Source organism: Halomonas denitrificans (assembly GCF_003056305.1).
GTDB lineage: Bacteria > Pseudomonadota > Gammaproteobacteria > Pseudomonadales > Halomonadaceae > Halomonas > Halomonas denitrificans.
In genome coordinates this window covers 109,605-166,038 of sequence record NZ_PYVX01000005.1, presented here as the reverse complement: position 1 = coordinate 166,038, position 56,434 = coordinate 109,605, and the positions used below count along the sequence as shown (strand labels likewise).

Genomic DNA, 56,434 nt, shown 5'->3' with positions numbered 1-56,434 from the left:
GGTGCTCCGAGGCGATCACCCGGAAGGTGTCGATCACCTCGCGGGACTCCGCCGAGCACTCCCAACGCCGCGGGATCAGCGGCCGCCGCGAGCCCAGCTCGGCGAGCAGGAACTCCTGGCGCTTGGCCTCGTCCCAGTCACGATAGTGGCCGAGGCCCAGGCCGTCGGTGAGCTCCTCCATCACCTGGGCGTGGCGGCTGGCCTCCTGGCGCAGGTCGAGCTTGGTCAGGGTCACGCCGAACACCGCGACGCGGCGCAGGGTGTCGAGCAGCACACCGTTGGCGATGGTGTCCAGGCCGACGTCACACAGCGAGCGATAGCAGGCCAGCAGCGGTGCGTAGAGCTGGTCGCGGGTCTCGATGATGGGGGCGTCGTCGACGCTGCGCCCGTCGAGCTGGGCCTTGGCCCAGTCGCGCGTCGCCTCGACCCGGGTCACCAGGCGTTTGAGCAGCTCCCGGTAGGGCTCGGCCACCTCGCCCACTTCGGCGCGCAGCGCGCTGTTGGCCTTCCACATGGAGAGCTCGGCCTTGAGCTGCTCGAGGTCACGCAGGTAGAGGTCGGCGGCCATCCAGCGGCCCAGCAGCAGCACTTCCCGGGTGACCTTGGCGGTGACGTTGGGGTTGCCGTCGCGGTCACCGCCCATCCAGGAGGCGAAGCGGATCGGCGCGGCATCCAGCGGCAGGCGCTCGCCGGCGGTCTCCAGCAGCAGGTTGTCGAGGTCGCGATGGAAGTCGGGCACCGCCTGCCACAGCGAGTTCTCGATCACCGCGAAGCCCCACTTGGCCTCGTCCACCGGGGTCGGCCGCTCGTGGCGGATCTCGTCGGTGTGCCAGGCCTGGCTGATCAGCTCCTCCAAGCGCCCCTGGGCGCGCACGCCGCGCTCCGGGTAGTCGGCGGAGGACTCGATGGCAGTCAGGCAGTCGTCGATGGCGTCGTACTTCTGGATCAGGGTGCGCCGGATGACCTCGGTGGGATGGGCGGTGAGCACCAGCTCGACGCGCATGCCGGCGAGGCTCTCGACCAGCTTGCGCGGCGAGTGGCCCTCGCCCCGGGCGCGCTCGAGCAGCTCGGAGAGCACCGGCTGGGTGCCGGGCCGGTAGTCCTCGACCCGGCGGAAGCGCGCCCGGTAGTGCTGCTCGGCGATGTTGGCGAGGTTGAGGAACTGGTTGAAGGCGCGGGTGACCGGCAGCAGGTCGCGGTCGGGCAGCTGGCGCAGGTACTCGATCAGCTCGCGCTGGCTGCCGTGCTCGCCCTGGCGGCCACGCTTGGCGAAGCCGCGAATGGCCTCGATGCGATCGACGAAGCCCGGCCCGAGATCATCGGCGATGGTGCGTCCGAGGCTGTCGCCCAGGATACGAACGTTGTCACGCAGCGATTCATGCAGATCATGGCTCATGGCCGGGTCTCTCCTTGCGGCGATTCCTTGAGGGGGACGTCGTGTCGCTTGGCCGCCTGCCAGTGCCGCTCCATCGCCGCGAGCCCCGCCTCGGGCAGCGGCACGTCCTCGGCGGCCAGCGCCGCCTCGACGTGGCGAAAGCGTCGCTCGAACTTGGCGTTGGTGTGGCGCAGGCACTGCTCGGGATCGGCCTTGAGGGTGCGCGCCAGGTTGGTCACGGCGAACAGCAGGTCCCCCACCTCCTCGGTGGCGTGGTCGCGGTCTCCCTCGGCCAGCGCCTGCTCGACCTCGTCGAGCTCCTCGCGGATCTTGGCCAGCACGCCGCGGGCATCGGGCCAGTCGAAACCGACCCGCGCCGCCCGCTTGGAGAGCTTGGCGGCCCGCGAGAGCGCCGGCAGGGTCCGCGGCACGTCGTCGAGCACCGACGCGGGCTCGGGCGCGTCTTGCGCCCGCTCCGCGCGCTCCTCGGCCTTCAGCGACTCCCAGCGCGAGTGCACCTGCCGGGTCTCGACCTCGGCGGCGCTCGCGCCCTCGCGGCGCGAGGCGAGGGTGCCGTCGGGGAAGACGTGGGGATGACGATGCAGCATCTTGGCGGTGAGGGTGTCGATGACGTCGTGGAAGTCGAAGCGCCCCTCCTCGGCCGCGAACTGGCTGTAGTAGACCACCTGGAAGAGCAGGTCGCCGAGCTCGCCGGGCAGCTCGTCGAAGGCGCGCCGCTCGATGGCGTCGGCGACCTCGTAGGCCTCCTCGAGGGTGTGGGGCACGATGGAGTCCCAGTCCTGCTGGACGTCCCAGGGGCAGCCCTGCTCGGGGTCGCGCAGCACGGCCATCAGCTCCAGCAGGTGATGCAGGTCGTGGCGGGTGTCGCTCATGTGGCCTTCCTCTTGCCCTTGCCCCTGCCCTTCTTGCCGCCGTCGCGCAGACGCCGCACCTCGATGACATTGGGCAGCTGCTGGATGCGCGAGAAGAGCCGCCCCAGGGTCTCCAGGCCGTCGACCTCGACGGTGATGGACATGCGGGCGATGCCGTCGTCGGTATCGGTGAGAGTGTTGACGGAGAGCACGTTGACGCGGTCGTTGCCGAGCACGCCGGTGACGTCGCGCAAGAGCCCCGAGCGGTCCCAGGCCTGGATCTCGATGTCCACGGGGTACTGGGTGCGGGCGCGCTCCCCCCACTCCACCTCGATGATGCGTTGCGGCTCATCGATACGCAACTGGAGGATATTGGGGCAGTCCTGTCGGTGCACGGTGACGCCGCGCCCCTGGGTGATGAAGCCGACGATGGCCTCGCCGGGCACCGGATGGCAGCAGTTGGCCATGCTGGTCTTCAGGTTGCCCACGCCGAGCACGGTGATGTCGCCGCCGCTTCCCTTGGCGCCGGCCTTGCGCGGCTTGGCCAGCAGGCGGTCGAGCTGCTCCTGGTCGTCGCTCTCGCCGAACAGCTGCTGGGCCTGGTGCAGCACCTGGCCGATGCGCAGGTCGCCGGCCCCCAGGGCGGCATACATGTCCTCCGGGGTCGGGTAGTTGACCTTGTTGGCCAGGCGGGTGAGGTCCATGCCCTCGACGTCGAGCCGCTTCATCTCGCGCTCGAACAGCGCCCGGCCCTCCTCGAGGTTGCGGTCGCGCGCCTGCAGCTTGAACCAGGCCTGGATCTTGGCGCGGGCCCGGGAGGTGCGCACGTAGCCGAGGCTGGGGTTGAGCCAGTCGCGGCTCGGCCCGCTCTTGCTGGCGGTGAGGATCTCCACCTGCTGGCCGGTCTTGAGGCGGTAGGTGAGCGGCACGATGCGCCCGTCGACCTTGGCGCCGCGACAGCGATGCCCCACCTCGGTGTGCACCCGGTAGGCGAAGTCGATGGGCGTGGCCACCCGCGGCAGGTCGATGACGTGGCCATCGGGGGTGAAGACGTAGATGCGGTCCGGTGCGACGTCGCTGGTCAGCCCCTCGCGCAGGTCGCCGAAGTCGCCGACCTCCTCGTGCCACTCAAGCACCTGGCGCAGCCAGGCGATCTTCTCCTCGTAGCTGGCGCTGCGGGCGCTGGTGTCGTGCCCCTTGTAGCGCCAGTGGGCGCAGACCCCGAGCTCGGCCTCCTCGTGCATGGCGAAGGTGCGGATCTGGATCTCCAGCACCTTGCTCTCCGGGCCGAACACCGCGGTGTGCAGCGACTGATAGCCGTTCTTCTTGGGGTTGGCGATGTAGTCGTCAAACTCGTTGGGCACGTGGTGCCAGCGCGAGTGGACGATGCCCAGCACCGTGTAGCAGTCGCTCACCTCGGGCACCAGGATGCGCACCGCGCGGATGTCGTGGACCTGGGAGAAGTCGATGCGCTTGCGCTTCATCTTCCGCCAGATCGAATAGATGTGCTTGGCGCGGCCGTCGACCTGATAGCGGCGGATGCCCTGGGCCGACATCAGCGACTTGAGGGTCTCCACCACCTCGCTGATATAGCGGTCGCGGTCCTGGCGCCGCTCGGCCAGCTGCCGGGCGATGGCCTTGTAGTCCTCCTCGTGCAGGTAGCGAAAGGAGAGATCCTCGAGCTCCCACTTGAGGTGGCCGATGCCCAGCCGGTGGGCCAGCGGGGCATAGATGTCGAACACCTCGCGGGCCACCTGCAGGCGCTTTTCGCGGGGGGCGTCGCGCACCTGACGCAGCGCGCACGTGCGCTCGGCGATCTTGATCAGGGCGACCCGCACGTCGTCGATCAGGTTGACCAGCATCTTGCGCAGGTTGTCCTGCTGGTCGTGCTGGGTCAGGCCCTGGCTGGGCGCCTGGAAGGTACTGATGGCGGCCATCTGCAGCACGCCGTCGATCAGCCCGGCCACCTCGCGGCCGAAGCGCTTCTCGACCTCGGCGAGGCCGATCAGCCCCTCGCGCACCGCCCGATAGAGCACCGCGGCCTCCAGCGCCGGCTGGTCGAGCTTGAGCTCGCCGAGGATATCGGCCATCTCGAGCCCCATGCGAAAGCTCGAGCCATCCACGAGCCAGGTCTTGTGGGGGCGCCCCGAGACCTGCTCCAGGTGCTGGGCGAGCCGGCAGGCCTGCTCCATCTCGGCGACGTCGCGCAGCTTCACGTCGTCCTGCAGGCGCGTCAGCCACAGGTCGACATCGACCGCGCCGTCCCGGGTCAACGGCTGGTCCTCACGCACTTTAACCATCGCTCGGCGCTCCTTGGGGGTCGCGAGTCGAGCCCGTGAACTCGAACATCAGCATGGATTCCAGATGGGAGGTGTGCACGAACATGTCGGCGACCGCCGCGCGCACGATCCGGTATCCGCCCTGCACGAGGTGTGCCGCATCCCGGGCGAGCGTCGCCGGGTCGCAGGAGACATACAGCAGGTGCGCCACCGGATGCGCCACCAGCGCCTGGCTCGCCGCCTCGGCGCCCTCCCGGGGGGGATCCAGCACCACCACCTCGGGCCGCGCCGCGGCGAGCAGCGCGCGCACCGCCGCCGGATCGCCGAGGTCGGCCTGATGCGCGTCGATCGCCAGGCCGTTGGCCGTGGCATTGCCGGCCAGGCGCTCGACCATCGCCGGGCTGCCCTCCGCGGTGGTGACCCGGGCGCCGGCGGCGGCCAGCGGCAGGCTGAAGTTGCCGATCCCGGCGAAGAGGTCGAGCAGCCGGGCCTCGCCGAGATGCGGCGAGAGCCAGGCGAGCGCGGCGCCGACCATCAGGCGATTGACCTCGGCGTTGGCCTGGAGGAAGTCACCGGGTTCGACGCGAAGCGCCATCTCGCCGGCCGGCCCCGGCACGTGGCAGGCGAGCGCCGGCATGGGCGTCAGCCATTCGAGGCTCGGCGCCTCGCGGCCCAGCCAGCGGGCGAGGTGCACGCCCTGGGCCGCGGCGAAGGCCTGCCAGCGCCGGGTGTCGGCCGCATGGTCGCGCAGCTGGCGCACCAGCAGCACCACGCCGCGGTCGCTCTCGAGAAGCTCGAGGTGCCCGACCTGGCGCGGCGCCTCGAGCTCCGCGAGCTGCCGGTGCAGGGGAGCGAGCAGCGCCTCCAGGGCCGGCACCAGCACGCTGCAGGTCTCGATGTCGACGAGGCGATGGGTGTGGCGGGCGCGAAAGCCGAGGTGCACCCCGCCGTCGGCATCGACCTTGACGCCCAGGCGGGCACGCCGGCGATAGTCCTCGCCCGTCCCGGCCAGCAGCTCGGGCGCGTTATCCAGCGCGATGCCCTGGCGCCCCAGCAGCTCCGTGAGCACCGCCTGCTTGTGGCGGCGCTGGGCCGGCAGGGCGAGGTGCTGAAGGTCGCAGCCGCCGCAGCGAGCGAAGTGGGGACAGGGCGGCGCCGCGCGCTCGTCCGAGGGGGTCACGAGCTCCCGCACGTGCGCCTCGTCGAAGCGCTTGCGGGTGCGGTGCACGGCCACCCTCACCCGCTCGCCCGGCAGCGCCCCCTCGACGAACACCGTCTTGCCCTGGTCGGTGCGGGCCACGCCTCGCCCGTCGTGGGCCAGGCCCTGGATCGTCAGCAGGTCGGGTTCCTGCTCCCGGGCGGCGGCGGGCGCCTGGCGGTCATCGGCCTTTCGCCCCTGCAGCCCCGAGACGCCCGACGCAGCCCGTTTCGGTCGACGCTTGCCCAGCATGGCCATCTCAGCGCTCCGGGGCGAAGAGGCCGGTGGACAGGTAGCGGTCGCCGCGGTCGCAGACGATGAAGGCGATCACCGCATTCTCCACCTCGGCGGCGATGCGCAGCGCGCCGGCGAGCGCGCCGCCGGAGGAGACCCCGGCCAGGATGCCCTCTTCCCGGGCCAGGCGCCGCATGTGCTCCTCGGCCTCGCGCTGGCCGATGTCCAGCACCCGGTCAACGCGGCTGGCGTCGAAGATGCTCGGCAGGTACTCCGGCGGCCAGCGGCGGATGCCGGCGATGCTGGCCCCGTCCTCGGGCTGCAGGCCGATGATCTGCACCTCGGGGTTGCGCTCCTTGAGGTAGCGCGACACGCCCATGATGGTGCCGGTGGTGCCCATGGAGCAGACGAAGTGGGTGATGGTGCCGCCGGTCTGCTCCCACAGCTCCGGCCCGGTGGTGCGGTAGTGGGCCAGGGGGTTGTCGGGGTTGGCGAACTGGTTCAGCGGCTTGCCCTCGCCGCGGGCGACCATGGTCTCGGCCAGGTCGCGGGCCTCCTCCATGCCCCCCTTCTCGCTCACCTCGATCAGCTCGGCCCCGTAGGCGGCCATGGCCTGCTTGCGCTCGGCGGAGGCGTTCTCGGGCATGATCAGCACCAGGCGATAGCCCATGATGGCGGCGGCCATCGCCAGGGCGATGCCGGTGTTGCCGGAGGTCGCCTCGATCAGGGTGTCGCCGGAGACGATCTCGCCCCGCGCCTCGGCCTGCTGGATCATGGAGAGCGCCGGGCGATCCTTGACCGATCCGGCGGGGTTGTTGCCCTCCAGCTTGGCCAGCAGGGTGTTGCCGCGCCCGGCGGTGATGCGCTTGAGACGGACCAGCGGCGTATGGCCGACGGTCTCCTCGAGGGTGGGGAAATGCATGTAACCTTCCTGATGATCTCGTCTTTTCGGCATTATATCCGTGCCACCCCATGCTGGACAGGCGTCCACCCCCGCTGTGGCATACTGGGGGCCGATCCACCGCCCGAAAAGCCCGCCATGTCCCTGAAGACGCGCCTGATGCTGTCGATCCTCGGCCTGCCGATGCTGCTGCTGACGCTGCTCGCCGGGGTGACCGTGGTCCTCGTGGACCGTCAGGACCAGGCGGTGCTGCGCGAGACCCTGGCCCGGGGCACGGCGCTGCTTGCCCCGAGCCTGGGAGAGGCGCTGGCCGACGGCGACGACCGGGCCGTGTCGCGCCTGGCCGAGCGACTGATGGCCCTGCCCCATGTCCAGGCGCTGGGCATCCGGGACGGCCAGGGGCAGCCAAGCGTCACCCTCGGCCCCTTCGGCGAGCCGCCGGCGGCGCCGCCGGAGGCGAGCGCGCGCCTGCTCGAGCAGGGCCTTGCCTGGCGGTGGCAGGTACCGCTGCCGAGCGCGGGGCCGGCGCCGGCCTGGCTGACCCTGGACGTCGATGCCACGCCGCTGCTGCTCTCGCGCTACCGGCTGATGGCCAGTGCCGGGCTGGTGCTGATGCTCGCCGGCCTGCTGCTGCTGCTGATCGGGTTCGCCGTCACCCGGCGGGTCACCCAGCCCCTGGAGGATGCCGAGCGGGCCCTCGAGCGCCTCGCCTTCGGCCGGGTGCCCACGCGGCTGGCGATGCCGGCCGCCCCGGAGCTCGGCGCGTTGACCCGGCGCGTCAACGACCTCGCCGACCATCTGGCCGCGTCCCGGGACGACCTGCAGGCGCAGATCGAGCAGGCCACCACCGAGCTCCAGGAGTCGATGGAGACCATCGAGGTCCAGAACATCGAGCTGGACATGGCCCACCGCCGCGCCGTCGAGGCCAACCGGGTCAAGTCGGAGTTCCTGGCCAACATGAGCCACGAGATCCGCACCCCCCTCAACGGCATCGTCGGCTTCTGCCGCCTGCTGGGACGCTCGCGACTGGAGCCACGCCAGCGCGAGTGGCTGGACCACGTGCAGCGCGCCTGCGACAACCTACTGATGCTGGTCAACGACGTGCTGGACTTCTCGAAGCTGGAGGCCGGCCGGGTCGAGCTTGAGACACTGCCGCTGGACATGGTCGCCCTGGTCGACGAGGTGCTGGGCCTGCAGGCGCCGCTCGCCCAGCACAAGCCCCTGCAGCTGCTCGGCCTGGTCTACGACGACGTGCCCGCCGACCTCAAGGGCGACCCGCTGCGCGTCCGCCAGGTGATCACCAACCTGGTCAACAACGCCGTGAAGTTCACCGACCGGGGCGAGGTGATCGTGCGCGTCATGCTGGAGGAGAGCGAGCCCGGCCGGGTGGTGCTGCGCATCGACGTTAGCGACACCGGCATGGGCCTCGACGAGGCGGCGCGCCAGCGCCTCTTCCAGGCCTTCCACCAGACCGATGCCAGCCACTCCCGGGAGTTCGGCGGCACGGGGCTGGGGCTCGCCATCAGTCGCCAGCTGGTCGAGCGGATGGGCGGCAAGCTGAGCGTGGAGAGCACCCCCGGGGAGGGCTCGACCTTCTCATTCACCCTGCCGCTGGCGGGGGATGCCGAGGCCGAACGCCCCCCCGAACTGCAGCTGCCGGGCGCTACCGTCGTGCTCGACGAACCCCATCCGCCGACCCGACGGGCCCTCGAGCACCTGATGCGTCGCGGGGGTGCGCGGGTTGTCACGGCGACCCAGGCCGCCGCCGAGCCCGGGATCGCGCTGGCCGTGGTGGCGCTGAACGCCGAGGACCTCGAGGCCGCCCCTCTCGAGGCGTGGCACCGGCGCCTGGAGCGCTTCGCCTGCCCCGCCCTGCTGCTGGTCAACGCCGGCCCAGCCGACTTCCCGGCCCTGCCCCTGCCGCACGGCGGCGAGGTGCTGGCCAAGCCGGTCGCCCGCGCCACCCTGTCGCAGGCAATGCGCCGCCACCTGGCGAACGCGCCCCAGGTCCTGCCCGCCCCGGTGCCCCCCGCCGCCCCCTCGGCCGCGGCGCGGCTGCTGGTGGTCGACGACAGCGAGTCCAACCGCCTGCTGATGCGCGAACTGCTGAACGAGGCCGGCATCGCGGTGACCCTGGCGGCGAGTGGCGCCGAGGCGCTGTCGCTGGCGCGCCAGCAGCGCTTCGATCTGGTGCTGATGGATATCCGCATGGCCGGCATGGACGGCCTGGAGACGACCCGGGCGCTGCGCCGGCTCGGCGGGGAGTGGCGGCGGGTGCCGATCGTCGCCGTCACCGCGCACGTGCAGGGGGAACAGCGGCGCACGCTGCTGGAGAGCGGACTCGACGAGGTGCTGATCAAGCCGCTGGAGCCCCGGCGGCTCGTCCGATTGCTCGAGGAGACCCTGGGCCTCACGCTGCCTTCGGGCGACCTTCCCCAGGCGACGCCGCCGGAGACGCCCCCGCCGGAGGCGGGGCAGGAGCTGGCCGTGGTCGACCTGGAGATCGGCACGCGCCTCGCCGGGGGGCGCGAGGCGCTGGCGCGGGAGCTGCTCGAGAAACTGGCCGACTCGCTGCCGGAGAGTGAGCGGGCCATCCGCGAGGCCGTGGCGGGTCGCGACGACGAGGCCCTGCTGGATGCCCTGCACGCCCTGAACGGCGCCTGCCGCTACTGCGGCACCCCGCGCCTGGGGCTGCTGGCGGAGACCCTGGAGACCCGCCTGCGATCACGCGGCCGGGAGGCCGTGACGGCGCTGCTGCCCGACCTCTATGCGGCCATGGCCGAGCTGCGCCGCTGGCAGGCGGATCAGCCCTCGAGCACCACGAAGGCCGTGGCCAGCGCTTCCTCGTCGGAGAGTGACAGGTGAAGGGCACGCACGCCGGCCGCCTCGGCCAGCGCCTGGGCCCTGCCGGAGAGCACCAGCGAGGGGCGCCCCAGGGCGTCGTTGACCACCTGGATCTCGGTCCAGCGCATGCCACGGCGCAGCCCCGTGCCGAGCGCCTTGACGAAGGCCTCCTTGGCGGCGAAGCGCTTGGCCAGGAAGGCCGCCGGCAGGCCGTGGTCGCGTAGGCGCTCCCGCTCGAGCTCGCCGAGCAGGCGCTCGGCGAAGCGCTCGCCGTGACGCGCCATGGCCCGCTCGAAGCGGGCCACCCGGGCGATATCGGTGCCGATGCCGATGATCATCGGCAGCAGCCTGCCTCGTCGGCGTGATCATGGTCATGATCGTGCTCGTCGAGCGCCGCCACCAGGCCGGCTTCCTGGCCGGCGATGGCCAGCCGCTTCATCTCGGCCACCGCCTCCTTGAGGCCGACGAAGAGCGACCGGGCGATGATCGCGTGGCCGATGTTGAGCTCATGGACGCCGGGCAGCGCGGCGATCGCCTCGACGTTGTGGTAGTGCAGGCCGTGGCCGGCATTGACGGTGAGGCCGAGCTCGGCGGCCATCTCGGCGCCAGCGGCGAGCCGCGCGTACTCGTCGCGGGCCGCCTGGCCCGTGGCCTCGGCGTAGGCGCCGGTATGCAGCTCGATCACCGGTGCCCCGGCCCTGGCGGCGGCGGCGATCTGCTCGGGCTCGGGGTCGATGAACAGCGATACCTCGCAGCCCGCCGCCGCCAGGCGCCGACAGGCCGCGCCGATCTCCTCGGCGCCGCCCGCGACGTCGAGCCCGCCCTCGGTGGTCAGCTCCTCGCGCTTCTCCGGTACCAGGCAGACGTGGGCGGGGCGCAGCTCCTCGGCCAGGCGCAGCATCTCCTCGGTCACGGCCATCTCGAGGTTCATGCGGGTGTTGAGCACCTCGGCCAGCAGGCGCACGTCTCGCTCCTGGATGTGGCGACGGTCCTCGCGCAGGTGCACGGTGATGCCGTCGGCGCCCGCCTCCTCGGCGAGCAGGGCCGCCTGGACGGGGTCGGGGTAGCGGGTGCCCCGGGCCTGGCGAAGGGTGGCGATGTGGTCGATGTTGACGCCGAGCAGGATGCGCGGGGGATGCATGCAGACTCTCCTGGCTGAAAGGGGGAACGATGGGGAAATCAGACGGTTGAAGGCGATGGCCGGGGCCGTGGTCGGGCCGACTTCGACGCCAAGTGTGACGGCTCGGGCGCGTGGAGTGAAGCGGGCCGGCTCGGCGGCGCGCGCCGCGCTCAGCCGACCCCGCCACGCCGCCGCCCGGCCAGCTGGACCATCAGCTCCCGGGAGCGCAGCGGGCGCGAGCCGAGCAGCGGCGCCAGGGCCCGGCGCGTCACCGCCTTGGCCGGCCCGGCGAGCCCCGGCTCGTCCCAGCCGTCCCGGGCCAGCAGCCGGAGGGTACGCCCGTCGATGCCACGCTCGGCGGCCACGAAGGCCCGCGAGGCGTGATCCAGGTCGTAGCGCCCCTGGGGGTCGAGCTCGCCCCCCTCGGGATCGGTGAAGCGCGGCAGCGCGTCCAGCGACTCGAGCACCGCCACCTCCAGCCGACGCAGCGAGGCGGCCCGGCCGTCGGGGCGCGGCAGCGCCTCCAGCATGGCGGTGTAGTAGGCGAAGACCTCGGCGACGGGCAGCTCCACCGGCAGCACCCGGGTCAGCAGCTCGTTGGCATAGAGCCCGCACAGCAGCCCTTCGCCTGCCAGCAGCGCCGCGCTGCCGCGCCCCTCCATCAGCCGCAGGCGCTTGAGCTCGCCCTCCCCGACCCAGGTGACGTGCATCGGGGCGAAGGGCTGCAGCCGACCCCGGGCGCGACTGCCCGGACGCTGCACGCCCTGGGCGACGGCCCGCACCCGGCCGTGCCGGAGGGTCAGCAGCTCGACCAGGGCGCTGGTCTCGCGATAGGGACGCTTGTGCAACAGGAAGGCCGGTTCCGGGGTCATCGCGGCGTCATGGCATCAGTCCAGGTCGTAGCCCAGGCTCTTCAGGGCCCGCTCGTCGTCGGACCAGCCGCTCTTGACCTTGACCCAGAGGTTGAGCATCACCTTGGCGCCCAGGGCGCGCTCCATGTCGAGGCGCGCCTCGCGGCCGATGCTCTTGATGCGGTCGCCCTTCTCGCCGATCAGGATCTTCTTCTGACCGGCCCGCTCGACCAGGATCAGGGCGCTGATGTGCACCACCCGTCCCTCGTCGCGGAACTCCTCGATCTCCACCGTCATCTGGTAGGGCAGCTCGTCGCCGAGCTGGCGCATCACCTTCTCGCGCACCAGTTCGGCGGCCAGGAAGCGCTGGCTCTTGTCGGTGACCTGGTCCTCGGGGAAGAAGTGCACGCTCTCGGGCAGGTGCTTGGCGACCTCTGCCTCGAGCTCGGGCACGTTGGTACCGTGCTTGGCGGAGATCGGCACGATGGCGGCGAAGTCGCGGCGCGCGCCGACCTCCTCGAGCCAGGGCAGCAGGCTGGCCTTGTCCTGCAGGCGGTCGACCTTGTTGACGGCCAGGATCACCGGCGCCTCGACGTGCTCCAGGCGCTTGAGCACCACCTGATCCTCGTCGCTCCAGCGGGTGCGATCGATGATGAAGACCACGCAGTCGACGTCGCGCAAGGCCTGCACGGCGGCCTGGTTCATGAAACGGTTGATCGCCTTGTTGCGATCCTTGGCCAGGATGTGGATGCCCGGGGTATCGACGTAGATGAACTGCGCCTCTTCCACGGTCTTGATGCCCATCACCTGGTGCCGCGTGGTCTGGGGGCGGCGCGAGGTGATGGAGATCTTCTGGCCGAGGATCCGGTTCATCAGCGTCGACTTGCCGACGTTGGGACGGCCGACGATGGCCACGAAACCGCAGGTGGAGGTCATGACGGGCTCCCGGTCCCGAGGGACTTGGTCGGTTCGAGCTGGGACAGGGCCTGTTCGGCGGCCTGCTGCTCGGCGTGGCGCCGGCTCGAGCCGACCCCGCGGGTGTGCTCGTCGAGCACCTCGACATGGCACTCGACGGTGAAGGTCTGGGCGTGCGCCTCGCCCTCCACCGAGGTCACCTCGTAGCGCGGCAGGGCCACCTGTCGCGACTGCAGGAACTCCTGCAGGCGGGTCTTGGGATCCTTCTGGGTATCCTCGAGGCTGATCGCCTCCAGGCGCTCGGCGTACCAGGAGAGCACGCGGGTGCGGGCCGTCTCCATGCCGGCATCCAGGTAGATCGCGCCGAGCACCGCCTCGACGGCATCGGCGAGGATCGAGTCGCGGCGGTGTCCCCCGCTCTTCATCTCGCCGGAGCCGAGCCGCAGGCACTCGCCGAAGGCCATCTCGCGGGCCAGCTCGGCCAGCGTCTTGCCCTTGACCAGGCGCGCGCGCAGCCGTGACAGCTGCCCTTCCCGCGCCTGGGGAAAGCGCCGGAAGAGCGCCTCCGCGATGACGAAGTTGACGATCGAGTCACCGAGAAACTCGAGGCGTTCGTTGTTCTGACCGCCGTAACTGCGGTGCGTCATGGCCAGTTCGAGCAGACCGGAATCGGCGAACGCATGACCGATGCGGCGGCTGAAGGCGTTGAGGGAGTTGCTCACGGAGCTCCTGAATACGTCGATATCGAAAGGGTGTGTTCTCACGCCGGGCCCGACATCCGGTCGGGCCCGGCCGGCGGGCCGGGCGTCCAGGGCTACTGGATGCGGCGCACGCTGGTGAAGCTCGGCAGGCCGCCGTCCCAGTGCATCCAGACGGCGAAGGCCTTGCCGACGATGTTCTCCTCCGGCACGAAGCCCCAGTAGCGGCTGTCGTTGGAGTGATCGCGGTTATCGCCCATGGTGAAGTAGTGGCCTTGGGGCACCACGAGCTCGCGCACCTGGGGACCGGGGTCCCGAGGATTATTGTAGATACGGTGCTCACGCTCGCCCAGCTGCTCGGCCAGCAGCAGCTCGGTGGGCGCCTTGACGGGCCCGGCCTCGAGCAGCCGCTTGGGCACCGCCTCGCCATTGACGAAGAGCTGCTTGTCCTCGTAGCGGATCCGGTCGCCCGGGAGGCCCACGACGCGCTTGATGAAGTTCACCGAAGGCTCGTCGGGGAAGCGGAACACCATGACGTCGCCCCGCTCGGGGTCGTCGACCTCGACGAAGCGGGTGTTGATCACCGGCAGCCGCAGGCCGTAGGCGAACTTGTTGACCAGGATGAAGTCGCCGATCTCCAGCGTCGGGCGCATGGAGCCCGAGGGGATCTGGAACGGCTCGACCAGAAAGCTCCTGAGCAGCAGCACCACCAGCAGCACCGGGAAGAAGGAGCGGGCGTAGTCGACCGGCCAGGGCTCCTTGATCGCCCGTTCCCGTGCCTGCTCGCCGAGTCCCTCGGTGGTGCCGGCCTCGACCGTGGCCAGCCGCTGCCGGCGGGCGGGACGCCACCAGAGCAGATCGAGCAGCCAGATCACTCCGGTGACGGCCACGGCCACCACCAGCATCAAAGAGAAGTCCATGCGGTTATCCGTCCCTAGTCATTGACCCTGAGCACGGCAAGGAAGGCATCCTGGGGAATCTCCACCCGGCCGACCTGCTTCATGCGTTTCTTGCCCGCCTTCTGCTTCTCGAGCAGCTTCTTCTTGCGGCTCACGTCGCCACCGTAGCACTTGGCGGTGACGTTCTTGCGCAGCGCCTTGACGGTGGAGCGCGCCACCACCTGGCCGCCGATGGCGGCCTGGATGGCCACGTCGAACATCTGGCGCGGGATCAGCTCCTTCATCTTCTCGACCAGCAGGCGCCCCCGGCTGTGGGCGTGGTCGCGATGGATGATCACCGCCAGGGCATCGACGCGGTCGCCGTTGATCAGCACGTCCAGGCGCACCAGCTTGGCCTCCTGGAAGCGCTCGAAGTTGTACTCCAGGGAGGCATAGCCCTTGGAGATCGACTTCAGGCGATCGAAGAAGTCCATCACCACCTCGGACATGGGCAGCTCGTAGGTAAGCTGGATCTGGCTGCCGAGGAACTGCATGTCGAGCTGGGTGCCGCGGCGCTGCTCGCACTCGGTGATGACGTTGCCGACGAACTCCTGGGGCACCAGGATGCTGGCGCGCACGATGGGCTCGCGCATCTCCTCCACGTCGGCCATGTCGGGCAGCTTGGAGGGGTTGGCGACGTAGACGATCTCGCCGTTCTTCATCGCGAGTTCGTAGACCACCGTGGGCGCGGTGGTGAGCAGGTCCAGGTCGTACTCGCGCTCCAGGCGCTCCTGGACGATCTCCATGTGCAGGGTGCCGAGGAAGCCGACCCGGAAGCCGAAGCCCAGGGCGTCGGAGTTCTCCGGCTCGTAGTCCAGCGAGGCATCGTTCAACGCCAGCTTCTCCAGGGCGTCGCGGAAGTCCTCGTAGTCGTCGGCGCTGACCGGGAACATGCCGGCGTAGACCTGGGGCTTGACCTTCTGGAAGCCGGGCAGGCGAGGAACGTCCGGGGTCTTGGTGTGGGTGATGGTATCGCCCACCGGCGCGCCATGGATGTCCTTGATGCCGGCGACCACGAAGCCGACCTCGCCGGCGCGCAGGATGCCGGTCTCCTTGCGCAGCGGCGTGAAGATGCCGACCTCGCTGGCGGGCCAGTCGCGGCCGGTGGAGGTCATGCGGATCTTGTCGCCCTTCTTCAGGGTGCCGTCGAAGATCCGCACCAGGGAGACCACCCCCAGGTAGTTGTCGAACCAGGAGTCGATGATCAGCGCCTGCAGCGGCGCGCGGGGATCACCCTTGGGGGGCGGGATGTCGCGCACCAGGCGCTCGAGCAGCGCGTCGATGCCCAGGCCGCTCTTGGCCGAGACCTGGCAGGCGTCGGTGGCGTCCAGCCCGATGATCTCCTCGATCTCGTGGGCCACCTTGTCCGGGTCGGCCTGGGGCAGGTCCATCTTGTTGAGCACCGGCAGCACCTCGAGGCCCTGCTCGATGGCGGTGTAGCAGTTGGCCACCGACTGGGCCTCGACGCCCTGGCCGGCGTCCACCACCAGCAGCGCCCCTTCGCAGGCGTAGAGCGAGCGAGAGACCTCGTAGGAGAAGTCCACGTGGCCCGGGGTGTCGATGAAGTTGAGCTGATAGACGTTGCCGTCCTCGGCATGGTAGTCCAGCGTCACCGACTGGGCCTTGATGGTGATCCCGCGCTCACGCTCGAGGTCCATGGAGTCGAGCACCTGCTCCTTGAGCTCACGCTCGGTCAGGCCACCGCAGGTCTGGATCAGCCGGTCGGCCAGGGTCGACTTGCCGTGGTCGATGTGGGCGATGATCGAGAAGTTACGGATGTGCTTGAGGGGATCGGAGGTTGCGTCTTGGGACATCGAGTCGATTCTGCCTTGTGGGTGTCGGGCCACGGCCGACCCGACGGATCGCTAAGCGGTCGGCTGGCGGGGCTCTGATGGAATGGGCGCCATTGTAGCGGGATGCGCCTGCCAGATACAGCGACCCGACGGCGGCAGCCGTCGGGTCGCGATCATGCCAGGCCGATCACGGGCCTGTATTGCACCAGCGAGCGGTCGGCTCAGTCGCCGGCCAGCCGCATGGCCACAAACATCGAGCGGCCGTCGCGGAAGAGGCGCACCGGCATCGCCCGATCCTCGGGCAGCTCGGCCACCAGGCCAGCGAGCTGGTCGGGATCCTCGACGGCACGGTGGTCGATGCTGACCAGCACGTCGCCGACGCGCAGCCCCGCTGCTGCCGCGGCGCCGCTCGGATCGACCTCGACGACGCGCACGCCGTGCTCGATGCCCAGCGTCTCGCGCTCGTTCTCCTCCAGCGCCTGCACGGCGATGCCGAGCCGGCCCGGGCCCTCCTCCGGGGCGGCCGCGGCGGTCTCGCCCCGGGCGTCCGGCCACTCGCCGAGGGTCACGGTCTCCTGGCGGCGCTCGCCGTCACGCAGCAGGGTCAGCTCGACCTCGTCGCCCGGCGCCACCTGGCCGATCAGGCGCGGCAGGGTGCTGGACTGGTCCACCTCGCGGCCGTTGACCGAGAGGATCACGTCGCCGGCCTGGAGGCCCCCGCGGGCCGCCGGCCCCTCGGGATCCAGGTCGGCGATCAGCGCGCCTTCCGCGGTCTCCATGCCGAAGGACTCGGCCAGGTCGCGGGAGACCGGCTGGATCATCACGCCGAGCCAGCCGCGGCTGACCTGGCCGTCGTCGCGGAGCTGGTCGGCCACGTCCATGGCGACGTTGATCGGGATCGCAAAGGAGAGCCCCATGTAGCCGCCGCTGCGGGTGAGGATCTGCGAGTTCACCCCGATCACCTCGCCATCGAGGTTGAAGAGCGGACCGCCGGAGTTGCCCGGGTTGATGGCCACGTCGGTCTGGATGAAGGGCACGTAGGCGTCCCGCGGCAGGGTGCGGTCGATGGCGCTGATGATGCCGGCGGTCACCGAATGATCGAAGCCGAAGGGCGAGCCGATGGCCGCCACCCACTGGCCGACGCGCAGATCGTCGGAGTCGCCGAGGGCCAGGGTGGGCAGGTTGTCGGCATCGACCTTGAGCACGGCGACGTCGGTCTTGGCATCGGCGCCGACCAGCTCGGCCTGGAGCTCCCGGCGGTCGTTGAGGCGCACCACGATCTCATCGGCCCCGTCGACGACGTGGGCGTTGGTCATGACGTAGCCGTCCTCGTCGATGATGAACCCCGAGCCCAGCGACTGGCGCTCCTCGCTGGGACGCTGACCGTGCCCGGGCGGCGTCGGGAACTGATCGCCGAAGCGATCGCCGAAGAAGTGACGGAAGATCTCGGGGATCTCGCGGCCGCCGAATTCGTGGAAGGACGGGCCACGCCCTTCCACCGTGCGCGTGGTGGAGATATTGACCACCCCGGGGGCGGCCTCCTCGACCAGCTCGGTGAAGTCCGGCAGGTCCCTGGCCATGGCCGATTGCCAGGCCAGTAGTGCCGTGGCCAGCAGCATCCAGAGGGAGAGATGTCGCGTCATGCGTTTCATGAAGCACTCCTGGTTCGACTGGGAGAGAGATAAGTGGGGCGCGTGCATGTTCCTACCGCACGCGCGCCAAAAGGTTCCGATCAGGGCGCGGCGTCATCCGCCGACGCCTGCCAGGTCACCGAGTCGGCGACGCGGATCAGCACCCGCGGCGGCAGCTCGCCCATCACCACCACCTGACGCACCCGGCCGCCCAGCTCGCGGTGGCGCACCGCGGCGTGGGAGACGCCGAGACGGTGCAGGCCGGGCATCAGCTGCTCCTGGCCGGCGAGGGGCTCCACGAAGAGGCTCAGGGTCGCCAATCCGTCGCTGTAGACGCGATGACCGATGGCCGCGTCGTGGCGGGGGCTGCGGGTCTGCACCGGCTTGGGGATGAAGCCGTCGGGCAGCCAGGCCGGCTGCCAGGGATCGTCGGGGGCGGGGCGCCGGCGATCGAGGGCGATCGTCCCCCGGTGCAGGCGAGGCTGGTTCAGCTGGGTGATCTGGAAGGTCTCGACCACGCGCCCCCGCTCATCCAGCAGGATCTGCTTGAGGGGCAGCCCGGTGGCCCTGTCCAGCCACAGGCGATGGCCGTAGCGCAGGTCGTCCAGGGGCTCGATGTCGAGACGCACGGTGTTGCGATTGGCGAGGCGCTCCTCGCCGCTGAGCCGCAGGCGATAGAGCCCCTCGAGGTGGGCGACGAGGCCCGCCGGCGAGGCGGGGGTCGCGCCGTCGTCATCGGCCCAGCCGAGTCGACCGATGCGCCCGCGTCGCTCGAAGACCACCGGCGGGCCATCGAGGAACCGAGCCACCTCGCGCTCGACCCCCTCCACGATGTCGTGGGAGAGCGCCAGCGAGCGGACCCCGTCGCTGCCGATGCGCACGGCGCGCGCCTGGAAGGCGTAGCAGTGATTGGCCCAGAGGCTGCGTTCGAGCCAGGCCTGAGCGCTCTCGGGAGAAGGCCGGGCGCTCAGCGTCTGGCAGTCGAATCGCTCGGCCTCGTCGCTTACGACAGGTTCGCCAGCGCTTGAGCCGACGTCATCGCGCTGGTCGGAGGCGTCCTGCGAGAGGCCCGCCAGCGGCCACGCCGCCAGCAGGCCGCTCAACAGGAACACCGGGAGAGATCTGACCCCGCGGGTCGAGCGACCCGGCCGCATCAGCGCTGACCCAGGGACTCGCTGCCGGAGGCGCGCAGCAGCGGCATCCAGGTATCACCGCTGCCGTAGGCCGCGCCCTCGGCGTGACGATCCAGGTAGGACTGCAGCAGCTGGGCCTGCTGCTGGTTGACGCGGGCAGACTGCCGCGGCGAGAGCACCAGCGGGGAATCGACGCCGGCGCCCACCGTCATCAGGCCCTGGCCCTCGCCGTAGGGCGTCTGGAACAGCGGCAGATCAGCAAGCGAGGGGCGATCGGTGGCGCGCGACGCGGCAAGCTCGGACCCGCCGAGGGCGGCCGGGGTCGCCTGCAGCTCGGCACCGGACAGCGGCTGCGACGGGACCTGGGAGGCCACATCGCCGGACACCGCCCCACCGCCGAGGCCACCGTGATAGAACTGCACGCCGGTGATCACCATCAGCGACACAGCGGCGGCGATCCCGGCACCGCGCATCAGCGACATGGAGCGCCCCGCCCCGGCAGCGCCCGGCTCCTCGGCCTCGACCTGCGGCAGCGGCTCGTCCTCGAGCCTGGCCATGATGCCGGCGGAGAGGTCGGTGGCGACATCGACCTCGTGTTCCCGACGCATCAGGCTGCGCATGAGATGGTAACGCCGCCAGGCATCGGCCGCGTCCGGGGATTCCTCCAGCGACTTGAGGACGCGACGCAGCTCCAGCTCATCCCCTTCGTTGTCCATCAGGGCAGAAAGCGATTCCCGTGCGTTCTGACTCATTCTTCACACCTCACACTCGACAAGGCGACCCGCTCCGGGTCCTTTGACAGCCTGTTTTTCCGACATCGGCGCGTGTCGCCCTGGCCATGTCGGCATGTACGTTCCCGCGGGGCGCGGGCCGGTCACCGCATATGACGTCGCAGACCGCGGACAGTTCAGCAAATCGTCAAAAAACATGCAGTTCTTCGGCCCGACCGGCTTACTCGGTCACCGATTCCTGATTACGCGCGGTGGTGACCAGCGGACGGATATGCTGATCGACGGCCTCCCGGGCCCGGAAGATCCGCGAGCGCACGGTGCCCACCGGGCACTGCATGATCGCCGCGATGTCCTCGTAGGAGAGCCCGTCGAGTTCGCGCAGGGTGATCGCCGTGCGCAGGTCGTCGGGCAGCGCCTCGATCGCCTCGAAGATGGCCGACTGCAGCTGGTCGCGCGCCATGGCCGCCTCGGGCGTCTCGGCATCGGCCAGCCGCCCGCTGTGGTCGACGATCTCCGCGTCGACGATATCGAGATCGCTGCCCGGCGGCCGACGCCCCTTGGAGACCAGGTAGTTCTTGGCGGTGTTGATGGCGATGCGGTACATCCAGGTATAGAAGGCGCTCTCGGCGCGAAACTTCCCCAGCGCCCGATAGGCCTTGATGAAGGCCTCCTGGGCCACGTCCTGTACCTCGGCATGATCGTGCACGTAGCGACTGATCAGGCCGATGATCTTGTGCTGGTACTTCTTCACCAGCAGGTCGAAGGCGCGACTGTCCCCCTTCTGGGCTCGCTCGACGAGCTGCTGATCGGTTTCCCGGGTGCCCATTCAGGCCCTCCCTGAACGGAAAGGCGTGGATGACGACCCGAGCGCGGGTCGCGAAAGCTGTGATGTCGCTAGCATAGTGTCAACCTGGGGCATGTCGCCGCTGAAGGGTCGGGTCGTGAAGCTCGAAGGGTACAAGTGTTCCTGTTTCTTGAACGTGCATCAAGCCGATCGACTCGCCCGACGCTCGCCGCGCCCTTCGCGACCGACCCGACGGGCCGCGGGGCGATTGAATTTGACCGCCCCGCGCGCGATAGTAGGTGCCAAATAATTTCGCCATCAGCGCCGACACGACACAGGAAGCACCATGTCCGAACAGCAGGTCAACAACCTCAACGTTCTCGCCCAGGACGTTCTGATCACCCCCGAGGACCTCAAGCGGGAGATCCCCCTCACCGAGGCCGCGGAGCGCACGGTGATCGAGGGCCGCGAGACCATCCAGGCCATCCTCGACGGCCGCGACCCCCGCCTGCTGATGGTGGTGGGCCCGTGCTCCATCCACGACGTCGACGCCGCCCTGGACTACGCGCGCCGGCTGCGTCGCCTGGCCGACGAGGTCAAGGATAGCCTCTACATCGTGATGCGCGTCTACTTCGAGAAGCCGCGCACCACGGTGGGCTGGAAGGGCCTGATCAACGACCCGCACCTCAACGGCTCCTTCGAGATCGAGGAGGGGCTGCATATCGCCCGCAAGCTGCTGGTGGAGCTGGCCGAGATGGGCCTGCCGCTGGCCACCGAGGCGCTGGATCCGATCTCGCCCCAGTACCTGCAGGACTGCATCAGCTGGTCGGCCATCGGCGCGCGCACCACCGAATCCCAGACCCACCGCGAGATGTCCTCCGGCCTCTCCTGCCCGGTGGGCTTCAAGAACGGCACCGACGGCAGCCTCGACGTCGCCGTCAACGCCCTGCAGTCGGTGGCCCACCCGCACAACTTCCTGGGCATCGACCAGGCCGGCCGGGTGGCGATCATCCGCACCCGCGGCAACGCCTACGGCCACGTGGTGCTGCGCGGGGGCAACGGCAAGCCCAACTACGACAGCGTCAGCGTGGCGCTGGCCGAGCAGGAGCTGAACCAGGCCAACCTGAAGCCCAACATCATGATCGACTGCTCCCATGCTAACTCCAACAAGGACGCAGCGCTGCAGCCGCTGGTGTTGGAGAACGTCACCAACCAGATCCTCGAGGGCAACCACTCGATCATCGGGCTGATGGTGGAATCCAACATCGGCTGGGGCAACCAGAAGATGACCGAGGATCCCGCCGAGCTGAAGTACGGGGTGTCGATCACCGACGCCTGCATCGACTGGGAGACCACCGTCGAGGCCTTCAAGCACATGGACGAGAAGCTCGCCCCGGTGCTGTCCAAGCGCCGCCAGGCGGCCTGAGCGCCCTGCCCCGCGCTAGCGCCATCATGAGTGACTAGCGCGATCACGAAACAGACGGGCCCGCCATTCGGCGGGCCCGTTGCGTTGGGACATACCTCGGGGAGGCGCGCCTCAGGTCGCGGGAGACGCCCGCCTCGCCGCGTGATCCCGGATCAGCTCACCCGCCCAGGGCAGCGCCTCGGGATAGGCCGCAGCGTCGAGCACGAACTCCTGGCCCCGGGCCACGGCACGAAGCTCGGTGCCATCGGCCCGCCGGCGCCAGCGGCCGGGGTCGGCGTGATAGGAGAGCGGCGCACGGCCGCCGTGCGGATAGCACCAGGCGGGGAGCCGCCAGTCGGAGACCTTGGCGGCGTCCGGGGCGGTTAGCCGCAGCGCCGGCGCGTCATGGGAGAAGATGCCGGCGCCCGGCAGGGTCTCGCCGAGGCCGTCGAGGGCCAGATGACGACGGGCGACATAGAGGACGTTGTTGGCCGCCCGGCGCTGGCAGTGCGGGTGGCCGCTGACCCACGCCAGCTCCGCCGGCAGCGGGCCGTCCAGGGGCAGCACGCGCTCCACCTGCATCCAGCCCCAGAGCACGTGGCGGGGCCGGGCCTCCGGCACGAAGGCCCAGCCATCGCGGCCCGTCGCGACCGCCCGGAAGAGGCCGAAGAACAGGAACAGGTCCCCCGGCCCGACGCCCTGGTTGCGCAGGTGGCCCTGGGCCTGGCCCATCTGGCCGAACAGTGGCCGCCACCCCGGCGGGCGCGGCAGACTCTCTTCAAGAAGGTCGGGATCGAGGTGCACCCGGTCGCCGTCGGTGAGCCGGCCCCGGGTCAGGTCACCGACCAGCGGTCCCAGCGGCTCGCCGTCCTGGGCAAGCTCGCCGTAGGTGGTGAGGGAGTGGTCGTCGGGGATGGGCAGCACGATCAGCCGGCCGTCGGGCAGGATCGGGCTCGGCACGCCGCCGGCGGCGCTGTCGAACCCCTTGCGGCTGAGGATCAGCTTCATCCCGCGCCTTGCGTCACGCCGTCGATCTCGCGCACGAAGGGCGGCAGGGCGTCGAGCAGCGCGCGGCCATAGCGACGGGTCAGCACCCGCCGGTCGAGCAGCGTGATGCGGCCCTGGTCGGCCTCCTTGCGGATCAGTCGGCCGCAGGCCTGCACCAGCTTGATCGAGGCGTCGGGCACGCTGATGCGCATGAAGGGGTTGCCGCCGCGGCTCTCGATCCACTCGGCCAGGGTCGCCCCCACCGGGTCGTCGGGCACCGAGAAGGGCAGCCGGGTGATCACCACGTGGGTCAGGTAGTCGCCGGGCAGGTCGATGCCCTCGGCGAAGCTCGCCAGGCCGAAGATGATGCTGCCCTCCCCCGCGTCGACCCGCGCCCGGTGGCGGGTGATCAGCTCGCGCTTGGGCAGCCGGTCCTGGGCCAGCACCCGCTCGCGCCGCGCCCGGGAGAGCGCCTTCTCCACGCCGCGCAGCTGCGCCCGGGACGAGAAGAGCATCAGCACCGCCTCCTGCTCACCGAGGGCCTCGACGAAGTCGACGATGGCCCGCTCGTGACCCTCGCGGTCGGCGGGGTCGACGGCCTCCCGGGGCACGCTGAGCACCGCCCGGGAGTAGTCGAAGGGGCTCGGCAGGCGCTGGTAGCGGTAGCGGTTGGCGAGCCCCGCCCGCTCCTGGAGCCGCTCGAAGCGCCCAAGCGCGGTGAGGGTCGCCGAGGTGACCACGGCGCCGAAGGTGCGGCCCCAGAGGTTGCGCGCCAGGGTGTGCGCCGCGGAGACCGGGCTCGCCGAGAAGGTGAGCTCCGGTTCGCCGTTGAAGCGCTCCAGGGTCAGCCAGCGCGCCCGGGGCGGCTCGCCGTCGGGGTCGCGCTCGGCGAAGGCCAGCCACAGGGCGTGGGCCTCCAGGGCGCGGCCGTGCAGCAGCGCCACCAGCGGCAGCCAGGCCTCGGCCTGCTCCCGGGGCAGCCCGGTGTGCTTCTCCGGGTCGAGGCTCTCGCGCAGGATATCCGCCATGGACTCGAGGGTCCGCGAGAGCTCGGCGAACAGCGTCACCAGGCCGTCGGCGTGCTCGCGCAGCGCATCCGGCACGCGCCCCATCTCGAAGCGATGGTGGCGGCTCTCCTCGCCCTCGCCGAGCCCCTGGGGGCGGCCGGCGAGCTGGTGACCGAGCGCGAACGCCTCGCCGAGGCGCGGCTCCAGCACGTTGATCGCCTCCGGCAGCCCGGCCAGCAGGCGGGCCAGGGTCGGCTGCACGGCCAGTGCCTGATTGAGCTCGGTGAGCGAGCTCTTCAGGGTACGCAGCCAGCGCAGCGCCCCGCCGACGGCGACGCGATGGGTGAAGTGCTGCAGCGCCTTGTCGGGCAGGTGGTGGCCCTCGTCGAAGACGTGGATGCAGTCGCCCGGATCGGGCAGCACTACGCCGCCGCCCAGCGCCAGGTCGGCCAGCACCAGGTCGTGGTTGGCGACGATGACGTCGGCGCTGTCGAGGTGGCGACGGGAGCGGAAGAAGGCGCAGGCGGAGAAGTGGCCGCAGCGGCGGTTGGTGCACTGGCGGTGATCCACGGTCAAACGGCGCCAGTGGGCGTCGTCGATAGCCTCGGGCCAGCTGTCGCGATCGCCCTCCCAGCGCCCGTTGCCGTAGGCGTCGCCGAGCTCCTTGACCAGCGCCTGGAAGTCGTCGCCGCCGCTCGACAGCGACTGCTCGAAGAGCGACAGCGTCGGGTTCTCCTCGCCGCCGTCCAGCGCCTGGTCGAGGCGCGCCACGCAGACGTAGCGGCCGCGCCCCTTGGCCAGGGCGTAGTCGAAGGCGAGCCCGCTGTGGGCCTTGAGCGACGGCAGGTCCTGATGGAGCACCTGCTCCTGCAGGGCCACGGTGGCGGTGGCGATCACCAGCCGCTTGCCGCGGGCCTTGGCCACCGGCAGGGCCGCCAGCAGGTAGGCCAGGGTCTTGCCGGTGCCGGTGCCGGCCTCGAGCACGCAGACGTGCTCGTCGCTGGTCCGCCGGCCGGCGTCGTCGGCCTCGATGCTCGCCAGGGTGCGGGCGATCTCGGCGATCATCAGCCGCTGCCCGTAGCGCGGGGTGAGCCCCAGGCCCTCGAGCACGTGGCGATAGGCCTCCTGGATCTCGCCCTTCAGGACCTCGTCAAGCATGATGCATCCATAAAGAAACGCGGCTTTTCCGGTGACGGGCCCCGGCGTGCCGGACCATCGCGGAGGCGCTGTGAACCCTTACCTGGGCGCTACCGATTCCCTCCCTGGAATCGGACCTCCGCTCTGTCCTGCCACCGGCGCCACTCGCCAGGAGAGCAGGCGCCCGCGACACCCTTGTTCAGGCGGCGTGTTACAGCAGCCCTTCCGGCGGGTGCTCGCAGGGCAGCTTGTCGTTGATGTAGCGCTCGATCTCCGGCAGGGAGAAGGCGTCCTCCTCGCCGACGAAGCTGATCGACACACCCTTGGCGCCGGCGCGGCCGGTGCGGCCGATGCGGTGGACGTAGTCCTCCGGATCCTCCGGCAGGGTGTAGTTGATCACGTGGCTGACGTCCTCGATGTGGATGCCGCGACCCGCCACGTCGGTGGCCACCAGCACCTGGATCTCGCCCTCGCGGAACTTCTCGAGGGTGGCGATGCGCTGGTTCTGGGGCACGTCGCCGGAGAGCATGGCGGCGTTGATGCCGGCCTTCTCGAGCAGGTCGTCGAGCTTGCGCACCAGGTCGCGGCGGTTGCCGAAGACCATCACGCGCTCGAAGCTCTCCTGCTTGAGCAGGTTGACCAGCAGGCGCTGCTTGTCCTCGTCGCTGACCAGGTAGACCCGCTGGTCGATGTCGGCGGCATTGTCGACGGTGACCGCGATCTCCGCGTGGGCCGGCTGATGGGTCCACTGGCTGGCCAGGTTGAGGATGTCCTGGCTGAAGGTGGCCGAGAACAGGAAGGTCTGGCGCTGTTCGGTGTTCGGCGTGTGGCGGATTATGCGCTTGACGTCGGGAATGAAGCCCATCGACAGCATGCGGTCGGCCTCGTCGAGCACCAGCACTTCCACCTGGGTGAGGTCGACGTCGCGCTTCTCGTGGAAGTCCAGCAGGCGGCCCGGGGTGGCGACGAGGATGTCGAGCTTGTCGCCCAGCGCCTCGCGCTGCTTCTGGTAATCCATGCCGCCCACCACGCTCGCCACCTTGAGGTCGGTGAAGCGCGCCAGCGCCTTGGCGTCCTTCTCGATCTGCAGCGCCAGCTCGCGGGTCGGGGCCACGATCAGCGCCCGCGGCGCACCCGGCTTCTGGGCGTTGGGCGCCTCCTCCTCGAGGAAGTAGGCGAGGATCGAGATCAGGAAGGCCGCGGTCTTGCCGGTGCCGGTCTGGGCCTTGCCCACCACGTCGCCGCCGAGCAGGGTCTGGGCCAGCGCCTCGGCCTGGATCGGCGTGCAGTACTCGTACCCCAGGGCGTGGATCGCCCGCATCAGCGGCAGCGGCAGATCGAAGTCGTGGAAGCGCCACTTGCCCGCGACGGCGGGAACCTGGAACTGGCGCAGATCCCAGTTCGACTGACGCCGCCGCGGCTTGCGCCGACGACGCTTGGGCTTGCGGTTCTGGGCCGGTGCTGGGGTCTGTTCCGACTCGCTCATAGGCTGTGCTGTCTTGTCCGTATGGGTGGATGGGGTGCGTGACGCAAACCGGCATTGTAACAGCCTCCGGCGACGAGGGCGCCCCCGGACGCCTGCCGACGGTCGATTGCTGTCGGCGGGGGGAGGCTACGGCTGCTAGAATGGCGCCCTTACAAGCAGGAGTTGCAGCATGACACGCCGAAAGAAGACCCGCTCGCTGGCCGACAAGGTGCAGATCCGCACCGGCAAGCGCAAGGATTTCAAGAAGTGGCGCCACGAGAATCCCGATCAGGTGACCTCGTCGACCCGCTTCTCCCAGAAGAAGCGCCAGCAGCGCAAGCTGCAGGCGGCCCGCAAGCAGGCCCGCCAGGAGGCGGGCCAGCCCATCGCGATCCACCCCGACGCGCCCGAGCAGAAGGACGACTGACCGATGCGCCTGGTGTCATTCAACATCAACGGCATTCGTGCCCGCCTGCACCAGCTCGAGGCCCTGATCGAGGCCCACCGCCCGGCGGTGATCGGCCTGCAGGAGACCAAGGTCCAGGACAGCGAGTTTCCCGTGGCCGCCGTAGAGGCGATGGGCTACCGCGTCGAGTACCACGGCCAGAAGGGCCACTACGGCGTGGCCCTGATGATCGACACCGCCCAGTGCGGCGAGCCCGAGGCGATCTTCAAGGGCTTCCCCGACGACGGCGATGACGCCCAGCGTCGCATGATCGGCGCGCGGCTCGCGCCGGGCGGCGCCACGCCGATCACGGTCTGGAACGGCTACTTCCCCCAGGGCGAGAATATCGAGCACCCGGTAAAGTTTCCCCACAAGCGGGCCTTCTACGCACAGCTCAAGCACCTGCTGGAGACGCAGCACCGCGCCGACGAGCGCCTGGCGGTGATGGGCGACTTCAACATCTCGCCCGAGGACATCGACATCGGCATCGGCGAGGCCAACCGCAAGCGCTGGCTGCGCGAGGGCAAGACCAGCTTCCAGCCGGTGGAACGCGAGTGGCTCGCCGGCATCAAGGCCTGGGGCCTGACCGACAGCTATCGCGTCCGCTACCCGGAGGTCGACGACCGCTTCAGCTGGTTCGACTACCGCTCCCGGGGCTTCGAGCGCGATCCCCGGCGCGGGCTGCGCATCGACCATATCCTGGTCACGCCCCCGCTCGCCGAGCGCGTCGCCGACGCCGGGATCGACTACGACCTGCGCGCCATGGAGAAGCCCTCGGATCACGCCCCGGTCTGGACCGAGCTCTCGCTCTGATCGCCCGCCGGCGGGGCGCCCTGCCCCGCCTCGCCGGGCAGCGAGGCGAGCCACGCCTCGGCCTCCCCGGCGCCCAGTGCCCGGGCCCGCCTCAGGGCACGCCCCGCCAGCGCCTCCTCGCCCCAGCCGTGGGCGAGCTGGCCCAGGCGCAGCCAGTCGGCCGCCCGCTCGCTGTCACGGGCGACCGCCTCCCAGGCCGAGAGCGCCCGGGCGTGATAGCGGGCCGCCTCCCAGGCGGTGGCCAGCAGCCGCCGCAGGCGGGCATCGTCGTCCAGCACCCCGGCCGCGAGTCCCCTCTCCAGATGCTCGGCCGCCCGCGCCGGGGTGCCCCCGGCGAGGTGCAGCCGGGCCAGGCGCCTGAGATCCTGCGCGCCTGACAGTGCGCCCCGCCGCCAGCCGGCCTCCCAGAGCGCCGCGGCGAGCCCCGGATCCCCCAGTTGCTGCGCCAGGGCCGCAGCGCGACGCCATGCGGCCGGGCTGGCCTCGCGATCCAGCCCCTCGCGCAGCAGCGCCAGGGCCTCGCCGTCGCGACCCGCCCGGCGATAGACCGAGAGCGCCAGCGCCCGACGCGCCTCCTCCCGGGGCCGCGCCGCCAGTGCGTCCAGCCGCGCGGCGGCCGCCTCCCAGCGCTCGAGCTCGGCCAGCCAGCCGATCAGCCGCCAGCGCTCCTCGACGGGCGGCGCCGAGGCCGCCTCCAGCCAGCGGCCGAGGCGCGCCACGGCCGCGGCCGTTTCCCCCGCGGCGCGGTGCTGGAGCGCCGCCTCCCTGAGCCGCGCCCGACGCCAGGCCGCCGGCGCCGCCTCGCTTTCCGCCGCAGCGGAAAGCCACGCGGCGGCTCGGCCGTGCTCGCCCTGCCGGGCCGCGGCCCCGGCCGCCAGCTGCAGGTAGAGGGCCCGCGCCCAACGATCGGCGGCGTTGCCCCCCGCCAGGCGCTCGGCCTGTCGGCTCGCCTGCTTCCCCACCTCGGCCGGCGCCTGCGCGAGCCAGGCCTCGAGGCCCTCGAGGTCGCGGATGAAGCTCCCGGGCAGGGCCGGCTGGGCCTGCACCGGGGCCGCGGCCAGCAGCAGCCCGGCGGCGAGGCCGGCCAGCAGGCCTCGCGGGAAGGGACGACATCGAATCAACGCATGCGACATGGGCTCACCTCAGCTGAAACTCGAGTCGCTGGCGGGCACGCCGCAGGCGGCCGTCGGCCTCGAAGCGCCAGTCCGCCACGGCCCGCGTGGCCGCCTCGTCGAAGACGTGCCGCGGCCGGGCCTCGACCACCCGGACCGAGCCGGACTTGACCCGGCCGTCGGGGCGAATCAGGAACTCCACCACCACGTGCCCCTCGAGGCCGCGGCGCTGGGCGCGCCGCGGGTAGCTCGGCGGCACGCGCCGGGTGGGCGTCGCCTGCCCCACGTCCTGGACCGCCTGACTGCCCTGGCCCGAGGCGGCGGGAGGCTCCGTCGCCGCGGCCTCGGGAGCCGTTGCCGCGGCCTCGGGAGCCGTCGCCGACGGGGTTGGCTCGGACTCGGGCTCGGGCTTGCGTGCCGGTTCGGGTTCGGGCTCGGGCATCGGCGCCGCCTCGGTCAGCTCGGGCAGCGCGGCGTCCAGCTCGGCGACCTCCTCGGGCCGCACCGGCGGCGGATCAACCGGCGGCTCGGGCAGCGACAGCGTGCTGTCGGGCAGCGGTGCCGGTGGCGGCGGGCTGGGCGGCACCGGCCGAGGCGCGGAGGGCGCGCTGGGGGCGGGCGCCGGTGCCGCGGCCGGCGCCGTCACCGGCTCCGGGGCGGCGGCCAGGCGCATCGTCATGGCCGTCTCGCGCACCTCGATCTCCGCCTCGGGCGGCACCACCAGCAGCGCCAGCCCCCAGAACAGCAGCAGCGCCAGCGACGCGCCGGCGAGTCCCGCCAGGGGCCAGCGAATCACGCCCCCTCCCGGGCAGCGGCCACCGCGATCTGCTCGACGCCCGCCTCGCGCAGGCGATCCATCACCTCGACCAAGAGGCCGGTGGTGGAGGCGCGGTCGGCCTGGATCACCACGCCGCCCTGCTCGCTCACCAGCGGCGCCACGGCCTCGCCGACGCGGTGCGCGTCCACCGGCGCGCCGTCGACCCATACCGCGCCCTCGGCAGTCAGGGCCACCATCACCTGGGCCTCGGGCCGCGGCGTCGCGTCGCTGGACTGGGGACGCTCGATCTCCACCCCGCTCTCCTTGACGAAGCTGGTGGTGACGATGAAGAAGATCAGCATGATGAAGACCACGTCCAGCATGGGGGTCAGGTTGACCTCGCTGGTCTCGCCGCTGTCGGCACTCAGGCGACGCCTACGCATCGGGCTCCTCCACGGCGCGGGCCATGCGGTCGTGCAGCCGCTGGTCCTCGCGCCGGATGATGTGTTCGAGACGGGTGGTGAAGAGCAGGCCGGCCACCGCCACCGCCATGCCGGCCAGTGTCGGCAGCGTGGCCCGGGCGACGCCGTCGGCCATGGCCCGGGCCTGGCTGGTCTCGCTGGCGGCCAGCCCCTCGAAGACGGTGATCATGCCGGTGACCGTGCCCAGCAGGCCGAGCAGCGGGCAGAGCGCGACCAGTAGCCTGAGCCAGGGCAAGGGGCGGCGCAACCGCGCGATCAGCGCCTGGGTCCAGACCTCGCGCAGGGTCAGCGCGCTCCAGCTGGCATGCTCGTCGCGATCCACCCAGCGCGCCACCAGGGCCTGGCGCTCGCGCCGCCAGACGAAGCGGAAGTAGCACCAGCGCTCCAGCGCCAGCGAGAAGAGCAGCATCGCCACCGCGCCGATGGCCACCAGCACCGGCCCGCCGGCCTGGCCCAGCCAGGCGAGCGGCGCGGTGGCGCCCGTCATCACCTCAGGCCAGGGAAGCGGCATGATGCGACTCGCGACGCGGGGCGGAGGCCGGCAGGGCCTCGAGGTGCTCGGCCAGCGCGGCGCTGGCCCGCCCCTCGATCACCCCGGAGAGCCAGCGGCTGCGGCTGGACAGCGCGGTGTGGGCGAGCATCAGCGGCACCGCGGTGATCAGGCCGAGCACCGTGGTGACCAGCGCCTGGCTGATGCCGCCGGCCATCAGCTGCGGGTCTCCGGTGCCGAACACCGTGATCGACTGGAAAGTGCCGATCATGCCGGTCACGGTGCCGAGCAGTCCCAGCAGCGGCGCCACCGCCGCCAGCAGCTTGACCAGCGCCTGGCCGCGCTCGAGCCGCGGCAGCTCGGCGAGCAGCGCCTCGTCGAGGCGCGCCTCCAGCGCCTCGGGCACCAGCCCCTGGCGCAGCGTCTGCACCTTGGCCAGCACCCGGCCCAGCGGATTGTCATCGCGCAGGCTCGGGTCGTCCCGCAGCTGGCGACGCAGCCGCGCGCTCACGATCATCAGGTAGCCGTACTGGCCCAGCGCGATCAGCAGTCCCAGCCCGCCCAGGGCCACCACCACGTAGCCCACGGCGCCGCCCTGGTGGAAGCGCGCCAGCAGGTCGGGGCGCTGGGCCAGCGCCTCGAGCAGCTCGCCGCCGGTGGGATCGAGGGTGACCCGGTCGCTCTCCCCGGCCGCGAAGGCCGCCAGGGTCTCGCCGGCGTCATCGGGGGTCGCGGCCAGCGCCGCCGGCGGCAGGTCCGGCGAGTCGCGCCGCAGCCAGCGCCCGTCGCCGATCATGGCAAGATCCCCCAGCCGCAGCACCTCCCGGGGCTCGACGCGACCGTCGACCGAGGCCACCGGCAGGGTCAGCCGCTCGAGGCGCCCGGTCTCCCGGGTGAAGGCCATCAGCGCATCGGCCAGCGCCTCGATCCGGGCGAGCTCGGGCAGCGCATCCGCGTCGCCGCGCGCGGGCAGCTCGGGCCCGTCGAGGGTGAGCCAACTCTGGCCGAGGGCGTCGCGCAGCTCGCCGACGTGGCGCTCCAGCACCGGCTTGACGGCGGACAGGTCGCCGCCCTGCTCCTGGCGTCGAGCTTCCAGCGCCTCGCGGCGCGCCTGCTGCTCGTCGCGTCGCGCCTCGAGGGCCCGGCGGCGCTCGGCCGCCGCGTCGCGGCGGGCGCGGGCCGCCTCGACGGCGCGGCGCAGGGCCTCGCGATCGTCGACCAGCGCGGCCAGCCGCGCCCGGTCCCGCGCGAACTCGGCCTGACGCGTCTCGGCGAAGGAGGCCGGGGCGTCCTGCCGAAGCTGGGGGTCAGGCTGCGGAGCGGGCTGAGGGTCGGTCTGGGCCTGGAGCGGCGCCGCCGGCAGCACCAGGGCGCCGCACAGCAGCAGGCGGCGGGCATAGCGTGACAGCATCATGAGGCCTCACCCCCGCGCTCGTGGGTCGTCTCGGCTCGGGAGATTGGCTGGGAGACCGGCAGCGTCAAAAGCTCCGGGGCCCGCTGCTCCCGGGCGATGCGCAGGCCGTTCTCGAGACTCCGGCGCGCCGCCTTGTCGAGGGGCTGCCAGGCCCGGTCGTCGGCCTTCCAGACACCGCCCTCGCGGCCGTCCGGCGTCAGGTAGTAGAAGCCGACCCGGCCCAGCCGCAGGAAGTCCACCTCCCGTTCGCCGTCCAGCAGGCCGCGCCAGGCGTCCAGCTCGCGGCCGTAGGCGAGCTCGCCGCGCCAGGCGGCGAGCACGCGATCCAGGCGCTCGGCGGGCGACAGCGCCGGATCGGAGAGCGAGCGCTCCAGGCTCGCGACCCGGGCGCGGCGCTCGTCCCGAAGGAACGGCAGGTCGGCCTCGATCCAGCCGTCGAGGCGCTCGACCATCCCCCGCAGCAGGGGCGGCAGCCCCTCGCGGGTCGTCGCGGCGCCCGCCAGGGCGCGTTCGCGACGCGAAAGCGTCTCCGTCTGGCGCTCCACCACGCGCTCGAGCTCGGCGTTGTAGGCCTCTACCCGCTGCGCCTCGGCCCGGGCCCGGCGCAGCTCGCCGATCAGGCGGCGGGTCTCGTCGTCGGCGGTGTCGATGCGCGTCTGCAACTCGGCCTGGCGGCGCTGCGCCTCGGCCGACCGATCGACCAGCGATTCCTGGGCCTGCCCTTGAGCCTGGGTCAGGCCGGCACCGCAAAGGCCGACGACCGCGACGAGCGCGGCGGGGAAGCGAAACATCCTCACGATGGCTCTCCGGTAAAGGTCTCGGACGGGCCGAGACAGTGACACAAATGGGAATGCTTATCAATGCATTCCATTCCGAGGCGCGTCCGGAAAAAATCTCCCCCGCCGGTTCAGAACCGCCGGGCGAATCCGTCGTGATCAGGACAAGGCAATAATCGATAATGATTATCAATAAAATCCCTGATCCCACTGGAGCGACCATGATACAGCCGGACGGCGCCTGCGGGCGGCCCAGCCGCCTCGACCCTCCCCTCTTGAATGCCCGGCATGCCGAGGCCTACTGGCAGCAGGCGACGCGCTGCCTCGATCTGGTACGGCGCAAGGTGGCCGACGTGGACCGCCCCTTCAGCGGGGCGCGACCCGAGGAGCTTGCGGGGCTGTTCGAGGCCATCGACCTCGACGCGCCCCTGGGCGAGCTGCGCCCGGCCCTGGAGGAACTGGAGCGGGTCTACCTGGACGACGCCGTCTACTTCCACCATCCCCGCTACGTGGCGCATCTCAACTGCCCCGTCGTGCTGCCCGGCGTGCTGGCCGAGACGCTCCTGTCGCCGATCAACTCCTCGCTGGACACCTTCGACCAGAGCGCCGGCGGCACCCTCATCGAGCAGTCGCTGATCGACTGGACGGCACGGCGCCTCGGCCTGGGCGAGGAGGCCGACGGCGTCTTCACCAGCGGCGGCACCCAGTCGAACCTGATGGCGCTGATGATCGCCCGGGACCACCACGGCGCCAGTCTCGCCGATCACGGCGGCAACAAGCACGAGGGCCTGCCCGCGGGCCATCGCCGGCTGCGCATCCTCGCCTCCGAGGTCAGCCACTTCAGCCTGCAGAAGTCGGCGGCGATCCTCGGGCTCGGCTACCGGGCGGTGATGCCGGTGGCCTGCGACGCCCGCTACCGCATGGACCCCGCGGCACTGAAGGCGCGCCTGGAGGAGTGCCTGGCGACGGGGCTGATCCCCATCGCCGTGGTGGCCACCGCCGGCACCACCGACTTCGGCAGCATCGACCCCCTCGAGGAGATCGCCGCGCTGTGCCGGGCGCACGGCATCTGGCTGCACGTGGACGCCGCCTACGGCGGGGGCCTGCTCTGCTCGCGGCGCTTCGGCCACCGCCTGGCCGGCATCGAGCACGCCGACTCGGTCACCGTCGACTACCACAAGACCTTCTTCCAGCCGGTGAGCTGCAGCGCCTTCCTGGTGCGCCGGCGCCGCGACCTGCGCCACGTCACCCACCACGCCGACTACCTGAATCCGCTCTGCCAGGCCGAGGCCGGCACCCCGGACCAGGTCAACAAGAGCCTGCAGACCACCCGGCGCTTCGACGCCCTCAAGCTGTGGCTGACCCTGCGCATCTTGGGCGCCGACGCCCTGGGTGAGATGTTCGAGCGGGTCATCGACCTGGCCGGCGAGGCCCACGCCGAGCTCTCCCGCCATCCGGCGTTCGAGGTGCTGCTCGACCCGCCCATGAGCACCCTGGTGTTCCGCTACCGCCCGGCGGGCCTCGACGAGGCCGCGCTCGACGACCTCAACGCCCAGGTGCGCGCCGCACTCTCCCGCCACGGCGAGGCGGTGATCGCCGCCACCCGGGTCGACGGCAAGCGCTACCTCAAGTTCACCCTGCTCAATCCGGAGACCCGGCTCGCGGATCTCACCGCCATCCTCGAGCGCATCGTCCACCACGGCCGCGCCTGGTGCCACTCCCGGACCCCGGCCCGCGCCGCCGCATCCTGATCTTCAGCGAGAGACGACCATGACACACTCCCTTCAAGACGTTCGCGTCCACGACTTCATCGCCATCGGCCTCGGCCCCTTCAACCTGGGCCTGGCCTGTTTGACCGACCCCCTCGAGGAGCTCGACGGCCTCTTTCTCGAGCGCCGCGACGGCTTCGACTGGCACCCCGGCCTGCTGCTGGAGCAGGCCACCCTGCAGACCCCCTTTCTGTCGGACCTGGTCACCATGGCCGACCCCACCAGCCGCTTCAGCGTGCTCAACTACCTGAAGCAGCAGGGCCGGCTCTACAACTTCTACATCCGCGAGAACTTCTTCCTGCTGCGCAACGAGTACAACCGCTACTGCCAGTGGGCCGTCGACCAGCTCGACACCATCCGCTTCGCCACCGAGGTGACCCGGGTCGACTTCGACGACGCGGCGGGGATCTATCGGGTGAGCTGCCGCGACACCGCAAGCGGCGAGGCCCGGGTCCACCTGGCCCGCCACCTGGTGCTCGGCACCGGCACCACGCCCTACCTGCCGGAGGGCTGTCGCGACCTGGACCCGCGCCCGCTGCACGCCAGCGAATACCTCGAGCACAAGGCCGAGCTGCAACGCCAGGAGGCGATCACCCTGGTCGGCAGCGGCCAGAGCGCCGCCGAGATCTACCACGACCTGCTCGCCGACATCGACCGCTTCGGCTACCGGCTCGACTGGATCACCCGCTCGCCGCGCTTCTTCCCGCTGGAGTACGGCAAGCTGACCCTGGAGATGACCTCGCCGGACTACATCGACTACTTCCACGCGCTGCCCGAGGCCACCCGCGACACCCTGATGCAGCAGCAGAAGAGCCTCTACAAGGGCATCAACCTGGAGCTCATCGACGCCATCTACGACCTGCGCTACGCCAAGGCGCTCGGCGGCGAGGTGCGCTCCGAGCTGCTCACCAACGCGAGCCTCGAGACCTGTCGCTTCGACGCCGCGCGTGGCGAGTACGAGCTGACCCTGTGGCACAAGGAACAACAGCGTCACTTCCGCCACCGCACCCCGGCGCTGCTCATGGCCACCGGCTACCGCTACCAGATGCCGGACTTCCTGGCGCCCATCGCCTCGCGGATCGCCTTCGACGAGGCCGGGCGCTATGCGGTAGGCCGCTTCTACGACATCGACGGCGGGCGCGGCGAGCTCTTCGTGCAGAATGCCGAGCTGCACACCCACAGCCTGGTGGCGCCGGACCTCGGCATGGGCCCCTACCGCAACGCCTGCATCATCCGCGCCCTGACCGGCCGGGAGGTCTACCCCATCGAGGAGCGCATCGCCTACCAGCGCTTCGGCGCCCCCGGCGAGGCCGTCTTCGAACCGATGGACGCGCAGCCCGCATGAGCCCGACCCCCTGGCTGGTGGCCGTGACCGCCGTGGCCGTTATCAGCGACGCCATGCTGCTGCCCTTCTACCCGCAGTTCTTCGCCGCGCGCTTCGGCGTGGAGGACCCCTCTCACGTCGGCGCCTACCTGGCCATGAGCTGCCTGGTGGTGATGCTGGCGCTGCCCGCCTGGGCGCGCCTGGCGCGCTCGGTCGGCACCCTGCGCCTGCTGATCGGCACCCAGGTCGTGGCCGGGGGGCTGAGCCTCGCCTGCGCGGTGGTCACCTCGCTGCCGGGGTTCTGGGGGCTGTCGCTGGCGATGCTGGTCGCCAAGGCCAGCTACCTGCTGGTCTATCCCTACCTGATGCACTTCGCCCCCCGGGATCGCCACGCCACCCTGATCGGCACCCTCTCGGTGGTGGTGCATGCCGGCGGCATCCTCGGTGCCGTGATCGGCGGCCTGGTGCTGGAGCACTGGCAGGCGGCCCAGGTGTTCCAGGTGATGGCGGTCAGCGACGCGCTGCAGGTGGCGGTCTGCCTGCTGCTCCTGCGCCGTGGCCGGGCGCCTCACTCTCTCCCCCATGCGGCCCCCGCCACCCCGCCGGCCCCGGGCACCAGCGGCGCCATCCTGCGCCTGGGCCTGGTGATGCTGCTGTTCTACCTCAGCGCCACCCTGGCCCGGCCCTTCTTCGCCCAGTACTGGGCACTGGCCTCGGGCCTGTCCGGCGAGCTGCTGGCCGGCGCGGTCTTCGCCATTCCCGGCGGCGTGGCCGTGGCGCTGCTGGCCCTCGACCTGCTGGGCCGCCGCCCGGGTGGCGAGGCCATCGCGGCGCCGCTGGCCATCGGCCTCACCGGCCTGCTGCTGCAGGCCAGCGGCGAGATCGCCGCCCTCCTGGCCGGCCGGCTGCTGTTCGGCTGGGCGCTGTTCCGCGTCACCGTGCGCCTGGAGGTGCGCCTGTTCCGGCTCAGCACCCCCGACCGCTACGCCAGCGACTTCAGCAAGATCCACCTCTTCCAGGGGCTCGGCGTGCTGATCGCCTCCTGGGGCGCCGGCCGCCTGGTCGACGCCCAGGGCCCGACCGGCCCCTTCCTCGTCGCCGCGCTGGGCTTCGCCCTCTGCGCTCTGGCCCATCGCCTGCTGCTCACCACGGCCGAGGCGACCCCGGCGCGGCCCATCGATCCCGTTTCTGCAAGGACCCGACCATGACCCTCTTCCAACCGACCCCGACCACCCGCGCCTGCTTCTCGCGTCATGCCCTGGGGCTTGGTACCTTCAGCCTGCGCCCGCTGCACCTGCCCGAGGACCTGGCGCTGATCCACGCCTGGGTCAGCGCTCCCCGGGCCCGTTTCTGGGGCATGCAGGGCCACTCGCCGCAGCGCGTCCAGGCCTTCTACCGCGACCTCGCGGAGTGCGAGCACGCCCAGGGCTACCTGGGGCTCGTCGACGGCGAGCCGGCCTTCCTGGTGGAGTGCTACGACCCGCGCCACGACCCCATCGGCACGCACTATGACGTCGCCGAGGGAGATCGCGGCATGCACTTCCTGGTGGCTCCGACCGACACGCCCCGTTCCGGCTTCAGCGTCCAGGTGATCACCACCATCCTGGCCTTCCTGTTCGAGGACCCCGCCACCCGGCGGATCGTCGTCGAACCCGACATCGCCAACCGCAAGATCCATCCGCTCAACCGCCGGGTCGGCTTCGTCTACGACCGCGAGGTCGCGCTCGAGGACAAGACCGCCCACCTGGCCTTCTGCGACCGGGCGAGCTTCGCCGCCGCGGTGAGTGCCGAGAACCCGCGCCTGGACCCGACCCTCGTCGCCGACCCGGCCCGCGCCGCCGCCCACCTGACGCCCGAGCGCTGGGCCCGGGCCAACCGCTGGCTGATCCGCAAGGCGATCGCCGAGTTCAGCCACGAGCGCCTGCTGGCCCCCGAGCGCCTGGATGGCGACGAAGGCGCCGGCACGTATCGGCTGACCGCCCCCGAGGGCGGCGTCGAGTACCGCTTCCGTGCCCGTCGCCTGGCCCTGGATCACTGGGCCATCGACCTCGCTTCCCTGGAGAAGCGCGTCGACGGCGCCCCGGCCGAGCTCGACGCCCAGCGCTTCATCCTCGAGTTTCGCGAGACGCTTGCCATCGGCGAGGCGATGCTGCCGGTCTACCTGGAGGAGGTCGCCAGCACCCTGTTCGGCGGCGCCTACAAGCTCGCCGGCACTCGCCCCGACGCCGACGGCCTGGTCGACGCCGACTTTCAGACCCTGGAGGCCGCCATGACCGAGGGTCACCCGGTGTTCGTGGCCAACAACGGCCGCCTGGGCTTCGATGCGGTGGACTACCACGCCTATGCGCCGGAGGCCGCCGCCCCCATCACCCTGGTGTGGCTCGCCGTGCACCGCGAGGACGCCCACTTCAGCGCCATCGAGGGGCTCGACTACGAGAGCCTGCTGCGCGAGGAGCTGGGCGAGGCGACGCTCGCCGACTTCCACCGTCGGCTCGCGGCCCGGGGCCTCGTCCCCGCCGACTACCTGCTGATGCCGGCGCATCCCTGGCAGTGGTTCCACAAGCTGGCCATCACCTTCGCCGCCGAGGTGGCCCGGGGCCGCATCGTCTGCCTGGGCTACGGCCATGACCAGTATCGCGCCCAGCAGTCGATCCGCACCTGGTTCAACGTCAGCCAGCCGAGCCGGCGCTACGTGAAGACGGCGCTGTCGATCCTCAACATGGGCTTCATGCGCGGCCTCTCGCCGAACTACATGCGCGCTACCCCGGCCATCAACGACTGGATCAAGACCCTGGTCGAGAGCGACCCGGAGCTCACCGCCCAGGGCTTCACGGTGCTGCGCGAGGAGGCGGCCATCGGCTTTCGTCGCGATGCCCTCGAGCCGGCCTTCGACCGCTACAGCGCCTACAAGAAGATGCTCGCCTGCCTGTGGCGGGAGAGCCCGGTGCGCTACCAGCGGGACGGCCGGCGACTGATGACCATGGCCGCCCTGCTCCACGTCGACGCCGAGGAGCGCGCCCTGCTGCCGCGGCTGATCCAGGCCTCGGGGCTCGCCACCACCGACTGGCTGGACCGCTACCTGCGGGTCTATCTGCGCCCGCTGCTGCACTGCTTCTACGCCTACGACCTGGTGTTCATGCCCCACGGCGAGAACCTGATCCTGCAGCTCGAGGACGGCGTGCCGGTGCGCGCGATCATGAAGGACATCGCCGAGGAGATCGGCATCATGAACACCGAGGTCGAGCTGCCCGAGGCCGTCTCGCGCATCGCCGTGGAGGTGCCCGAGCCGCTCAAGGTGCTCTCGCTCTTCACCGACGTCTTCGACTGCTTCCTGCGCTTCATGGCACCGCTCCTCGTCGACCAGGGCGACCTCACCGAGGACGCGTTCTGGGCGCGGGTGGCCCGCTGCGTCATCGACTACCAGCGGGACCATCCCGAGCTCGCCGAGAAGTTCGCCCGCCACGACCTCTTCGCCCCGGAGTTCACCCGCTCCTGCCTCAACCGCCTGCAGCTCAACGACCACCAGCAGATGATCGACCTGGCCGACCCGGCCAGGAACCTCCAGTTCGCCGGCACCCTGGTCAACCCCATCGCCGCCCATCGGCCGAGCCCGGCCGAGGCCCGGGCGACCGAGGACGCCCTAACCTGACGCCGGCGTCGAGCCGGGCTTCGCCTTTCGGGCGGCGCCCGGCTCGCCCGCGGTGATCACGCCCCTCACGCTCATGCCACGCAACGCTACGGTTCCCAGGACGGAGCTCCCATGACGGCCCATACCGATCTCGATGCCCTCTTCCAGCGTCACGCCACGGACCTCGCTGGCTACCTGCGGCGCCAGCTGGCCTGCCCCCACCTCGCCGAGGACCTCTGCCAGGAGGTCTTCCTGCGCCTTGGCCAGCACCCCGAACCCGCCCGCCTCGACGAGCCCCGGGCCTACCTGTTCCGCATGGCCCGCAACCTGGTCATCGACCATCACCGACGCTGCCGCTCGCGGCCCGTCAGCCAGCCCCTGGACGACCCCGCGCTCTGCCTCTCCTGTCCGCGCCCCTGCCCCGAGGAGGTCACCGAGCGTCGCCTCTGCCTGATGCGCCTGCGCGAGGCCCTGGACGCCCTGCCGGAACGGCTGCGCCAGGCGCTCACCTGGCACCGCCTCGAGGGGCTGACCCAGGCGGAGATCGGCCGCCGCCTCGGCGTCTCCGAGCGCATGGCCGGGCGCTACGTGGCCCAGGCCATCGAGCGGTGTCGAGCCCGGCTGGAGGACGCCGCCTGACACATAAGGCTTACTTGATAACGATTATTGTTTTATTTATCATCCAGCGACGACGTTCCCGGCGGAGGCCCCATGACCCACGCGCTGTCGACGCTCTATATCGGCCCCCTGGAGGGCCTGACGCCGCCCCGGGTCGCGCCGACGCCCGGCCCGAACGCCCTGCCCGCCAGCATCCTGCTCGAGCCGGCCTACCTCACCGAGCTGTTCGAGCGCTTCGGCCGAAAATACGGCCACGGCGACCGCCGGGCGGTGGCCTCGCTGTGGTCCAAGTGGCACTTCAGCGCGCTGGCCGCCCATGGCCTGGCGGCCAACCTGCTGCTCGAACGCGACCTGCCGCTGGGGCTTCATGAGCTGCACCTGGTGCAGTCCGACGAGGGCCAGACCGCCGGACTGGTGCTGCCCCATGCCGGCCGGCCCCTGGCCGAGCTCGAACCCGAGTCGCGCTTCGCCACCCTGCTCGACGCTCACCTGACGCCGCTGGTCGAGGCCCTGGCCGCGGCCACCGGCGCCTCGCCCAAGGTGTTCTGGAGCAACGCCGGCAACTACTTCGAGCACTTCGCCGGCGCCCTGGCCGACCACCCCATGGCCGGGCCTGACGTGGGCGACCCCGCGCGGGCGCTGATGGAGCGCCGCACCCTGCCCGATGGCCGCCGCAACCCGCTCTTCCGCCCAGTGCGCTACGTCACCCCCGCCAAGCCGAACCAGCCCGCGCGGGTGCGTCGGCTGTGCTGCATCCGCTACCTGATCGACGAGCTGGGCTACTGCGCCAACTGCCCACTGGAGTGTCGCCGCGGCGCCACGGCGGCGAGGGGCGCGGGGATGGCCAAGGCGAGCGCATGAGCGCGCGTAGCGCCCCGGCGCACTCTCACACCCTCCGGGACCTGCACGCCTATGGCCGGCACTACGGCCTCGACTATCGGGTGCCGGGCCTCTCGCCCCGCGCCGAGGTGCCGGTGATGACCGGGACGGTGCGTGAGTTCTCACCGCGCCCGGGCATGCAGCTGGTCGCCTCCGACGTGGAAGTGATCCATCGCTACGACTCCCTCTCCCGCACCCCTGCGCCACTGTCCATCGTGGTCATGCTGGAGGGCTACGCCGACGTCAGCCTCGAGAAGCGCACCCTGACGCTGACCCCCGGCATGGCGCTGAGCATCCGCCTCGATGCAGGTCACGGCCTGCGGGCGACGCAACCCGCCGGCCAGCGCCTGCGGGCCCTCACCCTCGGCCTCGACGAGAGCTGCCTGGCCCGGCTCGGGATGCGCCCGCCATGCGCCGACGCCTGCCCGCTTCGGGCCTGGCGGCTCCCCGAGCCGCTCCGCCTGGGCCTCGAGCAGGCCCTCGCCGCGCTGCTGCCCGGCGAGGCCCAGCGCCTGCTGCTCGAGGGGCTGAGCCTGCAGCTGCTGGCCCACGGCGGCGGCCTCGACGTCTCGCCGGCGTCGGACACCGCCCGGCTGACGCCCCTGGAGCGCCGGCGACTGGAGCGGGTCCGCGACATCCTCCACCACGATCCCGCCGCCGAGCATCGCCTCGCCGACCTGGCCGAGCTCGCCGCCATGAGCCCCGCCAGCCTGCGGCGCAAGTTCCAGGCGGCCTTCGGCCGCAGCGTGTTCGACTACCGGCGCGAGTGCCGACTGGCGCTGGCCCACGACTATCTGGCGCGGGGCTGCAGCGTCCAGCAGGCCGCCCACTTCTCGGGCTACCGCCACGCCAGCAACTTCGCGACCGCCTTTCGCCGCCACTTCGGCTACCCGCCGAGTTCCCTGCCACCGGCGACCTGATCACCTCGAATAGCCTCTTGAGCATTCGGCATACCCCGCCGGGCGGGCAAAAGGGAATACTTCTCATTCCCTAAAGCCACACGCTCTCAGCAAGGATGTCCCGCATGCCGACTCCACGTCCGCTGGCGCTGGCGGTGTCGCTCGCCACCGCAAGCCTCACCCTGACGGCCCACGCCGAAGAGGCCGAACGGCTCTCCACCCTGACCGTCACCGCCCAGGCCGCCACCAAGACCGAGACGCCCTTCAACGAGACGCCGCAGTCGGTCTCGGTCATCGAGAACGAGGAGTGGGAGGCCCGCGGCGCCGAAACCGTGCAGCGCGCCGCCGACTACACGCCGGGCGTCTATACCAACCAGATCGGCGCCTCCAACCGCTATGACTATCTGGTGCTGCGCGGCTTCACCGACGGCAGCGTCAGCAACACCTTCCTCGACGGCCTCAAGGTAATGAGCGATGGCGGCTCCTTCAGCTCGCTGGTCGTCGATCCCTGGTTCCTGGAACGCATCGAGGTGGTCAAGGGGCCGGCCTCGGTACTCTATGGCCGCGCCTCCCCGGGCGGCCTGGTAGCCCAGACCAGCAAGCGCCCCGAATTCGAGCACAGCGGCGAGGTGCGCCTCGGCATCGGCAACAACGCCCAGCGCAGCGCCGCCTTCGACCTCACCGGCCCGCTGGACGACGAGCGCCGCGTGGCTTTCCGAGTGACCGGCCTGGCACGAGCCGCCGACACCCAGTTCGGCCCGGTGGAGGAGGAGCGCTACGCCTTCGCCCCCCAGCTGAGCTGGGACGTCACCGACGCCACCAGCCTCACTCTGCACGCCTACCTGCACAAGGACCCCGAGGGCGGTTACCACTCGGGCCTGCCCTACGAAGGCACGGCGGAAGATCGCAACGGCCGTCGCATCTCCAATGACTTCTTCGAGGGCGAGGAGGACTTCGACAAGTTCGAGCGCGAACAGACGCTGGTGGGCTACGAGCTGGAGCACCGATTCAGCGACGCCCTGACCGGCCGCCAGACACTGCGCTACACCGAGTCCGACGTCGAGCTGGAGCAGGTCTACGCGTTCGGCTGGGCCAGCGACACCGAACTCAACCGCTACTATTCCAGTGGCGACGAGTCCCTCAAGGCCCTGGCGGTGGACAACCAGCTCGAGGCCCGCCTCACCACCGGGGCTGCCGAGCACACCCTGCTGGCCGGCGTCGACTACCAGCAGCGCGACAACGACGTGGTGTGGGGCTCCGGGGCCTTTCCCACCATCGATGCCTTCGACCCGCAGTACGGCGCCGAGCCCACCGCCTTCTATCCAGACGTGCGCCAGAAACGCGAACTGGAGCAGACCGGCGTCTACCTTCAGGACCAGCTGGCCCTCGGCAACTGGCGGCTGAACCTGGGCGGCCGTCACGACTGGGTCGATATCGCCAACACGGACCGAGACACCGGCGTGACCGGCGAGCTGGACGATACACAGTTCAGCGGCCGCGCCGGAGCCCTCTACCTGTTCGACAACGGCCTGGCGCCCTACGCCAGCTACACCACTTCCTTCAGCCCCAACGCCGCGACCGACCAGAACGGTGACCTGATCGAGCCGTCCCAGGGCGAGCAGGTGGAGACTGGCCTGAAGTTCCAACCGGCCGGTACCCAGGATCGCTACAGCGTGGCGCTCTTCCATATCACCCAGGAGAACCTGGCCACCAAGCGCGCCAGCGAGACCTTCTTCCGCGCCACCGGGGAGATCGAATCCCAGGGCGTCGAGCTGGAGGCCCATACCCGGCTGACCGATAACCTGCGCCTGCAGGTCGGCTACAGCTACACCGACGTGACCCTTGAGAAGACCGGCGATGCCAACGAGGGCAACACCGACAACTGGGTGCCCCGCCATCAGGCCTCGGTCTGGGGGCAGTACACCGTCCAGCAGGGCGGGCTCGCCGGACTGGATGCAGGCCTCGGGGTGCGCTACTACGCCGATATCTACGCCGACGAGGCCAATACCGAGAAGGTGCCCGACTACACCCTGGTCGACGCCACCCTGGGCTACGACCTGGCCAAAGCAGGTTTCGAGGGCGTCTCGGCGCGGCTCAACGTCAGCAACCTGCTCGACGAGGAGTACGTCGCCGGCTGCAGCGACATCGACTTCTGCTACTTCGGCGCCGAGCGCAGCGTCAAGGCCACCGTCAGCTACACCTTCTGACCCTCGCGCCTCACCCACTGCAGATGCTTGCCGGCGGCCCTCGGGCTGCCGGTTTTTTCGTGCCCGAGTGCCATCGGTGATGCCTCGGGTAATGAAAAAGCCCCGGCGAGCGACTCTAGAGAACCTGGGCAGGTGTGAGGGGTAAGACCGCACCGATCGCCCCCACGAGCTCGGCCGCGGCGATCCCTCCCTCAGCAACGACAAGGGCCCACCCCGTTACCGGGGTGGGCCCTGGATGGCCTGGTCGGGCGAGGCGATGGCTCAGTAGGTCCAGGTCAGGTTGGCCATGACGTGGCGCGGGGCGCCGTAGAAGCCCTGATCCCACTTCAGGCTGGTCAGGTAGGTCTCGTCGGTGACGTTGTTGACGTTGAGCGAGCCGGTGAGATGGTCGCTGAAGTCATAGCTCGCCATCAGGTCGACCAGCGCATAGGCGTCCTGGCGGGTCTTGCCGTCGGCATGGGTGCGCTCGCGCTCGATGTCGTCCTGCCAGCGCAGCCGGGCGCCGACCTTGAGCGCCTCCAGGGCGGCCGGCCGGTAGCTGGTGGTGGCGCGTACCAGGTGGCGGGGAATGTAGGTGTTGGTGGTCTCGCCCTCGGCGTCCTCGACCTCCAGGTAGGTGTAGCCGGCACTGGCCTGCCAGCCCGGCGCCAGCTCGCCGGCGAGGGTCACCTCGACGCCTTCGCTGGTGATGCCGTCGGCCGCCTTGTAGGCCTCGCGCCCGTTCACTCGACCGTCCGGCTGGGCCACGTTGTCCTGCTCGGTGCGGAACAGGGCCAGGGCGGCATCCGCGCCCCCGTCGAAGACGTCGGCCTTGAGCCCCAGCTCATAGCTGGCCCCCTCGATGGGATCGAGGTACTGGCCGCTGCGGTCCATCTCGGTCTGCGGCGTGAAGATCTCGGTATAGCTGGCGTAGAGCGAGGCGCGGTCGGTCAGGTCGTAGATCAGGCCGGCATAGGGCGTCAGCTCGTTGTCGAGGCTGGTGTCCTGGGAGCTGCCGTACTGCTCGCCCACGGTATCCAGCCAGCTCACCCGGGCGCCGGTGACCAGCGTCCAGCGGTCGGCCAGATCCAGCTTGCCGGCCCCGTAGGCGCTGCGCTCCTTGACGGTGGCATCGCCCACGGTGGACGGGAACGCCGCCCAGGCATCGGGCTCGGGGTAGTCGCCGTTCCAGTCGTCCAGCGGCGGCACGCCCTGGCCGCCCGCATCGAAGCTCGCCGTGGGGTAGCGCGACGTCTGCTGGTTGCGGCTCTGGCTCCAGTCCGTGCCCAGCACCAGCTGATGCGTCCGCCCGAACGCCTCGACGTCGCCCTTGGCGTGAACGTCGGCGACCCACTGCTCGAGATGGCGATCGTACTGGCTGAGGGTCAGCTGGTCGTCGGTGATGGCGCCGGTGTCGGCATTCGGTACGCCGTAGATGTAGAAGAGCTGGGTATCGGAAACCATGTCCAGATGCGTCAGCGTGCCCGTGAGCGACCAGTCGTCGGAGAGCCGCTGGGTCAGCTCGACGAAGCTGCGCTGCGTTTCCACGTCCCAGTAGGACCAGTTCGGCGCCACGCTGGTAGAGCGGTCATAGTCGGTGGAGTTGCCGGCCGAATCGTAGAGCGGCAACGCCCCCCACATGTTGCCGTCGGTGTCGTTCTGCTGCCAGGTGTGCCCCAGCGCCAGCCGGGTGCTGTCGGTCGGGTCCGCCTCCAGCACGCCGTAGAGCAGGCCGCGCTCGCGGTGCAGCCGATCCAGGTAGGAGTCGCCCTCCTGCCCCACGGCGACCAGGCGGCCGCGCACCCGGCCCGCGTCGTCGAGGGGGCCGGAGACGTCAACTTCCAGGCGACGATGGTCCCAGCTGCCCAGGGTGGTCGACACCGAGGCCTGGGGCGTCGCGGTGGGCCGCTTGCGGATGAAGTTGACGGTGGCTGCCGGATTGCCCGACCCGGACATCAGGCCGGTGGCGCCGCGCACCACCTCGACGCGGTCGTAGAGGGCGGTATCCATGTCGCCGTGGACGTTGTTGTAGGGCATGGGCAGGCGCAGCCCGTCGACCTGGAAGTTCGAGACCTCGAAGCCGCGCGCGGTGTAGTAGGTCCGGTCGGTCTCCAGCCGCTCTACCGTGACCCCCGGGGTGCTCTCCAAGACGTCGTTGATGGCGTCGAGACGGAAATCCTCGATCTGGGCGCGGGTGACCGTGGAGACGGACTGCGGCGTCTCGCGGGGTGTCAGGTCGAGCTTGGTCGCGGTGCTGGTCTGGGCGACCCGGTAGTCATCGGCGCCCTCGGTGACCAGCGACAGCGCCTCGGCCTCGACGGTGACCGTCTCGAGCGCTTCGGCGGACGCGGCCTCCTCGGCCAGCAGGGCGGGCGAGCCCAGCACGAGACTGCCGAGGGTGGCGAGGCCGAGGGCGCGGCGCACGGCCTGGGCAAGGGGGTCGACCCCGACGCGGCGGGAAGCGGATGGGAACATGGGGAAGCAAGCCTCTGGGTCTTATGCACAGGAACGCGCATGATAATGACTCGCATTGATAACAACAACCCAATTGAAACTTATTCTCGTTGGAAGCGTCCGCGTCGACCTATCGCCTCGGCGGCGGCCCTGCGGCCGCCGCCTGGAGGCAAAGAACGAGGCTCGCGTCAGTCCGAGGTCGCGATCGCCGCCTCGACTTCGCCGGTCTGCACCCGCCACTGGGCGGCGTAGCGGCCGTCCCGGGCGAGCAGCTCGGCGTGGGTGCCCCGCTCGACCACGCGACCGGCCTCGATGACGGCGATCGCATCGGCGTGGACGATGGTCGAGAGCCGATGGGCGATCATGATCACGGTGCGGCCGTGGCCGATGCGCGCGAGGGAGCGCTGGATCGCCGCCTCGGTCTCGTTGTCCACGGCGCTGGTGGCCTCGTCGAGCACCAGGATCGGCGGATCCTTGAGCAGCGCCCGGGCCAGCGACAGCCGCTGGCGCTGGCCGCCGGAGAGACGCACCCCGCGCTCGCCCACCGCGGTGTCGAGCCCCTGGGGCAGCGCCTGGATGAAGTCCCAGGCCTCGGCGGTGCGCGCCGCCTCGACGATCTCGGCCTCGGGAGCATCGGGCCTGCCGTAGGCGATGTTGTCGCGCACCGTGCCCTCGAACAGGTAGACGTCCTGGCTGACCAGGCCGATGGCCCCGCGCAGCGACGCCAGCGACACCGCGTCGATGGGCTGGCCGTCGACGGTCACCCGCCCCGCGTCGGGGTCGTGGAAGCGCAGCAGCAGCTTGATCAGCGTCGACTTGCCGGAGCCGGTAGCCCCGACCAGCGCCAGGGTATGCCCCGCCGGCACGGCCAGGTCGATGCCCTGGACCCCGGCGCCCCCCTCGTCGTACCGGAAGCTCACCGCCTCGAAGGCCACCGCGCCGCGCACCGGCGCGGCCAGCGCCTCGGTGGCCTCATCGCGCACCCGGATGGGCGTGGCGATCAGGTCGAGGATGCGCCGGGTGCTGGCCATGGCGCGCTCGAAGAGGTCGATCACCTGGGCCAGCCCGGTGAGCGGCCACAGCAGCCGCTGGGTGAGGAACACCAGCACACCGTAGGCGCCCACGTTGAGCTCGCCCGAGAGCGCCATCATGCCGCCCACGGTGAAGGTGGCGAGGAAGCCGGTGAGGATCGCCATGCGGATCACCGGGATGAAGGCGGAGCTCAAGCGAATCGCCCGGCGGTTCGCCGCCACGTAGGCCTCGCTGGCGGCCTTTAGGCGCTCGGCCTCGCGGGCCTCGGCGGTGAAGCTCTTGATGGTGGCGATGCCCGCCAGGTTGTTGGAGAGGCGGCTTGAGAGCTCGCCGACCCGTTCGCGGACGTCGGCGTAGAGCGGCCCGGCCTTGCGCTGGAAGTAGAAGGCGCCCCAGACGATCAGCGGGATGGGCGTGAAGGCCAGCAGCGCGATCAGCGGCGAGAGCACGAAGAACACCGCGCCCACCGCCACCACGGTCACCGCGACCTGGATCATGGCGTTGGCGCCGCCGTCGAGGAAGCGCTCGAGCTGGTTGACGTCGTCGTTCATGGTCGCCACCAGCTGTCCCGAGCTGCGTGACTCGAAGAAGCCCATGTCCAGCCGCTGGGCATGCTCGTAGGCGTCCTGGCGCAGGTCGGCCTGCAGCCGCTGGGCCAGGTTGCGCCAGAGGATCTGGAACAGGTACTCGAACAGCGACTCGCCGGCCCAGATGAAGAAGGTCAGCACGCCGAGCACCAGGATCTGCTGCTCGGCGGTGGTGAAGCCGAGCCCGGCGACGAAGCTCTCCTCCTGGTTGACCACCACGTCGATGGCCACGCCGATCAGGATCTCCGGGGCGATATCGAAGAGCTTGTTGAGGATCGAGCAGAGGGTGGCGGCGAGGATGCGACGCCGATAGCCCCGGGCATAGCGCAGGAGGCGCCCCAGGGCCTGGAAGCTGGAAGCGGTGGAAGACATCGAGACGGTCCTTGTTGGCGGGTGCCCAAGCCTACGGCATGTCGCCGCCCCAGCCAACCAATAGTATTGATAAGTATTATTATTTGGCTTACGCTTTGCGAAAATACTCACCGCCTCTCCGGGGCGGCCTTCCGCGAGCGGAGCCCCCATGATCGAAACGCGCGCCGCCTCCTTCGAGGTCAACGGCCAGTGCCTGCTTGAGCCCCTCGACCTGGAATTCGCCCAGGGCCGGGTCCACGGCCTGATCGGCCACAACGGCTCGGGCAAGTCGACCCTGCTCAAGCTGCTGGCCCGCCAGCAGGCCGCCAGCCGGGGGGAGCTTCGCCTGGACGGCAAGCCGATGACGGCCTGGGGCCATCGCGCCTTCGCGCGCCGGGTCGCCTACCTGCCCCAGCACCTGCCCGCCGCCGACCAACTCACCGGCCGCGAGCTGGTGGGCTTCGGCCGCTACCCCTGGCGCGGCCTGCTGGGCCGGCACGGCCGCGACGACGAGGCGGCCATCGACCGTGCCCTGGCCCTGACCCATACCGAGTCCTTCGCCGACCGCCAGGTGGACACCCTCTCCGGCGGCGAGCGCCAGCGGGTCTGGCTGGCCATGCTGCTCGCCCAGGGCAGTCGCTTCCTGCTCCTCGACGAGCCCCTGGCGGCGCTGGACGTCGCCCACCAGGTGGAAGTGCTGGCGCTGACCCGCCGGCTGTGCCGGGAGCTCGACCTCGGGGTGATCATCGTGCTCCACGACATCAACATGGCCTCGCGCTACTGCGACCGCCTGGTGGCCCTGCACGGCGGCCGCCTGCTGGCCCAGGGCACGCCCGAGGAGATGATGAACGGCGACACCCTGAAGGCCATCTACGGCATTCCCATGCACGTCATGGCCCACCCCCGTGGCGGGCACCGCGTCGCCATCGCCCACTAGTCACGCTGCCCCTGACCATGGAGCTCGCCGTGTTTTCCGGATCGCCCCGCCCTCGACGCGCCCCGACATGGCTCGCCGGCCTGGTCGCCGCGCTTTTCGCCGCCGCGGCGCCGGCCGATGCGCCACGCCTCGCCACCCTCGACTGGACCCTGGCCGAGACGCTGGTCGCGCTCGATGCGCCCCCCGTCGCGGTCGCCCAGGTCGAGGCCTACCACGCCTGGGTGGGCGAGCCGGCCCTGCCCGCCTCGACCCTCGACCTGGGGCTGAGAAGCCAGCCCAACCTGGAACGCCTGGCGAGCCTCGCCCCCGAGCGCATCCTGATCTCGCCGATGTTCGCCAACCTCGCGCCGCGTCTCGAGCGCATCGCCCCGGTATCGTCGCTGCCGCTCTACCGCCCCGATCGCGACACCTGGACGGAGATGCGCGAGTTGACCCTGTCGCTCGGCGAGCTGGTCGAGCGCCCCGCGGCGGCGACCCGGCTGATCGGTGAGACCGAGGCCCGACTCGACGCCCTGCGCCGGCGCCTCGGCGAGACCACGCCGCCACTGGTGGTCGTACAGTTCATGGATCGCCGCCACGTGCGTATCTTCGGCGACAACGGCCTCTACCAGGCGGTGCTCGACCGCCTCGGCCTCGACAACGCCTGGGACGGTCCCACCAACGCCTGGGGCTTCTCGCTGGTGGGCCTCGAGGCGCTGGCCGGCCTCGACGCCCGGCTGGTGGTGGTGGAGCCCTACCCCGCCGGGGTCCGCGAGCGCCTGGACGACGGCGGCCTCTGGGGTCACCTGGTCGAGGCGAGCCGCGGCGCCCCCCTCGTGCTGCCGCCGGTGTGGAGCTTCGGCGCCCTGCCCTCGGCCGCGCGTTTCGCCGAGCAGCTGGTGAGTGCCCTGGAGGCCGGCGATGCCGCCTGACGCCCTCGCCTCGCGCCAGCCCTGGCGCCCCCGGCTGACGCCGACCCTGCTCTGCCTGCCGCTCGCCCTCGGCGTGCTGGCCCTCGTCCTCGACCAGCTGCTCGACGGCCCTGGCCTGGAGGCCGGCCTGGCCGCGCTGCTCGACCCCGCGTCGCCGGGCGAGGCCGCCACGAGCCTGGTACTGCACTACGCCTGGTGGCCGCGGCTCGCCATGGCGCTGATCGCCGGCGGCGGCCTGGCGCTCGCCGGGGTGCTGATGCAGCAGGTGCTGCGCAACCCGCTGGCCGCCCCCGCCACCCTGGGCGTGGCGAGCGGTGCCAACCTGGCGCTGATGGCCGCCTCGCTGATGGCCCCGGGCCTGCTGGGGCTGGGGCGGGAATGGGTCGCGCTGGCCGGCGGCGGCCTGGCCATGGGACTTGTCTTCGCCCTGGCCTGGCGGCGCGGCCTGGCGCCGGTGGTGGTGGTGCTCGGCGGGCTGGTGGTCAACCTCTACTTCGGGGCACTCTCCATGGTACTGCTGCTCTTCCACCAGGAGGAGCTCAAGGGGCTGCTGATCTGGGGCGCCGGGTCGCTTTACCAGAACGGCTGGCAGGACGTCGCCTTCCTGGCGCCGCGCCTGGCGATCGGCGGCCTGCTCGCCTGGCTGCTGCTGCGCCCCCTGGCGGTCCTCGCCCTCGACGAGGCGGGCGCCAAGAGCCTCGGCGTCTCGCTCAAGCACCTGCGCCTCGCCGGCCTGGGGCTCGCCGTCTTTCTCACCGGCTGCGTGGTGAGCGTGGTGGGGATCGTCGGCTTCATCGGCCTGGCGGCGCCCAATATCGTGCGCCTGGCCGGCGCGCGGCGCCTGGGCGCGCGCCTCGCCTGGTCGACGCTGCTCGGCGCCCTGCTGCTGGCCGCCACCGACCTGGCGCTGCAGCGCGTCTCGAGCCACCTGCCCACCCTGATCCCCACCGGCGCCACCACCGCGGCCCTGGGCGCCCCGCTGCTGCTGTGGCTGATCCCGCGGCTGCGCCTCGGCGGCGAGACGCCCCCCCGCGAGGCCCGGACCCTCGGCCATCGCCATCCGGTCCCGCGGCGGCTGGCCGCCGGGCTCGCCATCGCCCTGCTCGGCGTGGGCGCGGTCGCGGTGCTCGCCGGCCAGGGGGCCAACGGCTGGCAGTGGGCGTCTCCCGGCGACTGGGGCGTGCTGCAGTGGCGCGCGCCCCGGGCGCTGGCTGCCGCCGCCTGCGGGGTGATGCTCGCCCTCGCCGGCACCCTGATCCAGCGCCTCACCGCCAACCCCATGGCCAGCCCCGAGGTGCTGGGCATCAGCGGCGGCAGCGCCATCGCCCTGATGGGCGCCATCTTCCTGCTGCCCGCCCCCGGCAACCTGACCCTGGTGACCGCCGGCACCCTGGGGGCACTGGCCAGCCTGGCCGTGCTGGTGGGCCTCAATCGCGGAAGCGGCTTCCAGCCGGAGCGGCTGCTGTTGACCGGCGTGGCGATCACCGCGCTGTTCGAGGCGATCAAGGGCGTGGTGCTGGCCGGTGGCGACCCACGCGGCCAGCAGGTGATCGCCTGGCTCTCCGGCTCCACCTACTACGTCGACCCGACCGCCGCGCTGGCGGTGGCCGCCGCGGCCCTGCTGCTGGCCCTGGTCGCCGCGCCGCTGGAGCGCTGGCTCGACATCCTGCCGCTGGGCGGCGCCACCGCCTCGGCCCTGGGGCTGCCCCTGGCCCGCGCGCGACTGGCGCTGCTGCTGATGGTGGCGCTGCTCACCGCCGGGGCCACCCTGGTGGTGGGGCCGCTCTCCTTCGTCGGCCTGCTGGCCCCGCACATGGCCCGCCTGCTGGGTTTCACCCGGGCCCGGGCGCATCTCGCCGGCGCCGCGCTCACCGGCGCCCTGCTGATGGTGCTGGCCGATGGCCTGGGCCGCCAGCTGCTGTTCCCCGAGGAGATCCCGGCGGGCCTGGTGGCCTCGCTGCTCGGCGGCGCCTACTTCATGTGGGGGCTGCGACGCCTGTGAAGGAGGCCAGGGCAAACGCCTGTCATTCCGCGTTGCCGCCTGCCCGACGCTGCCCTAGGATATCGCCCATGCTGCCGACACGCTCCTTACGCGGCCGGGCCGGACGACGCCGTCTCGCCCTGGCCCTTGCCTGTGCCCTCTCCCTCTGGCCCCTGCTGAGTCCGGCCCATCCTCACGGCTGGGTGGACGTCTCGGTGCGCGTCCAGGTGGATGAGCGCGGTCGGGTCGAGGCCCTGCAGCAACGCTGGCGCCTGGACCCCCTCTACAGCCTGCTGCTGCTGGAGGAGCTGCAAGCCGCCGAGGGCGAGGCCCCGATGGAGGCGCGCCTCGACCAGCTCGGCGTGGAGATCCGCCACAACCTCGCCCCGCAACACTACTTCACCCACGTCACCCAGGGCGGCGAAACGGTCGCGCTCGGTGAGGTGGAGCACCTCACCACCCTGGCGCGGGACGGCCGCGTCGAACTCATGTTCCGGCTGCCCCTGGCCGAGCCCCTGCCGCTCGGCCAGGGGCCGATGCACTACCGGATCTATGACCCGACCTACTATCTCGAGGTACTGCACGAGGCGGAGGGCGACACCCCCCGGCCCGACGCGCTGGTGGTGACGGGGGCCGACTGCGAGACGCGTATCATCGCCGCCGATCCCGACCCGGCCCGGGTCGCCGAGGCGGCACGCCTGGACCGTGATGCCCAGGCGCCGGAGGGGCTGGGACGCTTCTTTGCCGAGACCGGAGAGGTGCAATGCGATCCTCCCTGACTCCCGCCGAAGGCGCCCCGCGCCTCCCATGGCCCTGGCTGATCGGGCTCGGGGGACTGGTGCTGGCGGTGCTCGGCCTGGCCTGGATCGCCTCCGGCCAGGGATTCGGCCTGCAATTGGTGGCCTGGCAGCGCGACCTGCACCGCGCCCTCACCGAGGCGGTCGCCACCCTCGACGCCGTCCCGAGCGCGACTGCCTGGTTGAGCCTGCTCGGCCTCAGCTTCGGCTATGGCATCTTCCATGCCGCCGGTCCCGGCCATGGCAAGGCGGTGCTCTCCACCTACCTGCTTAGCCAGGGCGGCGCCCTGCGCCGGGCGCTGCTGCTCTCCTGCCTGGCCTCGCTGCTCCAGGCCGTGGTGGCCATTGCCCTGGTCACCCTGCTGGTTCATGGCCTCGGCTGGCTGACGCGCCAGGCCATGGGATCGGTGGTCTGGCTGGAGCAGGCCAGCTACCTGCTGGTCGCGATGCTGGGGCTCTGGCTGTGCTGGCGCGCACTGCGTCTGCCTCGTCAGGCGGCGGTCCATGATCATGCGCACGATCACCAGGCGTGCGACTGCGCCCACCACCTGACACCCCGCCAGGCCGAGGACTGGCGGGGCGCCCTGGCGGTGGTGGCGTCGATCGGCATGCGGCCCTGCAGCGGCAGCGTCCTGCTGGTCGGGGCCGCCTCCTTGCTCGGCCACTACTGGGCCGGGGTGCTGGCGGTGCTGGCCATGGCGGGAGGCACGGCCCTGACGGTCTCGGCGCTGGCCCTGGCCAGCGTCGTGGCCAGGGGGTGGGCCGAGCGTCGCCTGCAGCACTCCCTCCGCTGGCAAGGGCTCGAGCGAGGCTTTCGTTGGGTCGGCTTCGCGGGGGGCCTGCTCATCCTGCTCCTGGGCCTCTCCCTCTTCATGACCGGCATTCGCGCCCCTGGGGATGTCCTGCTCCTTAACGCACCGTCTCCGGGCCCGTCGCCCTCCGCCTCGCCGTTCGGCGGCGGCTAGCTCGTTTCCTGCCGATGGCCCCGGCCAACGGGCTCGACGGCGCCCGCTTCCTGCGGGCTGCAGGCCGCACCCGCGTGCCGCTACCAAGTCGCCATGAAAAAACGCCGCGCCTCTAAAAGGCGCGGCGCCAATGCGGGTCCGGAGCGGCGGGACCACTATCCCGCCTGACGATCTCAGCCGATGGCGTTCTGGTAGCGACGCTCGACGTCTTCCCAGTTGATGACGTTGAAGAAGGCCGCCACGTAGTCCGGACGCTTGTTCTGGTACTTCAGGTAGTAGGCGTGCTCCCAGACATCCAGGCCCAGCACGGGCCAGCGGCCCTCCATGATCGGGCTGTCCTGGTTGAGGGTGTTCTCCACCTTCAGGGTGCCCTCCGGCGTGACACTCAGCCAGGCCCAGCCACTGCCGAAACGGCCCAGTGCGGCCTTGGTGAAGGCCTCCTTGAAGGCGTCGAAGCCGCCCAGTTCGCTGTCGATGGCCTCGGCCACCTTGCCGTGGGGCTGACCGCCGCCGTCGGGCGACATCATCTGCCAGAACATGGAGTGGTTGGCGTGACCGCCGCCGTTGTTGATCACGGCCTGGCGGTGACTCTCCGGGACATGGTCGAGGTTCGCGATCAGCTCCTCGACGTGCACCTCCTCCAGTCCGGTGCCCTCGAGGGCGGCGTTGAGGTTGTTGACGTAGGTCTGATGGTGACGGGAGTGGTGAATCTCCATGGTCAGCGCATCGACGTGCGGTTCCAGGGCGTCGTAGGCATAGGGAAGATCAGGAAGGGTATGCGGCATGATGCTTCCTCCTTGCGGGTATCCGTGGGGCCGTCGCCCCGATTCACCACCAAGGATGGCAGAGAAGCGCACTTGTTGCTAATAGTTCTCGTTATCTCTTTTATAGCTCCCGTTAATCAAGGATATGCTCCCTATACGGCCGACCTACGACAAGGCCGGCCCCCGAGGAGGGGCCGGCCTTGAGGAGACGCGCAAGAGCGGGTTACAGCTTCTGCTCGAGCTCCGGCAGGTCGTCGAACGGGTCGCCGACGAGGCCGGTAACGATCAAGAGCGCGACCTGGAAGATCCCGATCTTCCGTTACAGCTTCTGTTCCAACTCCGGCAGGACGTCGAACAGGTCGCCGACCAGGCCGTAATCGGCCACCTGGAAGATCGGCGCCTCCTCGTCCTTGTTGATGGCGACGATCACCTTGGAGTCCTTCATGCCCGCCAGGTGCTGAATGGCGCCCGAGATGCCCACGGCGATGTAGAGCTCCGGGGCGACGATCTTGCCGGTCTGGCCGACCTGCATGTCGTTGGGCACGAAGCCGGCGTCGACCGCGGCGCGCGAGGCGCCGATGGCGGCACCCAGCTTGTCGGCGATACCGTCGAGCAGCTTGAAGTTCTCGCCGTTGCCCATGCCGCGTCCGCCGGAGATGACGACCTTGGCCGCACCCAGCTCGGGACGGTCGCTCTGCGCCAGCTCCTCGCCGACGAAGCTGGACTGGGCGTTGTCGACCACGACGTCCACGGCCTCGATGGCGGCGCTGCCGCCCTCGGCGACCGCGTCGAAGGCGGTGGCGCGCACGGTGATCACCTTCAGGGCGTCGTCGCTCTGCACGGTGGCGATGGCGTTGCCGGCGTAGATCGGCCGCTTGAAGGTGTCGGCACTCTCGACCGCGATGATCTCGGAGAGCTGCGCCACGTCCTTCAGCGCCGCGACCCGCGGCAGCACGTTCTTGCCGGTGGTGGAGGCCACCGCCAGCAGGTGGCTGTAGTCGTCGGCCAGTTCGGCCAGCAGCGCGCCCATGGGCTCGGCGAGCTGGTGGGCATAGACGGCGTGGTCGGCGACGCGAACGCGGCTCACGCCGTCGAGCTTGGCGGCCGCCTCGGCGATGGCGGAGACGTTCTCGCCGGCCACCAGCACGTCGATGTCGCCACCGATCTCTTTCGCCGCGGCGACCACGTGGGCGGTGGCGCCGGCCAGGGCGCCGTCATGGTGTTCGGCCAGGACGAGAATGCTCATGAGATCACCTTGGCTTCGTTCTTGAGTTTGTCCACGAGCTCATCGACGGAGCCCACCTTGACGCCGCCCTGGCGCTCGGCCGGCGGCTCGACCTTGACCAGCTTGACCTTGGAGGCCACCTCGATGCCAAGCTCCGCCGGGGTCTTGACGTCCATCGGCTTCTTCTTGGCCTTCATGATGTCGGGCAGCTTGGCGTAGCGCGGCTCGTTGAGGCGTAGGTCGGTGGTGACGATCGCCGGCAGGGTCAGTTCGACGGTCTGCAGGCCGCCGTCGATCTCGCGGGTCACCTTGGCCTTGTCGCCCTCGACGACCACCTCGGAGGCAAAGGTGCCCTGGGGCAGCCCGGTCAGCGCCGCCAGCATCTGGCCGGTCTGGTTGTTGTCGGTGTCGATGGCCTGCTTGCCGAGAATCGTGAGGCCCGGCTGCTCCTCCTCGACGATCTTGGCCAGCGCCTTGGCGGCACCCAGCGACTCGACCCGCTCGTCGGTCTCGACGTGCACGGCGCGATCGGCGCCCAGC

Annotated in this window: 47 protein-coding genes (2 of these 47 only partly in view); 17 read left to right on the top strand and 30 right to left on the bottom strand. The window is 70.9% G+C overall.

The annotated features are described in order from the left end of the window. The 5 genes in view from ppc to cysM are tightly spaced (at most 1 nt apart) and all read right to left on the bottom strand, a layout consistent with a single transcriptional unit that may run on beyond the window. Positions 1-1,396, bottom strand: partial view of a phosphoenolpyruvate carboxylase gene (gene ppc, locus C9F13_RS14095; RefSeq protein ID WP_108446906.1) — the 5' portion only. Its footprint begins 1,253 nt before the window's first position; 1,396 of the gene's 2,649 nt are visible here — the first part of the coding sequence; the start codon lies at positions 1,394-1,396; the stop codon falls past the left edge of the window. Further along, positions 1,393-2,268, bottom strand: coding sequence for a nucleoside triphosphate pyrophosphohydrolase (gene mazG, locus C9F13_RS14090; protein ID WP_108446905.1), 876 nt, complete (start codon positions 2,266-2,268; stop codon positions 1,393-1,395). The genes ppc and mazG overlap by 4 nt, the downstream gene beginning before the upstream one ends. Continuing rightward, positions 2,265-4,547, bottom strand: coding sequence for a GTP diphosphokinase (gene relA, locus C9F13_RS14085; protein WP_108446904.1), 2,283 nt, complete (start codon positions 4,545-4,547; stop codon positions 2,265-2,267). Before relA ends, mazG begins: the two co-directional genes overlap by 4 nt. Then, positions 4,540-5,982, bottom strand: a complete 1,443-nt coding sequence (locus C9F13_RS14080) for a TRAM domain-containing protein (protein WP_108446903.1) — start codon at positions 5,980-5,982, stop codon at positions 4,540-4,542. Before C9F13_RS14080 ends, relA begins: the two co-directional genes overlap by 8 nt. Before the next feature lies 1 nt (position 5,983). Beyond that, complete coding sequence (gene cysM, locus C9F13_RS14075) at positions 5,984-6,880, bottom strand: cysteine synthase CysM (RefSeq protein WP_108446902.1); 897 nt, start codon at positions 6,878-6,880, stop codon at positions 5,984-5,986. 117 nt (positions 6,881-6,997) lie between these two features. On the opposite strand from cysM, the gene C9F13_RS14070 reads away from it, so the two are divergent. Next, a complete protein-coding gene (locus C9F13_RS14070) occupies positions 6,998-9,724 on the top strand; it encodes an ATP-binding protein (protein WP_108446901.1) in 2,727 nt (908 codons plus the stop codon). Here the strand turns inward: C9F13_RS14070 and C9F13_RS14065 are convergent. The 11 genes from C9F13_RS14065 to rpoE form a co-directional block, all read right to left on the bottom strand. After that, positions 9,664-10,041: a holo-ACP synthase gene (locus tag C9F13_RS14065; RefSeq protein ID WP_108446900.1), complete on the bottom strand. Its 378-nt coding sequence runs from the start codon at positions 10,039-10,041 to the stop codon at positions 9,664-9,666. The two genes, C9F13_RS14070 and C9F13_RS14065, sit on opposite strands and share 61 nt — an antisense overlap. Continuing rightward, a complete protein-coding gene (gene pdxJ, locus C9F13_RS14060; protein WP_108446899.1) occupies positions 10,038-10,844 on the bottom strand; it encodes a pyridoxine 5'-phosphate synthase in 807 nt (268 codons plus the stop codon). The genes C9F13_RS14065 and pdxJ overlap by 4 nt, the downstream gene beginning before the upstream one ends. Before the next feature lie 149 nt (positions 10,845-10,993). After that, positions 10,994-11,695, bottom strand: a complete 702-nt coding sequence (recO, locus tag C9F13_RS14055; RefSeq protein ID WP_108446898.1) for a DNA repair protein RecO — start codon at positions 11,693-11,695, stop codon at positions 10,994-10,996. Positions 11,696-11,710: 15 nt separating this feature from the next. Continuing rightward, the gene (era, locus tag C9F13_RS14050) at positions 11,711-12,610 is read right to left on the bottom strand and encodes a GTPase Era (RefSeq protein WP_108446897.1); all 900 of its coding nucleotides are present in this window, start codon (positions 12,608-12,610) and stop codon (positions 11,711-11,713) included. After that, positions 12,607-13,311, bottom strand: coding sequence for a ribonuclease III (gene rnc / locus C9F13_RS14045; RefSeq protein ID WP_108446896.1), 705 nt, complete (start codon positions 13,309-13,311; stop codon positions 12,607-12,609). The genes era and rnc overlap by 4 nt, the downstream gene beginning before the upstream one ends. 92 nt (positions 13,312-13,403) lie before the next feature. After that, positions 13,404-14,207 (bottom strand): signal peptidase I, encoded by an 804-nt coding sequence (gene lepB, locus C9F13_RS14040; protein WP_108446895.1) that lies wholly within the window; start codon positions 14,205-14,207, stop codon positions 13,404-13,406. A 14-nt stretch (positions 14,208-14,221) separates the two neighbouring features. Further along, the gene (lepA, locus tag C9F13_RS14035) at positions 14,222-16,039 is read right to left on the bottom strand and encodes a translation elongation factor 4 (RefSeq protein WP_108446894.1); all 1,818 of its coding nucleotides are present in this window, start codon (positions 16,037-16,039) and stop codon (positions 14,222-14,224) included. A gap of 200 nt (positions 16,040-16,239) precedes the next feature. Continuing rightward, on the bottom strand, positions 16,240-17,670 hold the full coding sequence (locus C9F13_RS14030) for a DegQ family serine endoprotease (protein ID WP_108446893.1): 1,431 nt from the start codon (positions 17,668-17,670) through the stop codon (positions 16,240-16,242). 80 nt (positions 17,671-17,750) lie between these two features. Beyond that, positions 17,751-18,761 (bottom strand): MucB/RseB C-terminal domain-containing protein, encoded by a 1,011-nt coding sequence (locus tag C9F13_RS14025; protein WP_425432890.1) that lies wholly within the window; start codon positions 18,759-18,761, stop codon positions 17,751-17,753. A gap of 41 nt (positions 18,762-18,802) precedes the next feature. Then, entirely contained in the window at positions 18,803-19,534 is a 732-nt protein-coding gene (locus tag C9F13_RS14020; protein WP_108446891.1) for a sigma-E factor negative regulatory protein, read from the bottom strand. 199 nt (positions 19,535-19,733) lie between these two features. Further along, the gene (rpoE, locus tag C9F13_RS14015; protein ID WP_108446890.1) at positions 19,734-20,339 is read right to left on the bottom strand and encodes an RNA polymerase sigma factor RpoE; all 606 of its coding nucleotides are present in this window, start codon (positions 20,337-20,339) and stop codon (positions 19,734-19,736) included. Between the two features lie 304 nt (positions 20,340-20,643). Between rpoE and C9F13_RS14010 the strand changes: the two genes are divergently transcribed. Then, a complete protein-coding gene (locus C9F13_RS14010) occupies positions 20,644-21,723 on the top strand; it encodes a 3-deoxy-7-phosphoheptulonate synthase (protein WP_108446889.1) in 1,080 nt (359 codons plus the stop codon). 111 nt (positions 21,724-21,834) lie between these two features. Here C9F13_RS14010 and C9F13_RS14005 read toward each other — a convergent pair whose 3' ends face one another. From C9F13_RS14005 to C9F13_RS13995, 3 genes are all read right to left on the bottom strand, one after another. Continuing rightward, positions 21,835-22,710: an Nmad3 family putative nucleotide modification protein gene (locus tag C9F13_RS14005; RefSeq protein WP_108446888.1), complete on the bottom strand. Its 876-nt coding sequence runs from the start codon at positions 22,708-22,710 to the stop codon at positions 21,835-21,837. After that, positions 22,707-24,854, bottom strand: coding sequence for an ATP-dependent DNA helicase DinG (dinG, locus tag C9F13_RS14000; RefSeq protein WP_108446887.1), 2,148 nt, complete (start codon positions 24,852-24,854; stop codon positions 22,707-22,709). Before dinG ends, C9F13_RS14005 begins: the two co-directional genes overlap by 4 nt. Positions 24,855-25,044: 190 nt before the next feature. Further along, on the bottom strand, positions 25,045-26,319 hold the full coding sequence (locus C9F13_RS13995) for a DEAD/DEAH box helicase (RefSeq protein WP_108446886.1): 1,275 nt from the start codon (positions 26,317-26,319) through the stop codon (positions 25,045-25,047). Between the two features lie 169 nt (positions 26,320-26,488). Here C9F13_RS13995 and C9F13_RS13990 point away from each other — a divergent pair, with 169 nt between their 5' ends. Both C9F13_RS13990 and xthA read left to right on the top strand, forming a co-directional pair. Next, the gene (locus C9F13_RS13990) at positions 26,489-26,725 is read left to right on the top strand and encodes a hypothetical protein (RefSeq protein WP_108446885.1); all 237 of its coding nucleotides are present in this window, start codon (positions 26,489-26,491) and stop codon (positions 26,723-26,725) included. Between the two features lie 3 nt (positions 26,726-26,728). Further along, positions 26,729-27,556, top strand: coding sequence for an exodeoxyribonuclease III (gene xthA / locus C9F13_RS13985; RefSeq protein ID WP_108446884.1), 828 nt, complete (start codon positions 26,729-26,731; stop codon positions 27,554-27,556). Here the strand turns inward: xthA and C9F13_RS13980 are convergent. Genes C9F13_RS13980 through C9F13_RS13955 form a run of 6 tightly spaced genes read right to left on the bottom strand, consistent with a single transcriptional unit; the run spans position 27,523 to position 32,602 of the window. Beyond that, complete coding sequence (locus tag C9F13_RS13980; protein ID WP_211310975.1) at positions 27,523-28,689, bottom strand: hypothetical protein; 1,167 nt, start codon at positions 28,687-28,689, stop codon at positions 27,523-27,525. The two genes, xthA and C9F13_RS13980, sit on opposite strands and share 34 nt — an antisense overlap. A 4-nt stretch (positions 28,690-28,693) precedes the next feature. Then, a complete protein-coding gene (locus C9F13_RS13975; RefSeq protein WP_108446883.1) occupies positions 28,694-29,464 on the bottom strand; it encodes an energy transducer TonB in 771 nt (256 codons plus the stop codon). Then, positions 29,461-29,868 carry an ExbD/TolR family protein gene (locus tag C9F13_RS13970; RefSeq protein ID WP_089846231.1) on the bottom strand — a complete coding sequence of 136 codons (408 nt, stop codon included), beginning with the start codon at positions 29,866-29,868 and terminating at the stop codon, positions 29,461-29,463. The genes C9F13_RS13975 and C9F13_RS13970 overlap by 4 nt, the downstream gene beginning before the upstream one ends. After that, positions 29,861-30,418 (bottom strand): MotA/TolQ/ExbB proton channel family protein, encoded by a 558-nt coding sequence (locus C9F13_RS13965; RefSeq protein ID WP_108446882.1) that lies wholly within the window; start codon positions 30,416-30,418, stop codon positions 29,861-29,863. The genes C9F13_RS13970 and C9F13_RS13965 overlap by 8 nt, the downstream gene beginning before the upstream one ends. Beyond that, complete coding sequence (locus C9F13_RS13960; RefSeq protein WP_245888786.1) at positions 30,399-31,811, bottom strand: MotA/TolQ/ExbB proton channel family protein; 1,413 nt, start codon at positions 31,809-31,811, stop codon at positions 30,399-30,401. The genes C9F13_RS13965 and C9F13_RS13960 overlap by 20 nt, the downstream gene beginning before the upstream one ends. Further along, entirely contained in the window at positions 31,808-32,602 is a 795-nt protein-coding gene (locus C9F13_RS13955) for a DUF3450 domain-containing protein (RefSeq protein WP_108446881.1), read from the bottom strand. The genes C9F13_RS13960 and C9F13_RS13955 overlap by 4 nt, the downstream gene beginning before the upstream one ends. A 206-nt stretch (positions 32,603-32,808) precedes the next feature. Here C9F13_RS13955 and C9F13_RS13950 point away from each other — a divergent pair, with 206 nt between their 5' ends. The 8 genes from C9F13_RS13950 to C9F13_RS13915 all read left to right on the top strand — a co-directional run bounded on the left by C9F13_RS13950 (position 32,809) and on the right by C9F13_RS13915 (position 43,911). Continuing rightward, entirely contained in the window at positions 32,809-34,338 is a 1,530-nt protein-coding gene (locus C9F13_RS13950; RefSeq protein ID WP_108446880.1) for a pyridoxal phosphate-dependent decarboxylase family protein, read from the top strand. Between the two features lie 19 nt (positions 34,339-34,357). Beyond that, on the top strand, positions 34,358-35,701 hold the full coding sequence (locus tag C9F13_RS13945; protein ID WP_108446879.1) for a lysine N(6)-hydroxylase/L-ornithine N(5)-oxygenase family protein: 1,344 nt from the start codon (positions 34,358-34,360) through the stop codon (positions 35,699-35,701). Continuing rightward, the gene (locus C9F13_RS13940) at positions 35,698-36,888 is read left to right on the top strand and encodes an MFS transporter (protein WP_108446878.1); all 1,191 of its coding nucleotides are present in this window, start codon (positions 35,698-35,700) and stop codon (positions 36,886-36,888) included. The genes C9F13_RS13945 and C9F13_RS13940 overlap by 4 nt, the downstream gene beginning before the upstream one ends. Further along, complete coding sequence (locus C9F13_RS13935) at positions 36,885-39,329, top strand: GNAT family N-acetyltransferase (RefSeq protein WP_108446877.1); 2,445 nt, start codon at positions 36,885-36,887, stop codon at positions 39,327-39,329. Before C9F13_RS13940 ends, C9F13_RS13935 begins: the two co-directional genes overlap by 4 nt. A gap of 111 nt (positions 39,330-39,440) precedes the next feature. Further along, positions 39,441-39,947 (top strand): RNA polymerase sigma factor, encoded by a 507-nt coding sequence (locus C9F13_RS13930; RefSeq protein ID WP_108446876.1) that lies wholly within the window; start codon positions 39,441-39,443, stop codon positions 39,945-39,947. A gap of 72 nt (positions 39,948-40,019) precedes the next feature. Next, positions 40,020-40,787, top strand: a complete 768-nt coding sequence (fhuF, locus tag C9F13_RS13925; RefSeq protein ID WP_108446875.1) for a siderophore-iron reductase FhuF — start codon at positions 40,020-40,022, stop codon at positions 40,785-40,787. Then, entirely contained in the window at positions 40,784-41,725 is a 942-nt protein-coding gene (locus C9F13_RS13920) for a helix-turn-helix transcriptional regulator (RefSeq protein ID WP_108446943.1), read from the top strand. Before fhuF ends, C9F13_RS13920 begins: the two co-directional genes overlap by 4 nt. 104 nt (positions 41,726-41,829) lie before the next feature. After that, positions 41,830-43,911, top strand: coding sequence for a TonB-dependent siderophore receptor (locus tag C9F13_RS13915; protein ID WP_108446874.1), 2,082 nt, complete (start codon positions 41,830-41,832; stop codon positions 43,909-43,911). A 261-nt stretch (positions 43,912-44,172) separates the two neighbouring features. Here C9F13_RS13915 and C9F13_RS13910 read toward each other — a convergent pair whose 3' ends face one another. Continuing rightward, on the bottom strand, positions 44,173-46,365 hold the full coding sequence (locus C9F13_RS13910) for a TonB-dependent siderophore receptor (protein WP_108446873.1): 2,193 nt from the start codon (positions 46,363-46,365) through the stop codon (positions 44,173-44,175). A gap of 167 nt (positions 46,366-46,532) precedes the next feature. Next, the gene (locus C9F13_RS13905; protein ID WP_108446872.1) at positions 46,533-48,335 is read right to left on the bottom strand and encodes an ABC transporter ATP-binding protein; all 1,803 of its coding nucleotides are present in this window, start codon (positions 48,333-48,335) and stop codon (positions 46,533-46,535) included. Positions 48,336-48,483: 148 nt separating this feature from the next. On the opposite strand from C9F13_RS13905, the gene C9F13_RS13900 reads away from it, so the two are divergent. The 5 genes from C9F13_RS13900 (at position 48,484) to C9F13_RS13880 (ending at position 53,905) form a co-directional block, all read left to right on the top strand. Next, complete coding sequence (locus C9F13_RS13900) at positions 48,484-49,251, top strand: ABC transporter ATP-binding protein (protein ID WP_108446871.1); 768 nt, start codon at positions 48,484-48,486, stop codon at positions 49,249-49,251. Between the two features lie 29 nt (positions 49,252-49,280). Continuing rightward, positions 49,281-50,162 carry an iron-siderophore ABC transporter substrate-binding protein gene (locus C9F13_RS13895; RefSeq protein WP_245888785.1) on the top strand — a complete coding sequence of 294 codons (882 nt, stop codon included), beginning with the start codon at positions 49,281-49,283 and terminating at the stop codon, positions 50,160-50,162. After that, complete coding sequence (fhuB, locus tag C9F13_RS13890; protein WP_108446869.1) at positions 50,152-52,164, top strand: Fe(3+)-hydroxamate ABC transporter permease FhuB; 2,013 nt, start codon at positions 50,152-50,154, stop codon at positions 52,162-52,164. The genes C9F13_RS13895 and fhuB overlap by 11 nt, the downstream gene beginning before the upstream one ends. 68 nt (positions 52,165-52,232) lie before the next feature. Further along, positions 52,233-52,922: a DUF1007 family protein gene (locus C9F13_RS13885; RefSeq protein ID WP_108446868.1), complete on the top strand. Its 690-nt coding sequence runs from the start codon at positions 52,233-52,235 to the stop codon at positions 52,920-52,922. Next, the gene (locus C9F13_RS13880) at positions 52,907-53,905 is read left to right on the top strand and encodes a nickel/cobalt transporter (protein WP_108446867.1); all 999 of its coding nucleotides are present in this window, start codon (positions 52,907-52,909) and stop codon (positions 53,903-53,905) included. The genes C9F13_RS13885 and C9F13_RS13880 overlap by 16 nt, the downstream gene beginning before the upstream one ends. A gap of 173 nt (positions 53,906-54,078) precedes the next feature. Here the strand turns inward: C9F13_RS13880 and C9F13_RS13875 are convergent, their stop codons facing one another. The 3 genes from C9F13_RS13875 to C9F13_RS13865 form a co-directional block, all read right to left on the bottom strand. Further along, positions 54,079-54,690, bottom strand: a complete 612-nt coding sequence (locus C9F13_RS13875) for a superoxide dismutase (protein ID WP_108446866.1) — start codon at positions 54,688-54,690, stop codon at positions 54,079-54,081. A 298-nt stretch (positions 54,691-54,988) separates the two neighbouring features. Then, entirely contained in the window at positions 54,989-55,915 is a 927-nt protein-coding gene (locus C9F13_RS13870; protein ID WP_108446865.1) for an electron transfer flavoprotein subunit alpha/FixB family protein, read from the bottom strand. Continuing rightward, positions 55,912-56,434 carry the 3' portion of an electron transfer flavoprotein subunit beta/FixA family protein gene (locus C9F13_RS13865; RefSeq protein WP_108446864.1) on the bottom strand. The gene runs 230 nt beyond the window's last position, so 523 of the gene's 753 nt are visible here — the last part of the coding sequence; its start codon lies beyond the right edge, outside the window; the stop codon is at positions 55,912-55,914. Before C9F13_RS13865 ends, C9F13_RS13870 begins: the two co-directional genes overlap by 4 nt.

What these genes read in the sequence shown, in the direction of transcription:
- relA (WP_108446904.1), bottom strand. Translation starts at nt 4,547, where the DNA reads ATGGTTAAAGTGCGTGAGGACCAGCCGTTGACCCGGGACGGCGCGGTC.
- xthA (WP_108446884.1), top strand. Translation starts at nt 26,729, where the DNA reads ATGCGCCTGGTGTCATTCAACATCAACGGCATTCGTGCCCGCCTGCAC.
- C9F13_RS14065 (WP_108446900.1), bottom strand. Translation starts at nt 10,041, where the DNA reads ATGATCATCGGCATCGGCACCGATATCGCCCGGGTGGCCCGCTTCGAG.
- C9F13_RS14080 (WP_108446903.1), bottom strand. Translation starts at nt 5,982, where the DNA reads ATGGCCATGCTGGGCAAGCGTCGACCGAAACGGGCTGCGTCGGGCGTC.
- recO (WP_108446898.1), bottom strand. Translation starts at nt 11,695, where the DNA reads ATGACCCCGGAACCGGCCTTCCTGTTGCACAAGCGTCCCTATCGCGAG.
- C9F13_RS13995 (WP_108446886.1), bottom strand. Translation starts at nt 26,319, where the DNA reads ATGAGCGAGTCGGAACAGACCCCAGCACCGGCCCAGAACCGCAAGCCC.
- C9F13_RS13980 (WP_211310975.1), bottom strand. Translation starts at nt 28,689, where the DNA reads ATGTCGCATGCGTTGATTCGATGTCGTCCCTTCCCGCGAGGCCTGCTG.
- C9F13_RS13905 (WP_108446872.1), bottom strand. Translation starts at nt 48,335, where the DNA reads ATGTCTTCCACCGCTTCCAGCTTCCAGGCCCTGGGGCGCCTCCTGCGC.
- pdxJ (WP_108446899.1), bottom strand. Translation starts at nt 10,844, where the DNA reads ATGCATCCCCCGCGCATCCTGCTCGGCGTCAACATCGACCACATCGCC.
- C9F13_RS13945 (WP_108446879.1), top strand. Translation starts at nt 34,358, where the DNA reads ATGACACACTCCCTTCAAGACGTTCGCGTCCACGACTTCATCGCCATC.
- fhuB (WP_108446869.1), top strand. Translation starts at nt 50,152, where the DNA reads ATGCCGCCTGACGCCCTCGCCTCGCGCCAGCCCTGGCGCCCCCGGCTG.
- C9F13_RS13955 (WP_108446881.1), bottom strand. Translation starts at nt 32,602, where the DNA reads ATGTTTCGCTTCCCCGCCGCGCTCGTCGCGGTCGTCGGCCTTTGCGGT.
- C9F13_RS13930 (WP_108446876.1), top strand. Translation starts at nt 39,441, where the DNA reads ATGACGGCCCATACCGATCTCGATGCCCTCTTCCAGCGTCACGCCACG.
- C9F13_RS13940 (WP_108446878.1), top strand. Translation starts at nt 35,698, where the DNA reads ATGAGCCCGACCCCCTGGCTGGTGGCCGTGACCGCCGTGGCCGTTATC.
- rpoE (WP_108446890.1), bottom strand. Translation starts at nt 20,339, where the DNA reads ATGGGCACCCGGGAAACCGATCAGCAGCTCGTCGAGCGAGCCCAGAAG.
- C9F13_RS13900 (WP_108446871.1), top strand. Translation starts at nt 48,484, where the DNA reads ATGATCGAAACGCGCGCCGCCTCCTTCGAGGTCAACGGCCAGTGCCTG.
- cysM (WP_108446902.1), bottom strand. Translation starts at nt 6,880, where the DNA reads ATGCATTTCCCCACCCTCGAGGAGACCGTCGGCCATACGCCGCTGGTC.
- C9F13_RS13990 (WP_108446885.1), top strand. Translation starts at nt 26,489, where the DNA reads ATGACACGCCGAAAGAAGACCCGCTCGCTGGCCGACAAGGTGCAGATC.
- C9F13_RS13920 (WP_108446943.1), top strand. Translation starts at nt 40,784, where the DNA reads ATGAGCGCGCGTAGCGCCCCGGCGCACTCTCACACCCTCCGGGACCTG.
- C9F13_RS14010 (WP_108446889.1), top strand. Translation starts at nt 20,644, where the DNA reads ATGTCCGAACAGCAGGTCAACAACCTCAACGTTCTCGCCCAGGACGTT.
- C9F13_RS14005 (WP_108446888.1), bottom strand. Translation starts at nt 22,710, where the DNA reads ATGAAGCTGATCCTCAGCCGCAAGGGGTTCGACAGCGCCGCCGGCGGC.
- mazG (WP_108446905.1), bottom strand. Translation starts at nt 2,268, where the DNA reads ATGAGCGACACCCGCCACGACCTGCATCACCTGCTGGAGCTGATGGCC.
- lepB (WP_108446895.1), bottom strand. Translation starts at nt 14,207, where the DNA reads ATGGACTTCTCTTTGATGCTGGTGGTGGCCGTGGCCGTCACCGGAGTG.
- C9F13_RS14030 (WP_108446893.1), bottom strand. Translation starts at nt 17,670, where the DNA reads ATGAAACGCATGACGCGACATCTCTCCCTCTGGATGCTGCTGGCCACG.
- dinG (WP_108446887.1), bottom strand. Translation starts at nt 24,854, where the DNA reads ATGCTTGACGAGGTCCTGAAGGGCGAGATCCAGGAGGCCTATCGCCAC.
- C9F13_RS13910 (WP_108446873.1), bottom strand. Translation starts at nt 46,365, where the DNA reads ATGTTCCCATCCGCTTCCCGCCGCGTCGGGGTCGACCCCCTTGCCCAG.
- C9F13_RS13960 (WP_245888786.1), bottom strand. Translation starts at nt 31,811, where the DNA reads ATGATGCTGTCACGCTATGCCCGCCGCCTGCTGCTGTGCGGCGCCCTG.
- C9F13_RS13950 (WP_108446880.1), top strand. Translation starts at nt 32,809, where the DNA reads ATGATACAGCCGGACGGCGCCTGCGGGCGGCCCAGCCGCCTCGACCCT.
- C9F13_RS13880 (WP_108446867.1), top strand. Translation starts at nt 52,907, where the DNA reads ATGCGATCCTCCCTGACTCCCGCCGAAGGCGCCCCGCGCCTCCCATGG.
- C9F13_RS14020 (WP_108446891.1), bottom strand. Translation starts at nt 19,534, where the DNA reads ATGAGTCAGAACGCACGGGAATCGCTTTCTGCCCTGATGGACAACGAA.
- C9F13_RS13935 (WP_108446877.1), top strand. Translation starts at nt 36,885, where the DNA reads ATGACCCTCTTCCAACCGACCCCGACCACCCGCGCCTGCTTCTCGCGT.
- C9F13_RS14070 (WP_108446901.1), top strand. Translation starts at nt 6,998, where the DNA reads ATGTCCCTGAAGACGCGCCTGATGCTGTCGATCCTCGGCCTGCCGATG.
- era (WP_108446897.1), bottom strand. Translation starts at nt 12,610, where the DNA reads ATGACCTCCACCTGCGGTTTCGTGGCCATCGTCGGCCGTCCCAACGTC.
- C9F13_RS13965 (WP_108446882.1), bottom strand. Translation starts at nt 30,418, where the DNA reads ATGCCGCTTCCCTGGCCTGAGGTGATGACGGGCGCCACCGCGCCGCTC.
- C9F13_RS13970 (WP_089846231.1), bottom strand. Translation starts at nt 29,868, where the DNA reads ATGCGTAGGCGTCGCCTGAGTGCCGACAGCGGCGAGACCAGCGAGGTC.
- fhuF (WP_108446875.1), top strand. Translation starts at nt 40,020, where the DNA reads ATGACCCACGCGCTGTCGACGCTCTATATCGGCCCCCTGGAGGGCCTG.
- C9F13_RS13885 (WP_108446868.1), top strand. Translation starts at nt 52,233, where the DNA reads ATGCTGCCGACACGCTCCTTACGCGGCCGGGCCGGACGACGCCGTCTC.
- lepA (WP_108446894.1), bottom strand. Translation starts at nt 16,039, where the DNA reads ATGTCCCAAGACGCAACCTCCGATCCCCTCAAGCACATCCGTAACTTC.
- C9F13_RS13870 (WP_108446865.1), bottom strand. Translation starts at nt 55,915, where the DNA reads ATGAGCATTCTCGTCCTGGCCGAACACCATGACGGCGCCCTGGCCGGC.
- C9F13_RS13915 (WP_108446874.1), top strand. Translation starts at nt 41,830, where the DNA reads ATGCCGACTCCACGTCCGCTGGCGCTGGCGGTGTCGCTCGCCACCGCA.
- C9F13_RS13875 (WP_108446866.1), bottom strand. Translation starts at nt 54,690, where the DNA reads ATGCCGCATACCCTTCCTGATCTTCCCTATGCCTACGACGCCCTGGAA.